The 55,519-nt window shown below is 71.7% G+C and carries 57 protein-coding genes and 2 pseudogenes (1 of these 59 cut by a window edge); 13 read left to right on the top strand and 46 right to left on the bottom strand.

All coding sequences use genetic code 11. From position 1 onward, the window contains the following. Nucleotides 1-332, top strand: partial view of a hypothetical protein gene (locus G531_RS22205; protein WP_051215410.1) — the final stretch only. 502 nt of this gene lie to the left of the window's left edge; 332 of the gene's 834 nt are visible here — the last part of the coding sequence; its start codon lies off the left edge, out of view; it ends in the stop codon at nt 330-332. 315 nt (nt 333-647) lie between these two features. Here G531_RS22205 and G531_RS27005 read toward each other — a convergent pair whose 3' ends face one another. From G531_RS27005 to G531_RS0111855, 16 genes and pseudogenes are all read right to left on the bottom strand, one after another. After that, nucleotides 648-839 carry an aromatic-ring hydroxylase C-terminal domain-containing protein gene (locus tag G531_RS27005; RefSeq protein ID WP_345917471.1) on the bottom strand — a complete coding sequence of 64 codons (192 nt, stop codon included), beginning with the start codon at nt 837-839 and terminating at the stop codon, nt 648-650. Between the two features lie 287 nt (nt 840-1,126). After that, nucleotides 1,127-1,774 (bottom strand): annotated as a pseudogene (locus tag G531_RS27000) (FAD-dependent monooxygenase); the annotation flags it as partial. Continuing rightward, on the bottom strand, nt 1,699-2,076 hold the full coding sequence (locus tag G531_RS26995) for an FAD-dependent oxidoreductase (protein WP_217996396.1): 378 nt from the start codon (nt 2,074-2,076) through the stop codon (nt 1,699-1,701). The gene G531_RS26995 and the pseudogene G531_RS27000, both read right to left, overlap by 76 nt. A gap of 512 nt (nt 2,077-2,588) precedes the next feature. Further along, nucleotides 2,589-3,026, bottom strand: coding sequence for a hypothetical protein (locus tag G531_RS0111915; protein ID WP_060930046.1), 438 nt, complete (start codon nt 3,024-3,026; stop codon nt 2,589-2,591). Nucleotides 3,027-3,101: 75 nt separating this feature from the next. After that, nucleotides 3,102-3,539, bottom strand: coding sequence for a Panacea domain-containing protein (locus G531_RS0111910; protein ID WP_026927429.1), 438 nt, complete (start codon nt 3,537-3,539; stop codon nt 3,102-3,104). 294 nt (nt 3,540-3,833) lie between these two features. Further along, nucleotides 3,834-4,106, bottom strand: coding sequence for a hypothetical protein (locus tag G531_RS0111905; protein WP_026927428.1), 273 nt, complete (start codon nt 4,104-4,106; stop codon nt 3,834-3,836). Further along, a complete protein-coding gene (locus tag G531_RS26470; RefSeq protein ID WP_026927427.1) occupies nt 4,103-4,525 on the bottom strand; it encodes a hypothetical protein in 423 nt (140 codons plus the stop codon). Before G531_RS26470 ends, G531_RS0111905 begins: the two co-directional genes overlap by 4 nt. Before the next feature lie 2 nt (nt 4,526-4,527). Beyond that, nucleotides 4,528-4,854: an HNH endonuclease gene (locus G531_RS26130; protein ID WP_051215409.1), complete on the bottom strand. Its 327-nt coding sequence runs from the start codon at nt 4,852-4,854 to the stop codon at nt 4,528-4,530. A gap of 62 nt (nt 4,855-4,916) precedes the next feature. Continuing rightward, nucleotides 4,917-6,236, bottom strand: coding sequence for a hypothetical protein (locus G531_RS26125; protein ID WP_026927426.1), 1,320 nt, complete (start codon nt 6,234-6,236; stop codon nt 4,917-4,919). Nucleotides 6,237-6,304: 68 nt separating this feature from the next. Then, nucleotides 6,305-9,091: a UvrD-helicase domain-containing protein gene (locus tag G531_RS24665; RefSeq protein WP_026927425.1), complete on the bottom strand. Its 2,787-nt coding sequence runs from the start codon at nt 9,089-9,091 to the stop codon at nt 6,305-6,307. A 41-nt stretch (nt 9,092-9,132) separates the two neighbouring features. Next, the gene (locus G531_RS24660) at nt 9,133-9,480 is read right to left on the bottom strand and encodes a hypothetical protein (RefSeq protein WP_026927424.1); all 348 of its coding nucleotides are present in this window, start codon (nt 9,478-9,480) and stop codon (nt 9,133-9,135) included. Nucleotides 9,481-9,598: 118 nt separating this feature from the next. Further along, nucleotides 9,599-11,599: an AAA family ATPase gene (locus tag G531_RS22185; protein ID WP_081684074.1), complete on the bottom strand. Its 2,001-nt coding sequence runs from the start codon at nt 11,597-11,599 to the stop codon at nt 9,599-9,601. 78 nt (nt 11,600-11,677) lie between these two features. Next, nucleotides 11,678-13,402, bottom strand: a complete 1,725-nt coding sequence (locus G531_RS0111870; protein ID WP_026927423.1) for a vWA domain-containing protein — start codon at nt 13,400-13,402, stop codon at nt 11,678-11,680. A 37-nt stretch (nt 13,403-13,439) separates the two neighbouring features. Next, a complete protein-coding gene (locus G531_RS0111865; RefSeq protein ID WP_026927422.1) occupies nt 13,440-14,687 on the bottom strand; it encodes an AAA family ATPase in 1,248 nt (415 codons plus the stop codon). After that, nucleotides 14,684-15,742 (bottom strand): hypothetical protein, encoded by a 1,059-nt coding sequence (locus tag G531_RS0111860; RefSeq protein ID WP_026927421.1) that lies wholly within the window; start codon nt 15,740-15,742, stop codon nt 14,684-14,686. Before G531_RS0111860 ends, G531_RS0111865 begins: the two co-directional genes overlap by 4 nt. A gap of 76 nt (nt 15,743-15,818) precedes the next feature. Beyond that, on the bottom strand, nt 15,819-16,730 hold the full coding sequence (locus tag G531_RS0111855) for a hypothetical protein (protein WP_026927420.1): 912 nt from the start codon (nt 16,728-16,730) through the stop codon (nt 15,819-15,821). Nucleotides 16,731-16,871: 141 nt separating this feature from the next. Here G531_RS0111855 and G531_RS0111850 point away from each other — a divergent pair, with 141 nt between their 5' ends. Next, a complete protein-coding gene (locus G531_RS0111850; RefSeq protein ID WP_026927419.1) occupies nt 16,872-17,429 on the top strand; it encodes a LysM peptidoglycan-binding domain-containing protein in 558 nt (185 codons plus the stop codon). 114 nt (nt 17,430-17,543) lie between these two features. Here the strand turns inward: G531_RS0111850 and G531_RS22180 are convergent, their stop codons facing one another. The 18 genes from G531_RS22180 to G531_RS0111760 form a co-directional block, all read right to left on the bottom strand. Next, a complete protein-coding gene (locus G531_RS22180; RefSeq protein ID WP_245630563.1) occupies nt 17,544-18,083 on the bottom strand; it encodes a hypothetical protein in 540 nt (179 codons plus the stop codon). 513 nt (nt 18,084-18,596) lie between these two features. Continuing rightward, entirely contained in the window at nt 18,597-18,770 is a 174-nt protein-coding gene (locus tag G531_RS25740; RefSeq protein WP_155827966.1) for a hypothetical protein, read from the bottom strand. A 77-nt stretch (nt 18,771-18,847) separates the two neighbouring features. Continuing rightward, a complete protein-coding gene (locus G531_RS0111835; RefSeq protein WP_026927417.1) occupies nt 18,848-19,195 on the bottom strand; it encodes a hypothetical protein in 348 nt (115 codons plus the stop codon). Nucleotides 19,196-19,222: 27 nt separating this feature from the next. After that, a complete protein-coding gene (locus tag G531_RS0111830; RefSeq protein ID WP_026927416.1) occupies nt 19,223-19,669 on the bottom strand; it encodes a hypothetical protein in 447 nt (148 codons plus the stop codon). Nucleotides 19,670-19,786: 117 nt separating this feature from the next. Continuing rightward, the gene (locus G531_RS27105; RefSeq protein WP_081684073.1) at nt 19,787-20,188 is read right to left on the bottom strand and encodes a WhiB family transcriptional regulator; all 402 of its coding nucleotides are present in this window, start codon (nt 20,186-20,188) and stop codon (nt 19,787-19,789) included. Nucleotide 20,189: 1 nt separating this feature from the next. Further along, nucleotides 20,190-20,417: a hypothetical protein gene (locus G531_RS0111820; RefSeq protein WP_026927415.1), complete on the bottom strand. Its 228-nt coding sequence runs from the start codon at nt 20,415-20,417 to the stop codon at nt 20,190-20,192. 278 nt (nt 20,418-20,695) lie between these two features. Continuing rightward, nucleotides 20,696-21,274, bottom strand: a complete 579-nt coding sequence (locus G531_RS0111815; RefSeq protein WP_026927414.1) for a hypothetical protein — start codon at nt 21,272-21,274, stop codon at nt 20,696-20,698. Between the two features lie 217 nt (nt 21,275-21,491). Then, nucleotides 21,492-21,872, bottom strand: coding sequence for a hypothetical protein (locus G531_RS0111810; RefSeq protein WP_026927413.1), 381 nt, complete (start codon nt 21,870-21,872; stop codon nt 21,492-21,494). Nucleotides 21,873-22,007: 135 nt separating this feature from the next. After that, entirely contained in the window at nt 22,008-22,199 is a 192-nt protein-coding gene (locus tag G531_RS0111805) for a hypothetical protein (RefSeq protein WP_026927412.1), read from the bottom strand. Continuing rightward, the gene (locus G531_RS22170) at nt 22,184-22,717 is read right to left on the bottom strand and encodes a hypothetical protein (RefSeq protein WP_035758688.1); all 534 of its coding nucleotides are present in this window, start codon (nt 22,715-22,717) and stop codon (nt 22,184-22,186) included. The genes G531_RS0111805 and G531_RS22170 overlap by 16 nt, the downstream gene beginning before the upstream one ends. A gap of 379 nt (nt 22,718-23,096) precedes the next feature. Then, complete coding sequence (locus G531_RS0111795) at nt 23,097-24,908, bottom strand: helicase-related protein (RefSeq protein ID WP_026927411.1); 1,812 nt, start codon at nt 24,906-24,908, stop codon at nt 23,097-23,099. Further along, a complete protein-coding gene (locus G531_RS24655) occupies nt 24,905-25,234 on the bottom strand; it encodes a PDDEXK family nuclease (protein WP_051215408.1) in 330 nt (109 codons plus the stop codon). The genes G531_RS0111795 and G531_RS24655 overlap by 4 nt, the downstream gene beginning before the upstream one ends. Nucleotides 25,235-25,313: 79 nt before the next feature. Beyond that, nucleotides 25,314-25,631 (bottom strand): hypothetical protein, encoded by a 318-nt coding sequence (locus tag G531_RS0111785; protein ID WP_026927410.1) that lies wholly within the window; start codon nt 25,629-25,631, stop codon nt 25,314-25,316. 34 nt (nt 25,632-25,665) lie between these two features. Beyond that, a complete protein-coding gene (locus G531_RS0111780; RefSeq protein WP_155827964.1) occupies nt 25,666-28,992 on the bottom strand; it encodes a hypothetical protein in 3,327 nt (1,108 codons plus the stop codon). Nucleotides 28,993-29,033: 41 nt separating this feature from the next. Then, nucleotides 29,034-30,983 carry a DNA primase family protein gene (locus G531_RS22160; protein ID WP_081684072.1) on the bottom strand — a complete coding sequence of 650 codons (1,950 nt, stop codon included), beginning with the start codon at nt 30,981-30,983 and terminating at the stop codon, nt 29,034-29,036. A 1,140-nt stretch (nt 30,984-32,123) separates the two neighbouring features. Continuing rightward, nucleotides 32,124-32,525 (bottom strand): hypothetical protein, encoded by a 402-nt coding sequence (locus G531_RS0111770; RefSeq protein ID WP_026927408.1) that lies wholly within the window; start codon nt 32,523-32,525, stop codon nt 32,124-32,126. A gap of 93 nt (nt 32,526-32,618) precedes the next feature. Then, nucleotides 32,619-33,521 (bottom strand): CPBP family glutamic-type intramembrane protease, encoded by a 903-nt coding sequence (locus G531_RS24650; RefSeq protein WP_026927407.1) that lies wholly within the window; start codon nt 33,519-33,521, stop codon nt 32,619-32,621. A gap of 45 nt (nt 33,522-33,566) precedes the next feature. Then, nucleotides 33,567-35,564, bottom strand: a complete 1,998-nt coding sequence (locus tag G531_RS0111760; protein ID WP_026927406.1) for a DHH family phosphoesterase — start codon at nt 35,562-35,564, stop codon at nt 33,567-33,569. A gap of 218 nt (nt 35,565-35,782) precedes the next feature. On the opposite strand from G531_RS0111760, the gene G531_RS22150 reads away from it, so the two are divergent. Beyond that, entirely contained in the window at nt 35,783-36,118 is a 336-nt protein-coding gene (locus G531_RS22150) for an Lsr2 dimerization domain-containing protein (RefSeq protein WP_051215407.1), read from the top strand. 149 nt (nt 36,119-36,267) lie between these two features. On the opposite strand, the gene G531_RS0111750 is transcribed toward G531_RS22150, so the two are convergent. The 5 genes and pseudogenes from G531_RS0111750 to G531_RS26990 form a co-directional block, all read right to left on the bottom strand. Then, the gene (locus G531_RS0111750) at nt 36,268-36,585 is read right to left on the bottom strand and encodes a hypothetical protein (protein WP_026927405.1); all 318 of its coding nucleotides are present in this window, start codon (nt 36,583-36,585) and stop codon (nt 36,268-36,270) included. A gap of 99 nt (nt 36,586-36,684) precedes the next feature. Then, on the bottom strand, nt 36,685-36,897 hold the full coding sequence (locus tag G531_RS0111745; RefSeq protein ID WP_026927404.1) for a hypothetical protein: 213 nt from the start codon (nt 36,895-36,897) through the stop codon (nt 36,685-36,687). Between the two features lie 88 nt (nt 36,898-36,985). Next, complete coding sequence (darG, locus tag G531_RS0111740; RefSeq protein ID WP_026927403.1) at nt 36,986-38,044, bottom strand: type II toxin-antitoxin system antitoxin DNA ADP-ribosyl glycohydrolase DarG; 1,059 nt, start codon at nt 38,042-38,044, stop codon at nt 36,986-36,988. Nucleotides 38,045-38,061: 17 nt separating this feature from the next. After that, a complete protein-coding gene (gene darT / locus G531_RS22145; protein WP_051215406.1) occupies nt 38,062-38,694 on the bottom strand; it encodes a type II toxin-antitoxin system toxin DNA ADP-ribosyl transferase DarT in 633 nt (210 codons plus the stop codon). 1,530 nt (nt 38,695-40,224) lie between these two features. Continuing rightward, nucleotides 40,225-40,311, bottom strand: a pseudogene (locus G531_RS26990) (dihydrofolate reductase); the annotation flags it as partial. Between the two features lie 488 nt (nt 40,312-40,799). Here G531_RS26990 and G531_RS22140 point away from each other — a divergent pair. Continuing rightward, nucleotides 40,800-41,174 carry a hypothetical protein gene (locus G531_RS22140; RefSeq protein WP_145978799.1) on the top strand — a complete coding sequence of 125 codons (375 nt, stop codon included), beginning with the start codon at nt 40,800-40,802 and terminating at the stop codon, nt 41,172-41,174. 46 nt (nt 41,175-41,220) lie between these two features. Further along, on the top strand, nt 41,221-42,513 hold the full coding sequence (locus G531_RS25725) for a ParM/StbA family protein (RefSeq protein WP_026927402.1): 1,293 nt from the start codon (nt 41,221-41,223) through the stop codon (nt 42,511-42,513). Between the two features lie 528 nt (nt 42,514-43,041). On the opposite strand, the gene G531_RS0111715 is transcribed toward G531_RS25725, so the two are convergent. The 3 genes from G531_RS0111715 to G531_RS0111705 all read right to left on the bottom strand — a co-directional run bounded on the left by G531_RS0111715 (nt 43,042) and on the right by G531_RS0111705 (nt 44,699). Continuing rightward, complete coding sequence (locus G531_RS0111715) at nt 43,042-43,293, bottom strand: hypothetical protein (protein WP_026927401.1); 252 nt, start codon at nt 43,291-43,293, stop codon at nt 43,042-43,044. A gap of 194 nt (nt 43,294-43,487) precedes the next feature. Further along, on the bottom strand, nt 43,488-44,003 hold the full coding sequence (locus G531_RS0111710; protein ID WP_026927400.1) for a single-stranded DNA-binding protein: 516 nt from the start codon (nt 44,001-44,003) through the stop codon (nt 43,488-43,490). 396 nt (nt 44,004-44,399) lie between these two features. Continuing rightward, nucleotides 44,400-44,699: a hypothetical protein gene (locus G531_RS0111705; protein ID WP_026927399.1), complete on the bottom strand. Its 300-nt coding sequence runs from the start codon at nt 44,697-44,699 to the stop codon at nt 44,400-44,402. A gap of 334 nt (nt 44,700-45,033) precedes the next feature. Between G531_RS0111705 and G531_RS0111700 the strand changes: the two genes are divergently transcribed. Further along, entirely contained in the window at nt 45,034-45,270 is a 237-nt protein-coding gene (locus G531_RS0111700; RefSeq protein ID WP_026927398.1) for a PhoU domain-containing protein, read from the top strand. A gap of 132 nt (nt 45,271-45,402) precedes the next feature. Next, nucleotides 45,403-46,122, top strand: coding sequence for an alpha/beta hydrolase family protein (locus tag G531_RS0111695; protein WP_026927397.1), 720 nt, complete (start codon nt 45,403-45,405; stop codon nt 46,120-46,122). A 271-nt stretch (nt 46,123-46,393) separates the two neighbouring features. Here G531_RS0111695 and G531_RS0111685 read toward each other — a convergent pair whose 3' ends face one another. Together G531_RS0111685 and G531_RS22135 are read right to left on the bottom strand one after the other, a co-directional pair. Further along, entirely contained in the window at nt 46,394-46,714 is a 321-nt protein-coding gene (locus G531_RS0111685; RefSeq protein WP_026927396.1) for a hypothetical protein, read from the bottom strand. Nucleotides 46,715-47,163: 449 nt separating this feature from the next. Further along, nucleotides 47,164-48,432: an IS256 family transposase gene (locus tag G531_RS22135; protein WP_035758682.1), complete on the bottom strand. Its 1,269-nt coding sequence runs from the start codon at nt 48,430-48,432 to the stop codon at nt 47,164-47,166. Nucleotides 48,433-49,081: 649 nt separating this feature from the next. On the opposite strand from G531_RS22135, the gene G531_RS22130 reads away from it, so the two are divergent. Both G531_RS22130 and G531_RS22125 read left to right on the top strand, forming a co-directional pair. Next, nucleotides 49,082-49,303 (top strand): hypothetical protein, encoded by a 222-nt coding sequence (locus G531_RS22130; protein WP_051215405.1) that lies wholly within the window; start codon nt 49,082-49,084, stop codon nt 49,301-49,303. Nucleotides 49,304-49,635: 332 nt separating this feature from the next. Further along, a complete protein-coding gene (locus G531_RS22125) occupies nt 49,636-50,292 on the top strand; it encodes an MBL fold metallo-hydrolase (RefSeq protein ID WP_051215404.1) in 657 nt (218 codons plus the stop codon). Between the two features lie 502 nt (nt 50,293-50,794). Here the strand turns inward: G531_RS22125 and G531_RS0111660 are convergent. Further along, on the bottom strand, nt 50,795-51,142 hold the full coding sequence (locus G531_RS0111660; RefSeq protein ID WP_026927395.1) for a hypothetical protein: 348 nt from the start codon (nt 51,140-51,142) through the stop codon (nt 50,795-50,797). Nucleotides 51,143-51,446: 304 nt separating this feature from the next. Here G531_RS0111660 and G531_RS22120 point away from each other — a divergent pair, with 304 nt between their 5' ends. The 3 genes from G531_RS22120 (at nt 51,447) to G531_RS0111645 (ending at nt 54,135) form a co-directional block, all read left to right on the top strand. Then, a complete protein-coding gene (locus tag G531_RS22120; RefSeq protein WP_245630554.1) occupies nt 51,447-51,866 on the top strand; it encodes a hypothetical protein in 420 nt (139 codons plus the stop codon). Beyond that, nucleotides 51,859-52,749: a hypothetical protein gene (locus tag G531_RS0111650; protein ID WP_026927394.1), complete on the top strand. Its 891-nt coding sequence runs from the start codon at nt 51,859-51,861 to the stop codon at nt 52,747-52,749. Before G531_RS22120 ends, G531_RS0111650 begins: the two co-directional genes overlap by 8 nt. 354 nt (nt 52,750-53,103) lie before the next feature. After that, entirely contained in the window at nt 53,104-54,135 is a 1,032-nt protein-coding gene (locus G531_RS0111645) for a peptidoglycan-binding domain-containing protein (protein ID WP_145978800.1), read from the top strand. 173 nt (nt 54,136-54,308) lie between these two features. On the opposite strand, the gene G531_RS0111640 is transcribed toward G531_RS0111645, so the two are convergent. Beyond that, nucleotides 54,309-54,971 (bottom strand): helix-turn-helix domain-containing protein, encoded by a 663-nt coding sequence (locus G531_RS0111640; RefSeq protein WP_026927392.1) that lies wholly within the window; start codon nt 54,969-54,971, stop codon nt 54,309-54,311. Nucleotides 54,972-55,222: 251 nt separating this feature from the next. Here G531_RS0111640 and G531_RS0111635 point away from each other — a divergent pair. Beyond that, on the top strand, nt 55,223-55,519 hold a 297-nt coding region (locus G531_RS0111635), incomplete at its 3' end, for a heavy-metal-associated domain-containing protein (protein ID WP_035758680.1).

Genomic DNA, 55,519 nt, shown 5'->3' with positions numbered 1-55,519 from the left:
CCGCGAAGCTGAAGGGCCCGGCTTGGCGAAGTGGCACGGCGATAGCCGGAATAATGACCACCAAGATCTATGGGAATTCACTTGCCGCCGGGATCCTGCGCGGGAGAGCCGCCCTCGGCCGGATCGCCTGCTGGTCGGTGATCGTCTTCGAGCTGACGTTCGTGGGTGTGCTCCTCGTGGATCGACCTGCCCTATGGGTCATGCTGGCCGTTGGCGTGCTCTTCCATGCAGGGATCGCCGCCCTCATGGGGCTCAACAGCTTCTTTCTCTCATTCCTCGCGACCTACCCTGCGGTCGCCTATGTCAACGGGCTGCTGCACCACTTCCGGTAGTGAACTGCCTTGACAGAGTGAATCGGGCAACGCACGTTCGATCATGATTGAGTCTGACCGTGATCGATAGCTGATCCATTCGGGCCCCGATCTCGGCGTGCTTCTCGCCGCCCGGATCCTGGGAAGCCGACGGATCACGGTCCCGGGCGCGGGTGGCGCACTGCTGTGGACCCACGCCGACCGTGTGCTCGATCTGGCGTTGTCCTGACCCGAGCGCCCGCTGCCTGAACAGGAGGCTGAGCGGGAATGTGCACGCCAGGCTCGGACCTGACGGTGCCGGCAGCCTGACCAGAAATCGTCGTGCAGCCCGACTGCTCAGACGGCCGGGCCGAACCAGCGCGCCAGCGCGTCCTCCAGGCCGGTCCGGTCCGCGCCTGCCCAGGCGACGTGCCCGTCCGGACGCAGCAGCACGGCGGTCGCGCCGAGGTTCGCACAGGGCGCGGCGACATGGTCGATCCGTTCGGCGAAACCGTCGGCGGCAAGCACGCCGTTCGGGTCCAGGAGCATCCCCGGCCGCGGCGCAGCCGTGTGTACAGGCGGTCCGGGCCGCAGCGCCGGTCCGCGAGCCGGCGGCCCACCAGGGGGTTCTCGTCCCCGAAGTCGTAGCGGATCCCGATCCCGGTGACCATCTCGATCAGGCGGCGGTTCACGTCGGGAATGTCGACCAGTCCCTGCAGCAGAGCACGCACCGCGCGGGCTCCCGGTGTGGTGGCGATGAGCTCGGCCTGCGCCCTGGTGTTTTCCAGGACCGCTGCCGCGACCGGGTGTCGCTCGGCGTGGTACGAGTCCAACAGCGCCGCGGGATCCGGAGCCCGGCCGGCGCAGACCGCGGCCAGCTTCCAGCCCAGGTTGAACGCGTCCTGCAGGCCGAGATTGAGGCCCTGCCCGCCCAGCGGCGGGTGCACGTGCGCCGCGTCGCCGGCGAGCAGTACCCGACCCACGCGATACTGATCGGCCAACCGGGTGGCGTCCCCGAAGCGGGACAGCCACAGCGGGGCATGCGCCCCGAAATCGGTGCCGGCGTGGGCGACCAGCTGCCGGCGGAACTCGTCCAGTGTCGGAGCCGACCGGCCCTCGGTCAGGCCCTCGGCGGGCACGACGACCCGGTAGACGCCGTCACCGAGCGGGCCGGCACCGAAGCGAAGCTGATGCTGCCGCACCCGGGCGACGGTTGCGGCGATCTCCTCCGGGTTCGCCGTCAGCCTCAGGTGGCCCAGGAGTGTCTCGGCGGTTGCGGCCGTTCCCGGAAAGCCGACGCCCATCAGCTTGCGGACCGTACTGCGCCCACCGTCGCAGCCGACCACATATCGGCCGGTCACCCGCGACCCGTCGGCCAGCTCCACGTCCACCGACTCCTCCCTCTGGGTCAGGCCGACGACGCGGCACCCCCGTCGCACCTGCGCACCGCACCCGCGCGCATAGTCATCGAGCAACCGTTCCACCCGTGGCTGCGGAATGCCGAGGATGTAGCCGTGCGCGGTATCCAGGTCCTCGGGAGCCGGGCCCGAGATTCCCCCGCGAAGATGCCGGTCAGCGGATACGTCGTGCCCTCGGCGAGGGCACGCTCCAGCAGCCCGCGCTGGTCCAGGATCTCGATGCTGCGAACGTGCAGCCCGAGCGCGCGCACCTCCTGGGGCGGCTCCGGGTCCCGCTCGAGCACAAGCACGTCCCCACCGCGAGCTGCCACCTCCCCTGCCAGCATCAGGCCCGTGGGCCCGCCGCCCACCACGATCACGTCGTCCATGTCGTCTCTCCCCTGCTCCCGGGAACCCCGCGAATCCGGGGTTCGGACCTGCAGTGTCCCCGCTGCCCGGGGTCTTGCCGCAAGCCCCCGACCCGGCGATACTGTGAAACGGGATAACACGTGGGACCCGTGCGTCGGCCACCGGTCGGATTCACAGCGAGGTCAGATGGCGACACTGGATCGCCCACGGTTCCTGCCCGGATCGACAACCCCCGCGTGACTTCCGGGTGCCCCTTCGCGCGACGGAGCGCGCCCCGGACCTGCCGGAAAAGAAGAAATCCGATGATGCCGGAGCATCACCGGATCCTCTGCGTGGGTGGGTGAGCCGCCGCCCCGACACACGCTCGTGGTTCGGAGCATCCTGATCGGGGTGTGCGGCCGGCCTGCCCGGCCCCGGTTCACGCCGGCACGTCCACATCCCCTCTCGGCCACCCCGCCACCGCCGCTGCGCAAGGCGGCCGCGCGACCAAGCGAACATCCGGACTCGGGCTGCGTCTTGCGTGACCCCGTGATCAGCCGTCGAGCGGGTACACCCGATGGTTCGGATCCCACCACAGAAGGCAAAACACCCCGCTGTCGGGGACGTGGATACCCCAGAGCCTCTCCTTGAACCCTGTGCGGAAGCGGAACAGCTCATCCACATCGTCAAGCTCGAGTTCGACCAGCCTGTCCTGAGCATCCCTGCACAGTTTGTCTTGGGGAATCGCATGGTGCTTCTGGGTCGGTCTGCTGGTTCTGGGCCGGTAGGACTGATCCGTGATGTCCTTCCACGTCAGGCTCTCCATCTGCTTCAAGAAATCGAAGACCGGCCCCATCCGCTGACCCAGCTTGTCCCAGCCCCACTCGCCGCTGAATTCATGATCGATCAGGGAGAAGCTCCAGGCGGGGGTGGCTCGGTACCAGTCCGGCGTTTCGTGGACCTTGGCGAGAGTGCGCATGCGCTTGGCCACAGATCTACCAGATTCCCCGGCGTGGTCGGCCAGTGCGACCGCTGGGACATTCTTGGCTCTGCGCTTGGCCACGGGTCAGGAGTTGGCGATTGCGTCGTAGTACTGCTGCATCGAGTCCTGACTGATCTCACGGTCGCTGCGAGCCGTGGGGCGCAGCCCCCTCCGTGCCTCTCGCCACGGATTCTCGCGATGAGTCATCTCGCTCAGGGTCTGGGGAGCGAGATCACCGTAGTTGGCCAGAACGACATCGATGGTCTCGCGTTCGTTGGCGGTCAAGGCCGTAGCGTCGCCAGCAGGCCATTCGGTCACTCTGAAGTTCCCGCGATGCTGGTCGTAGAGGTCACGCACCACTGGACCGTTCATCCAGGCCTCGATCCGGGCCTGAAACAGCGGTTCCGCATCCCAGACCAAGTGCCAGGCCTGGCTGTAGTAAGCCAGCTTCTGGAGCTTCATCGTGGTCATCGGCCCCTGCTGCTGAAGGATATACGCCGCGACCGCGTGCACGTCAGCCATGAGTTCTTCCTCCTTGTCGCATCCAGTGCCGTTCTTGTTGTTGTCAGCGCTCCTCGTCGACTCTCCCTCAGTATCACGCATGGCGCTGACAGGACCGTACCCAGCCTCGCGCGTCCCTCAGTCTCGCCAAGGGCGCAATGCTTTGTTACGAATCGGCGGTTTGCCCCGGGCTCCCGCCGATCACCGTCTGGGCCAGATCACCCGGCCGGAAGTCCCAGGGATCGGACCTTCTAGGACCGCTCCAGGGCATCATCGGGCGCCATCGAGATCATCGCCCGTGCTCACATTACGGGTTCATGCCAGAACCGCGGCGTCCCAGTAGAGGCCGCCGGGTTCGATCGCGCCGTCGCGGTGCCCGTCGCAGGCCAGGGCCCGGGCGCCCCACCAGACGTGCGGGCCGGCGCCGAGGACGGTGCCGGCCGGCACCTCAAGGCCGGCGTGGTCGTGGGGGTGGAAGTCCCGGCAGCCCGAGTCGTCGTCGTTCACGAGCTTCACGGCGCAGCAGACGCACAGCACGAGGGCCCGTTCCGGGCCGCACTCCCCCGGCATGGACGGCGCACCGGTCACCGGAGGGCTCCCTCAGGCGGGTGGTCGGCCGAGCGGCGAGCCGCGGCCGGCGGCTGCTTCCGGGGATCGTCGGCGATCACCGCGATCGCGACGCGGCCCTCGACGATGACGCAGACCCCGTGCCCGCAGTAGCGGCGCCGGGGCTGCGCCTGGTTGCGGGGGTCCGGCTGGTGCCGGACGTCGTTGATCCAGCGGGGGTCGCGCAGGGCGTCCTGCATCTGGGTGAGGGTGAACCCCTTGCGGGCCGCATGGGCGAGGACGCCCCGGGTGAAGCGCACCGTCTGCGGATCCAGCCCGGGCACGGATGCGGGGGCCGGCAGGCCCGGCGGGGTCGGCAGGGCCAGCGGAGCCAGAGCCGACTGGGTCGGCGGGGCCGGCGGAGCCAGAGCCGACTGGGTCGGCGGAGAGGATTCGGGCATCGTCAGTACTTTCTGCGTCGGAGGGCGAGTCGCCGGCGGGCACGCCGGGAGGGCATCCGGGCGCGTTTGGCCCGGTTGTGGGCGGCGCACAGGATCGCGCCGTTCGCGATCCGGGTGGGGCCGCCGCGGCTCCAGGGCACGACGTGATCGGCCTGGAGGGCACGGGTGCGCCGGCAGCGGCGCCCCAGCGGGGACACGTGCTCACAGCGGTAGCCGGCCCGGCGCAGCAGGACGCGTTTCTGGGCCGCGGTGAAGAAGCGCCGCGAATCCCGGCGGCGGCATCCGCGAAGGCGCCGCAGGGCCGCCGGGAGCAGCAGGAGACCGAGCACGGCGACAACCAGGCAGGAGACAAGAAGTTCCGTGAACTTGAGCAGGCCGGCGCTACCGCCGCTCAGGCGGCACCGTTCCCGGGTGGCCGGGGCCGGCCGTCCAGGATCTGCCGGGCGAGCACCCGGGCCTCCTCGGGCGACACGCCGAGGAACGCCGGCGGGATCTCCATCTGCCGGCCGTAGGTGTGCCGGGCCCGGTCGGTGACCGTGACCAGCCAGTGCCCGTCCTCGATGGACATCCGGGTGCCCTTGAGGCACGCGGTTGCGGCGAACTCCAACTCCGCGGGCAGACCGTGCGTGCAGCCGTTCCACCCCATCAGTCCGCGGCCCTTCAGGATCGACCGCACCGCCAGGATCCGCTCGCGGGTGGCCTTCCAGATCAGCCGGTGGGCGATCTCCGCGTGCTCGGCGGCCAGGTGGGCCGCCTGCTGGGCGGCCAGCAGCGCAGCCTGCTCGGCCAGGGTCGCGCCCGCAGGTGCGGGGCGCGGGCCCACGTCCGGAAGGCTTCCGGCCGGGGCGGCGTCGACCATCGCCGGAACCGCGGGAACCGCGGGAGCGGCCGGGGCCGGACTGCCGGTCCGCAGGTCGGTGGGCCCCGCGGCGTGCTCCGGTGGCCGGTGCGACGCCGCCTTGGTCGCGCCGGCCGCGTCGTGCCGCGCCGGGCAGGGGTGCGTGCCGAGGCCGCAGTCGGATTCGGTGAGCACCACGGTGGCCGGGGCGATCAGGCTCGACAGGCGGGCGACCAGGCGCCGGTCGTACATCCCGGCCTCCGCGTCCGGGTACTCGGTGTCGCAGCCGAGCGTGTCGAGCCGCTCGAGCAGACTGCGGCGGCGCGCCTCCCGGGTCGCGAAGTACTCTCTCACGACCTCGCAGGGGCCGTACACGGTGACCACCCCGAAGACCGTGGGGTCTCCGGCCGCCGAGGCCCGGCGCTCCGGCGGCGGAGGCGTGGGCGACGTGGGCGACGTGGGCGCCTTCTCGGCGCGCCGAGACGCGCCGGCCTGCCCGGCGCCCCGGGGCGTGGACGGCTGCTCGGCGCGCGCGGGCCGGTTCTTGGCGTAGAGGCGCACGTCCCAGGGCTCGCACAGCGCGGCCAGCGCGTGGAACACACCGTCCGGATCGGTGTCCCAGTCATCGCTGTGCGCGTGGTAGCAGCGCTGAATCGCGGCGGCCCGGGCGCCGTTGATGCGACGGCCGTACACCTCGCCCTCGCACAACAGGGACACGCAGCGGGTCAGCCGCGCCCGGGCCGACGGGTACTTGTCACAGAAGACGGGGTGGTGGCTTTCCATCAGGGTCAGCTCGTAGGTCACCGTGTCCCCGGCGGCGGGGTGCGCCCCGGAGCCGGTGCCGGATTCGGCGGGAGCCTTCAACGTGGTCATGGGGTACTCCTTCTGCGTGGGGTGTCGAGCGGAACCGGCGGTGAACCCTGCCGGGGCCCGGTCGCCGGTCAGCGGGTCCCGGCCGGCTCGAGCGCCGGATCACCGGCCGCAGCGTCGTCCGCGGAGCCGGTGAGCAGATCCGGGTCGATCCCCTGCGCGCGCAGGGCGGTCGCCCGGTCCCGGGCCGCGAGCCGGGCCACGATCGCCGCGTAGTCGCTCTCGATCGCCGGCTTGCGGGTGGTGCCGTAGGCCAGGACGTACTCCGAGTGCATGGCCCGGGTGAAGGCGACGTAGTACATCCGCAGGTCCGCCTGGGCGGCGGTGCCGGTGTTGTAGAGCACGACCACGTGGTCGAACTCCAGCCCCTTGGCGCCGTGGATGGTCGAGACCACCAGGTCCGGCCGGGACTCCAGGTTCCGCTTCTTGCGCTCCTGGTTGCGGTGCTGGGTGACGTTCAGCTTCTGCTGGTTCTTCGCGATCTCGAAGTCGAGCAGGTTCTGCCGCAGCCGGTCGAAGAACGCGTCGTCGCTCAGCGCGTGCTGGCGGCACAGGGTGACCCATCCGGTGACGGTGGCCTGATTCTGGGTCCACCACTCGGCGAGGGTGAGCAGGACCGCCTTCTCGGTCTTCGGATCCTGGCCGTGGCGGGTCAGCTTGGCCAGGTTGTGCTGGATCCCCTGGGAGACCACGAACGCCGCGTCGCCGGGGCGGACCTGACGGACGTCGTTCCAGAACAGCCGGACGTAGGTGGAGAACACGTCGGTGGCGTAGGCCCGTTCGCTGACCAGCGAGACGACCTTCTTGTCCGGGTAGGTCTCCTCCAGGATCCGCTGGATGGTGGTCACCTCCCGGCGGGAGAAGGCCAGGAACGCGACCTGCTCGCCCCGCTCCAGGCGCGGCCGGACATAGGTCGGGAGGATGGTGTTGCGCAGGATCAGCGGCAGGTCGGTGCTCAGGAAGCCCTTCACCCGGGCCAGCCCCCGGTAGTCGAGGGTCACCTTCTCCCGGAACGACTGTTCGGTCGGGACCGCCAGCGCGTTCGCCTGCAGCTGGATGTTGGCGAACCGGTTGGTCTCCAGTCCCCCGAGCACCGCGTTCGCGAAGTCCAGGATCTCCTGGTTGGACCGGTAGTTGGTGGTCAGCCGGTAGGTCGCGAACACCTCCGAGCGTTCCAGCGTGTTCAGCGCCCGGGGGTTGGCCGAGCGGAACTCGTACAGCGTCTGCGACGCGTCCCCGACCAGGAACAGCGACTGGCGATGCTTGGTCACGTACTTGATCAGGTAGATGAACTCGAACACCGAGGTGTCCTGCACCTCGTCGATGATCAGGTACCGCGACCGGACCCGGGGCGGCTCGGCCATCGTGTCGATCCGCTGGTAGCAGAGGATGATCTGCAGCTCCAGCGTGGTCTGCCGGATCCGGTCCAGGACCGTGACGACCTCGTCGAAGTGTGCTTCGACGAAGCTGTTCAGCTCGGTGAAGGCGCCCACCTTCTTGTTCTCCACCGCCAGCAGGCAGGCCCGGAACGTGGCGGCGAACGCGCTGCTCGGGAAGAAGATGTCGAGGGAGTTGACCAGCGTCTCGACCGCCGACACCTGGTGGGTCGGATGGTTCAACGCGTAGATCTCGATGATCATCCGGGCGATCGTCATCGACCCGACGTCCGGATTCTTCGCGGTGATGTTGTCCGCGGCGGCATTGGTGAACGACAGCACGGTGATGTCGCCCGACGGCACCCCGCAGGCCTCCAGGTAGGTGATCCGGTGCAGGATCGTGTGGCTCTTGCCCGACCCGGCCCCGGCCTGGATCAGCGCGAGCGGTGCGGCGGTGGTGATCGCCCGCAACTGCTGCTGCGACAGGTGCCCCGGCAGCACGGGCGGGACCGGCGGGGACGGCGGGGTCACCAGCTGTCCCGTCGCCTGCGCCAACTCGTTGAGGGTGTGGTTCATCAACAGGTTGAGGTTCTGCTTGGCCAGCCGGGCGGTGGTCGCGTCGGGGAACGCGGCGGCCAGCTGCCGGTGGATCGTGCGGTAGGCCTCCAGCGAGACGCCGTAGTTCTCCAGGTAGCGCAGCTGCGCCGCGAGCAGCTGCTGCTGGTCCTCGGTCGGGTCCGGCGGCAGGGCGGCGATCACGTGGCCGATCTCGGCGGCGATCGCCTCGGTGCTCCAGATCTCGGCCAGCCGGGCAATCCGCTCGTAGACGGAGTAGTTCTCCAGCCAGTCGGCCAGGTCGTCCAGGTTGGCGGCCCGGACGCCGGTGTGGGTGAGCACCACCTCGAGGAACGTCCGGGCGTGCTCGACCGGACCGGTCTCCCAGCACACGAAGGCCTCCGCGTCCTGCGGGCCCCGGGTCCGGCCGGGCGGCAGCACGACCGCGGCCCGCTCGGGTTCGGGCCGGCCGCGGCGCAGGACGTGGACCTCCATCCGGTACTGCACGACCACGTCCCGGACGGTCCGGTCGCCGGCCTTGTCCTCCCACAGCACCAGGGCCTGCGGGGTCATGTCGAAGGACAGCTCCCGGTCCTGCACCCCGCCGGGCGCGACCGCGACGGTGAACCGGTCGTCGGGGTGCGGCACGGGCACGGTGAACCGGCCGCCGGAGCGCAGGGTCCGGGCGGTGACCGGTCCCAGCGGGACCGTCGTGGTGGTGACGTCGTGCTGCGTCGTGGACTGCTTCACCTCGAGGTCGGCCGCCACGGCGTACTTGGTGACCGTGTTGACCGGGCGCAGGGTCTCGTTCAGCAGGCCGGTCTTCTTGCCGACCCCGGTGAGCTTGGAGGAGAAGAATTTCGGGTTCATCGAGGTCGCGGGCCCGGTGGCGGCGTCGGTGTCGAGCTCGTCAAGGATGAGGGGCATGGTGTGCCCTTTCTGCGGTCGGTCGGCGGGAGGGGCGGGGCTCACTCGGCCGGGTCGCCGGCCTCCGGTTCGGCGCGGGTCAGCACGACGACGGCGCCCCCGGGATCGGTGTCCCAGGGGTCGGCCGGGGCGAGATCCTCGCCCGCACCCTCGGCCTCGCCCGCCCCCTCGGCCTCGCCGGTCGCTGGCCCGTCGGGCTGCAGCAGCCCGAGCATGAGCGCCAGGGCGCGGTACTCCCCCGGGTCGGGGACCCGGGCGGCCAGGTGCTGCCGGGCCTGCGCGGCGACCCGGGTCGCGTCGCGGCGGGCCCGCGCGGGCGCCCGGGCGAGGATCGGGGTGTCGGGGATCAGGGTGGCGGGGGTCACGGGTTCGGTGATCGGTACGGTCATGGTCACTCCTGGAGGGGACGCGGGAGAGCGGGTGGGGGCAGGGCCCGGCCACCCCGGGACCGGGACGGACGCGGGGCGACGGTGTGGGGTGCCGGGACGAGACGGGAGGCGGGGCGGGTCAGGCGTCCGGCGCCGCCGCGGCGTCCGGCAGGACGGCTGCCGCCGACGGGACCGCTGCCGGCGGGAGTTCCTCCGCCGGGACCGGGGCCGGCTCGCTGGGCGCCCCGGACGGGCCGGCGAGCAGCCGGTCCTCGATCCAGGCCCGCACCGCCTTCTGCGCGGGACGGGCACCCTGGGACGCGACGAACGTGGCCGCGGTGAGCCGGGTCAGGTCGGCCGGGTCGATCTCCGGTGGCAGCAGCGGGGCCAGCCGGGGCTTCCGGTCGCAGATCCGGGCCCGTTGGCGGGCGTACTCGGCGGCCATGATCTGCCGGTAGGTCGCCTCGCCGATCGGGTTGAAGCCGACGACCAGGGAGAACCGGCCCAGCAGTTCGGCGTCGAAAAACCCTTCCAGGGCGGCGGTGAGGCTGCGCGTCGAGACGGCCGCCGGGGGCGCGCCGAAGCCGGTGTGGCTGCCGGTGAGGGCCTCCCGGGCGGCGTTGGTGGTGGCGATCACCAGCGCCTTCGAGAAGTCGAGGATCTTGCCGCGGGCGTTGCGCAGGTAGCCCTCGTCGAAGGCGGACAGGAACAGCCGCTGCACCGCCGGATGGGCCTTCTCGAACTCGTCGAGCAGGATCACCCGGTGCGGGTTGGTCTCCAGGGTGTCGAACGGGAGCTCCTGGCCGGAGTCCGAGCCGATGTGGCCCGGCGGCGCCCCGACGATCTTGGTGGTGTCGGCCGGGGTGTGGAACTCGGTCATGTTGAGCACGATCGGCGCGGTGCCGGTCATCTGGTCGGCGATGATCTTCGCGGTGGCGGTCTTGCCGACCCCCGACGCCCCGGCGAGCAGCCAGGTGGTCGGGACCTTCGTCGGGAACAGGTCGAGTTCGGCCCGGGCGATCCGGTCGGTGAGCCGGGCGAGCACGTCGTCCTGGCCCTGCAGCGTCCCGGTCAGGGTGGCGTGCAGGGTGGCGACGTCGAAGGTGTGCCGCCGCGCGTTGCCGGTCAGCAGCCGGGTGGCCACCTCGCGCACCCGGGCCGCGGTCAGCGGGACCTGCGGCATCGACCGCAGGGTGGTCACCAGGGCGGTGTTCCCGGCGGCCTCGGCCTCGACGATCAGCTTCTTGTGCTCCAGCACCCGGACCGCCATCGCCCGGTCCAGCAGGGTGATCGCGGTGTCGGGCCGGTGCTGGTCGGCGCGGGCGTGGGTCTCGGCGACCCGGACGGTCTCGTCGAGCACCGCGTCGGAGACCCCGACCTGGTGCCGGTAGTGGGCGATCAGGCCCGGGCGGACCGTGTGCAGGATCCGGCGGGACTGGGCCACGGTCAGCTCGTCGACCAGCAGCGGGGTGAACCGCCGGGCGAAGGCGGGGTCCTCGTCGAACCCGCGGGCCTCGGTGGTCGTGGTCGCCCCGATCACCGCCATCTCGCCGCGGGCCAGGGCCGGTTTCAGGATCTGGGAGATCTTGCGGTGGGTCGCGTCGCCGTGGCTGGAGCTGCCCCCGGTGATCTGGTGGATCTCGTCGATGAACAGGATCACCTTGTTGGCGGGGTCGGCGGCGAACTGCACGATCGCGCGGACCTTCTCCTCCAGCGACCCGACAATGCCGGAGCCGGCCACGACATTGGTGACCGGCAGCTCGAAGACGGTGTGGTCGCGCAGCTGGTCGGGGATCAGGCTGTCGCCCAGCGCGATCCGGCGAGCGATGTCCTCCACGATCCGGGTCTTGCCGACCCCGGCGGAACCGGTGAGCAGTACGTTCGGTTTGGTCCGGCCGATCAGCACCGCCAGGACCTGTTCGATCAGGGCGTCGCGGAACAGGGTCGGGCCGGCGGTCCGGAATTTCGCGTTGTAGTCGATCAGCAGGTCCGCCACGTCGGGGTCCCCGCCGCCGCGGGGACCCCCGCCGGTGCCGGTGCCGGAGCTGCTGCCGGGGCCGCTGCCGGGCGGCGGGGCCGGCGGGCCGCCGGGGGTGTTCGGGTCGTCGTCGGGGCCGGACGTGAAATTGCTGAGGCCCATGCGTCCTCCTCGGGACGGGGTCCGGGGCCCGGCAGCAGTGCCGGGCCCGGCGGGGTATCGATGGGGGTGGGCGACGGCTCACACGACCATGCCCAGCAGTTTCTGCCGGATGCTCGGGTCGATGTGCTTCATCGCCTTGGTGAACGTCTCGGCGGCGCTGACCATCGCGCCCCAGTCCATCGCCGAGCAGGGGGCGTAGAACAGGGTGGCCGGGTGCTCCTCGCGGGTGGGCGGAGGTGCCCAGACGAAGTCGGTGATCATCAGCGACAACCGGCGCCGGCGTACCGGGGCGGCGTTGATGTGGTCCCAGACCTGCTTGAAGTCGGTGCCGCCGGTCACCTTCGGCACCCGGCGGAACTCCTGCCAGATCCGCCCGCGGGACCGGTTCGCCACCTTCAGCAGGGTCTCCTGCGACAACACGTGGCTGAAGGAGTTGAAGTACAGGTTGATGTTGAGCTTCTGGGCGATCCCGATCAGCATCAGCACCGCCTCCTGGTAGTTCACCTCGGAGATCGATCCGGACGTGTCGATGTAGATGTGCAGGTCGGGCAGGTACCGCACCGCGGTACTCCGGCCGGGCTTGTTGAAGTCGGCCGGGTCGCGCCGGTTCGCCTTGAGGAACGTCATCTTCGTGGACCGGAAGACGTGCTGCGACCGGTTGACCGTGTGCATCCGCCGGAGCACCCGGACCAGGTCCCCGTACAGGTCCAGCCGGGAGGGTGGCGCCTTGCGGAACTTCACCTGCGCCGAGCGGGAGCCCGGCTGGCCCGGTTGCTGCTGGCGGCCGAGCACCTGGGCCCGGACCGCGGCGCGGGCCAGCGAGGTCAGCTTCGACAGGTGGGTGTGCGAGACGACTGTCACCTGTCCGGCCAGGCACCGGCGGATCAGGTCCCACTCGTGGGTGACCCGGGCCGGGGTGGCCCGGGCATGGGCCTCGACGTTGACCAGCACCAGGGTCCGGGGACACAGCAGTTCCCCGAGTGTGAACGGCAGGACTCCGGCCTGCGGTGCCGCCGCGCTCCCCGGGACGGCCCCGGCGGTGTTCCCGGGGACGGTTCCGGCGTTGGTCTGCTGCTGGCGGACGTAGGTCATCAGCAGGTTGACCAGCAGCCGGGCGAAGGAGAACGGGTGATTGCCGTCGGCGTCGTCCCGGCGCAGCACCAGCGATTCGGTGAGCCCGGTCAGCGTCAGCTTCCCGAAGTCGGCCATCAGTCGGACGGTGTCCGGCGGCATCGCGGGGAGGCTGCTGAGGGTCCCGACCTGCTGGGCCAGCCACGCCCGGAAGTCGTCGAAGGCGGCCGAGGTCGGGAACCAGAAGCCCAGGGTGTGCGGGTGGTAGGTGTAGGCGAGGGCCGCGAACAGTTCACTCGGGTCGGCCGATCCGGCCAGCAGGCCCTTGGCCGCGGGGATCACGTCGTGCTGGGCCGAGTACAGCACCCGGGCCGACGGGGCGGGCCACTTGTGCTGCTGGCCCGCCTGGACCGCGAACACCTCGCCGACCGGGAGGGCGGCCTGCGGGTCGAAGTGCACCAGGGTCTGCCCGAGCACGCTCTTCACCGTGGCCTCGGCGGCCACGTCGACCCGGTCCCCGAGGCAGCGCAGGATCAGGTCGGGCAGGTCCGCGGTCAGGTCGTGCCCGCCGCCGTCGGTGACGGTCACCGCCGCCGCGCCGGGCAGCGGCCGCAGCAGCGGGTCGACGAGCATCGTCCGCAGGGCGGGCAGCGGGTCGTAGGCGCCGCCGCAGGCGAGGGTGTGCACCGGGTCGAGCACCGCCGGCAGCTGGTTGGTCACCGTGATCGTCACGGGCATCTCCTTCGGGGGACGGCGGCCGGGCCGCCGGTCAGAGGAACGCCGCCAGCAGCGGCTGGATCTTGTCGACGACCGGGGCGTCGCTGTCGAACAGCGCCTCCTGGTTCTGCCGGTTCAGCTGCCCCGCCGCGGCCAGCGCCAGCAGCGTGCGCAGGTGCTCCTGCTGGAGCTCGGTCAGGGCCTGGGCCAGGTGCTCCAGCAGCCGGGTGTTGTCGGCGTGCTCCCGGAGGGCGAACACCAGGGATCCGGAGATCTCGTTCTGGGTCAGCCCGGCGATCAGGGTCTCCAGGTCGCTGACCGTCCCGGCCGCCTTGAGGTCGGGGTAGCAGGTCGGCTTCGGCACGGTGATCTGATTCGGCGTGGCTCCCCCGCTGCCGGAGGCCAGATCCTCGGCGATCGTGGCCACCACCTGGGTGGTGAACATCGTGTCGCCGGTGAAGGCCTCGCAGATCTCGTTGAGCTGGGTCGTCTCCCGGGCCCCGATCTGGACGGGCGTGGCCAGGTAGGAGGCCAGCTCCTGCCGGTCCGCGGCGCTCAGCCACCGGGACAGGTTGTCGATCGTGCGCGGGGTGGTGAGCTGGTTCATCTCCTCCCCGCCGTCGAACAGCTCGGCCATAGTGACCGTGTTGTCGTCGCCGTCGTCGTCGCTGCGGCCGTCGGCGACCAGGGCGGTCGGGGTCGACTTCTGGAAGACCAGATTGGGGAACTGGGTGAGCACCTTGCGCACCCAGGGATGGAGCGCGTCGCCGAGCACCGACATCAGCGTGCCAGCGTCCGGTTCCACCCGAACGATGACGAAGCGGGACAGGGATGCCTCGTCGAGCGCGGTGACATTGCCCCGGTCGTTGCCCGCGACCAGCAGGCGCACGTTGGCGGGCAGGGTGACGTGGCCCATCCGGCGCAGGGTGACCAGGGTCAGCGCACCGCTGGTGACGTCGGAGGTGGTCCGGTTGATCTCGTCGAGAAACAGCAGCGGCCGTTCCCGGGGGTTGGCCTCGGCGTACTCGATGCACTCCTGAATGACCTGATGCGGATAGAAGACCTGTTTGTAGGTCTCGGTGCCGTCGGCCCGGGTGTAGGGCACCAGGCGGGCGCCGGTCAGGTCGGCCTTGTCGGCCAGCTGGTTGCAGGGCAGGACGAAGGCCCGGGTGCCCATGGCGTAGGCCAGGTCCGCGACGAAGGAGGACTTGCCGATGCCCGGCTCCCCCATCAGGGCCGGGGTCGCGCCGACCTCGAGGGCCTGCCGGACGAGCGTGGTGAGCGTGTCGTTGAACTTCACGGGGTGACCTTTGTGTCGGAGGAAGGATCGGGGGTGGACCGTGCGGCCTCGCGTTCGGCGATCAGGGCCGCGGCCCGGTCGAGCAGGAACGGGCGGCCGTGGCGGCGTTCGTCGTGCTTGGGCCGGTGCGGCAGGACGGCGCGGGCGGCCAGGTAGAGCAGCCGGGCCTGCGCGGCGGGCGGGTAGCGGGTGCCGAACGCGGTCCGGGTGGCCAGCGGGCCGCGCATCGCGTGGTGCAGGGCCCCCAGCACCGAGAACTCCCAGCGGGACAGGTCGTGGTGGAAGTCCGCCGGGGTCCGCAGCCGGCCCCGGACCCGGTCCAGGGTCTGCCGCACGATCGCGTCCGCGTGCGGGATCTCCGGCATCCCGGGGCCCAGATCGAGCGCCGCGGGACGGGCGGTGGGGCGCGCGGACCCGGCGAGTTGGGCGTACAGCGCGGCGACCGAGGCGACCCGGGGCGGGGTGGTCCGGCCGGCGATCCGGGCGCGGACGGTTGCCGCCACGGGACGGCGGGTGAAGGTGATCCAGTGGTCGAGCAGCAGCTCGAACCAGCGGTGCTCCTCCTGCAGCCGGCGCATCCGGGTCGCGGCCGGGAAGTCCCGGAAGTTGGCCGGGAGCGGGGCGAGGGCGTGGAAGCCGAGCCCGGACATGGACTGCTCGGTGTAGAGCAGGCCGGGCAGCCGCAACAGGTCGTCGGCGAGGTCGGGCGGGCAGCTGGGCTCGATGTCGAGCACGAGCACCCCGTCGGTCTGGGCCTGGACGTGGAAGGCGACGTTGCTGGCCCGCGGCACGTGGCGGGTCAGCTCGTCGAGGGTGACCAGGCAGGCCCGGTCGACCGCCCAGGCGCCCCGGACCCGGCCGGTGCGGATCAGTTCCCGGGCGTCGATCGGGGCCTTGTAGGTGGGGCCGCCGCCGGCCGGCGGCCCTGCGGCGTCCGTGGGCGCCAGGTCCCCGAGCCGGCCGGAGACGGTCCAGCGGCTGGCGGGCGCGAGGCTGCGGATCACCGGATTGCGGTAGAACTCCCCGAAGGTGATCCGCGGGTCGAAGGCGGGCACGCGACTCCTCTCGGTGCGGCGGGATCAACCGGGTGCGCCGGCCCGGCGCCGGCGGCGGGGCGGAGGCGCCCGGTGCTCAGCCCTCGTAGGCGATGCCGCCGGTGACGGGGTGGCCGCCCTGGTCCCAGGGGCTGCCCACGCCGGCCCCGACGGGGTCCCCGAAGGCGGATCCGCCGCCGCGCAGGGCGGCGTTCTCGGCCTCCAGCCGGGCCAGCTTCTGCTCCGGGGTCTCCCCCGCGCGAGGCTCGGGCGCCGGCCCCGCCCCGGTGACGGCCGGGATCGCGGTCGGCACCGGGGCGTCGGCCATCGGCTCCGGCAGCACCAGCGCCGGCGCGGCCTCGAGGCCGGGGACGGCACTGCCGGGGACGGCGCCGTCGGCCGGGACCGGCGGGACCTGGCCGGCGGGCGTCGCATCGGCGGCGCGGATCGCGCGCGGCGGCGTGCTGAACACGATCCCACGGGCCGCCAGCTCGGCGGTGTTCACGCCCCCGCCGTAGTACTTGACCGGCTCGTGCACGATCACCTGGTCCAGGGCCAGGCCGCAGTTGGCGAAGTTCTGCGGCTTGTAGACCCGGAGGACGAGGGACACCGTCAGATCGGCGGCCAGCTCACGGCCGGAGGTGTCCTGGGTGTAGGTCCCCGCGCCGTCGGGGATCGCGATGATCGGCAGGGTCTGGCCCTTCGAGTCGATCGAATACTGGGGCCCCTTGTCCGGGTGCTTGGGCGAGAGGTAGCAGCGCTCGGCCACGAACCGCTCGTCGATGGTCGGGGCTGCCGGGTCGGCGTACAGGACCTCGGCCTGGGCGACGGTCACGGTGGTGTGCGGCTTGGTGACCGGGTTCATCCCGGCGGCGATCTTGCGCTGGTTGCTGCGGACCAGGTCCTCACCGTCGATCAGGCGGGTCAGCCGGGAGTAGCCGAGCGTGCCGCGGACCAGGACGGTGCCGCCCTCGGTCAGCTGGTGGGCGGAGACGGCGTAGTTGGCCATGGTGGGTTCCTTCGGGGTGCGGAGGGGTCGCGGCGCCGGGTCCCGGGAGATACGTCCGCCCGGGCATCCGCCGACACCACAATGATACGTCTATTGATAGAATGGAGGCATGAATCAATAGGATCGAGTGAAAGGGCCGGGATGTCCGGGACGAAAGACCTCAGCACGGCGGTACCGCGCCCGCCCCGGCCGGCGGCCCCGGAGACAGCCGCCCCGGAGACGGCGGGCCCGGCTGCGCAGGCCCCGGCTTCCGGGGGCCGGCGGGGACCGCTCGGCTTCGGGGCGGGGCCGGTGCTCGCGGCGGGTCTGATGGTGGGCGCGGCCGTAGTGGCCGCCGGGGTCGGGGTCACCCAGCTGGCGGTCGCGGATCCGGCGGCGGGTCCGGTGCCCGGCCCGGTGGCGGCGTCCGCCGAGCCGGGGTGGCTCCGGTTGCCGGATGCGAACCGCAACGGGGTACCCGATGCGTACGAGACGCCGGCCGCACCGGTCCCGGTGGAGCCGGCGACACCGGTCCCGCCGTCGCCCGCGCCGGCCCCGCCCGACGGATCGTGGATCTGGGTGGTCCGGTGGGGCGACACGTTGAGCGGGATCTCCGCGGCGACCGGCGTCCCGCTGGAGATCCTGATGCGGGCCAACGGGATCACCGACCCGAACCGGATCTACGCCGGGTCCGCGCTGCGGATCACCCCGGGCGCCTGACCGGTCACCGGGGAGCCGACCGGGCCGAGTCCGCCTCCGGCGGGGAGCCGTCCGCCGCGTCCCCCGGGACCGGCGTGAGCCGGTCCGCGGAGGTCCACGCGTGCGGATGCGCGGTCAGGTCCGGCCCGGACCGCCCGGTCGGGGACGGGTGGGGTCCAGGGGGCCCAGCAGGAACCCGCGGGCCTCACCGGACCCGAGCAGGTCGCCGATCAGGGCGAGCAGCGCCGCCCGCCGGGTGCGGGCCACGTCCACCTCGCGCCGGGAGGCCCGCAGCGCGGCCATGTCCACCACCCAGCCGTCCGCCCGGGCCACCGCGTGCGCCAGGTCGGAGTGCGGCGGGACCGTCATCCCGGTGGTGTCGTGACTGAACTCCACGGTGAGGTCGAGTCGTTCGGTCAGGACGTCCAGGTAGACCGTGGCGTGGCCGACGGCACGACCGGCGTCGTCGAACGCGGTGAGGTGCACCCGGTCGACCCGAGCGGTGTTCTCGACGTGGACGGCCGCGATCCGGGCATCCCCGGCGAACGCGGTGCGGCCCAGGTGGTGCCGCACGTGCTCGCGGGCCTCGAAGGACCTCAGCTGCAGCCGGGCCAGTTCGAAACCGGTGGGTCCGGTGGACGCGGGGGCCGGGTCGGGGCGGGGGTCGGAGGTCATCGGGACGGCCCTTCTCGGCATGAGCGGACGGCCGGGGCGGTGCCGGGCGCGGCGGAACGGCCCCGGCCGGAGTCCGCTCAGCGGGCGTGGGCACCACGCACATGCGGCGCCGTGCCGGGCCGGTGTGGGGTGACGCCGGCGGCCGCCGCGCTGGTCACGGGGGTGGGGACGCCGCCGCACGGCGGCGAGGCGGGCGTACCTGCGTCGGTTCGGCCGGGGAAGACGGGGTCCGGGTTCTTTGTGGCGGAAGGTCATCGAAGCTCCTCGGGACGGGGTTCTTCGATTCTGGTCGTGAGGTGTCTCCCGAAGCGTCTCCCGAAACGGTGCAGTGGTGTCCGAACCGCTCCGGTGCTGTCCGAACCGCCCCGGTGGTGTCCGAACCGCCCGGGTGTTGTCCGCATCGGTCCGGTGTTGTCCGGGTCCGCGCGGGTGTTGTCCGGCCGGTCGGCGGGGTGGTGGGGTGGGGTCCGCCCGGGGTGATGGGACCGGAGGGATGGGGCCGGGGCGGTGCCGTCAGGCGGACTCGCGCGCGAGCGCGGCCCGCTCGAACCCCTCCAGGTCGTCGAGGTCCTCGTTCCCGAGGGAGGGGTTGGCGATCCAGTCGGGGCGCAGGCGCTGGCCGACGGCGTTGAACCACTGCCCGCAGGCCGGGCAGCACTGGTCGCCGTCTCCCCGGTGGCGTGCCATCGGTTCGCCGCAGGCGCAGGTCCAGCGGTGGGTGGGGTCGGTGATGGCGGGATCTCCGTTCCGTCGGGGTACCGGGGTCAGCCGAAGACCAGCTCGCCGTAGCAGGCGGTCTGCACGATGACGTCGAAGTCCCAGGCGCAGCCGGAGCCGATGCCCTCCCCGGTGACGTCGGCGGCGCAGCACAGCCGGTAGCCGCGGCGCCGGGCCTCGCGCACGGCGTTCTTGAGGTCGGTGGCGGTCAGGGTGTAGACGCGGAGCGCGCCGCCCTCGGTGGCGGCCTCGGGGTCCCACAGGGTCACCGCGAGCCGGTGCGGGTCGGTCCGGCTCCGGACGGCGCTGTGGAACCAGGGCAGCACTCCCCCGGTGTAGAACGCGCCGACGTCGTCGAGGACGGCGTCGGCGGGCTGGGTGAACAGGCCGGTCATCGGGGGCTCCTGGGTCGGGTGGGGGGATCAGGGCAGGCTGCCGAAGAGACGAACCATCTCGTCCCGGATCCGGGCCTCGTCCTGCTGCGAGGAGGCGGTGCGCCGCCGCGCCTGCTCCAGACGCAGGTGGGCGTCCCACAGGCGCTGGTCGAGCACCGTGGCCTCGACGGCGCGGATCGCGTCGCGCACCGGGGAGGCCGCCGACGACGGCACCCGGACGCCGAGCTCGAGGTAGACGTCGTCGTCGGCGGAGCCGTAGGTCCCGTCCGGGGACGCCCCGAACGGCGTGAGGTCGTTGGTCGTCTTGCGGCGGTAGATCCGGCCGGCGAACGCCTGGGCCGCGGTGATGCTGCCGGTGTCGACGGCAATCCGGATGGCGCCGAGCACAGGCTCGATCAGGCGTGCCTCGGGCTGGCAGGTGGGGTCGGTCGACGGCAGCAGGCCGGCGTCCAGGTCATCGGGGAAGGGGGACACGGGGGGCTCCTGGGGATCGAAACGGTGGGGAGGAAGCGAGGTCCGGACTCGCGTCAGCGGCATCGCTGCGCGAGGCGGAGTGGTCGGCGCGGAGTGCGGCAGAGGGGTCGGCCCGCGTCAGCCGGCCTCGGGCAGGTCGGTCCGGTCCAGGACGCGGCGCACGGTGCGCTCGTCCAGGTCGAGCCGGCCGGCGATGGCCCGGGTGCCGAGGCCGGCGTCGGCCAGCCGCCGGATGCGGGCGTCCCGGGCGTGCTTGGTGCCGCCCGTCCCGGCGGCGCGACGGATCCGGGTCCGTTCGGCCTCGGCCAGGCCGCCCCAGATCCCGTGCCGGACATTCGTCTCCAGCGCGTAGTCCAGGCAGGCGACGCGGACGGCACAGCGGGCGCAGATCTTCTTGGCGAGTACGCCGGAGCCGCCGGGTTCGGGGAAGAAGACCTCCGGTTGCGCGGCCGCCGGGATCGTCTGGGCGCACAGCGCCTGCTCCTGCCACGCGAGATCCCGGAGCGGATGGATCTTCATCTCACCCCCGGCCGGTCCCGGCGGTCACCCGCGTCATCGGGCCGAACAGGGCCACCAGGCCCTGCCATTCGGGCCCCCGGGTCTGTCCCAGGTGGTCGGTCCAGGAGCCGTCGGCGTGCAACTCCCAGTAGTCGCCGTGGCCGTCCTCGTAGATCCCCGGCTCCTCGGGGAGGAACCGCAGCCAATCCCGCAGGGCGGAATCCAGGTGCTCCCGCACCTGGCGCGGCATCCGGGACGCGTACCCTCCGCGGGCAGGACGCTGCTGCGGCGGTTGCGCCGGAACGGGTTGTGGAAGAAGTTCATGGTCGTGCTCCGATCGGGTCATCGGGGTCGCATGGGGCCCGGTGGGGGCGGCTGCGGAGGCCCCGGGGAGGGTGGGGCGCGGGCTGGTGGGGGCGGGACGTCCGGCGACACCGGCGACACCGGCCGCCTCCAGGGATCCGGCCGGCCAGGAGGTCGAGGGAGAGGTCCCTCGGTGGGCTCCTGTTCCGGGGTGGCGCGCGGAGGTCAGGCCGCGGGCCGGAGCCGGGCGCGCTCCTCGAGCACGACCCCGTCCAGCCACGCGGCGGAGCGCTGCCAGACCCGCCGGTCGGGCGGGGCCTTGCGCAGCCGGACCAGGCTCGCCCCGCAGGGCAGCGGCCGGTCCGGGATCACCCAGACCTGGCCCGGCTCCGCGGCGGCACACCAGTACTGGCCGGTGCGTTCCCGCCACCGGTCAGGGTGGTCGGGCGGGATGGTCGGGTCCTGTTCGAGCCAGCGGTAGTCGGTCGCGGCCCGGAACCCGGCCGCGGCGGCCTGCGCCTGCTCCGGGGTCGGGTCGGTGCCGGTCACCGCGGTGCGGGGCGCTCCCGCGGTGCGAGCGGGGCGCGGGCGGCGGTGGCGGTGCACGTCGGTGAAGTGCCGGACCCACGCGTCGCGGGCGTCGCGCGGGTCGCGGTCGGCGCTGGTCCAGGCGCACGCCACCGTGGTGGGCACGAGCTCCGCCCAGCGCGGGTCCTGTGCGTCGGCCAGATAGCCGTCCGCCACCGGCAGCGTCGCCCGGGGCAGGCGGCATTCGGCCCGGAAGCCGGGCAGGGTCTCGGTCATGCCGGTGATCCTTTCGAGTCGGGCCGGTCGGCCCGGTGGAGCAGGACTGGCGTCCGCGGGCGGCGGTGCGGTCCCGCGCCTGCCAGGTGGTGTCGTGACGGAGGTGGGGGGCGGGGTGGCTGCCCGGTCCGGGCACTCCCCCGCCGGACCTCCGGTCCGGAACCCACCGGGCCGCCCGGCGGCGCGGGACGCGCGCGTCAGGCGGCGGGCTCAGGCGTCAGGTGGCGGGCTCGGCGGCGATGCCGAGCACCGCGAGGATCCGGTCGACCTGGTCCGCGTCGGCCCCGGCCGGGTCGCCGTCAGCCGGGTCGTCGTCGTCGAGACGGCCGCTGCGCAGGCCGTGGACCAGTTCGGTCAGCCCGTGGCGCTGGGCGTCGCTGATCGTCCGGGTGACGTCGACGCGGACCCCGGCCAGCCGCATGGTGCGGTGGGTCCGGGGATCCTCGAGCACGACGTCGTGGGTCGAGTTCGCGAGCGGGTCCTCGCGCATCCGGCCGCGGTGGTCGCAGAAGAGCAGGGTGATGTGCGTCCGGTCGAGCACCGTCTCCGACGAGTACCGGGCATCGGGGGCACCGGGGGTGCCGGGGGCAGCAGACATGACGGGCCTTCCTCGCGTGCTGGGGTGGTTTGCTCCCCCACCGGGCCGGCCCCGCCGGCCCCGCCCCTGCTCCGGGCCCGCCTCAGGTGTCCCGTGTAGCGGCCCGGCTGTGCGCCAGGATCATCGGCCAGCTGGTCAGGTCCCGGGGGTACTGCGCCAGCCAGGTGCGCCGGGCGCCTCGTCCTCGCCCCGGGCGTGCCGGAGGAGCGCGTCCTCGGCCACCGTCTGCGTCCGGGGATCGTCGGAGCCGATCCGGGCCGCCCTTCGCAGGCCGGCCCCGACGTCGAGCCGGTCGACGTTCCGGCCGGGCATCAGCCCGGGACGCACGGGGATGCCTCGGCGGCCGGGGCCGTGAGCTCGTGGAACCGGCGCAGGTACTGCCGTTCCGCGGTCGGCGGGTCCCAGGCCCGGATCCGAACGCCGCAGCGCTCCCCCGGAATGCGCCCGTCGGGGGGCTCGTCGAACAGGGCGGCCCGTTCGTCGAGCAGGATCCGGGTGTCGACCGCGGCCACCTCCGGGGGCATCACCGGGTCGAGGCCGAACCGCTCGGTGATCGCCCGCAGCACTCGGGCCTCGATGCGGATGAAGTCGGGCAGCTGCTGCTTGAGCGGCCGGATCAGGTCACCCACATAAGCCTCGGCCGCATCGTGCAGCAGGCCCCACAGGGCGTTCTCGGGGGCAACCAGCTCGGAGACCAGGACGCAGTGCTCCGCGACGCTCAGCAGCACGCGGGTGTGGCCGTTGTAGCGGCACTGTTGGGACAACGCGTGGGCGATGTCGGCGATGCTGATGTCCTCGGGCCGGGGGTCGAGCAGCCAGACCCGGCGGCCGGTGAAGGTCGGCATCCAGCAGTCCGGTCGGTCCGGTCGGTCGGGTCGGTCGGGTCGTCGGGCTTGGTGCGGCGCTGCGGTCATCGGTGTGTCTCCTGGGTCTGGGGGGTGCTCCGGACCGGGGGCGTCCCCTTGGGGGCGGGGTGGCCGGCCGGCGGCTCCGGGGTCGAGCAGGTTGACCCGAGGCGGTGCGTCGTCCCCGGACCGGACCGGGCGGCGCGGGTAGGTTGGCGCCCGAGTCGAGACCCCGGCGCCCCGGGCCCGCCCGCCCGGTGCGTCACGGATCCCCCCGTGTCGGCTCCGCCGACGCCGCCCGTCGGCACCCGGACGGGGTCGCCGCCAGAACCGGCGGCGGCCCCGTCCCGCCGGCCCGCGGCCGTGTTCGTGCGGGTGCTCAGGCGGCCCGGTGCGCCCGCCACAGGGCGTCGAGGTCGGCGAGATCCTCCCGGGTCTCGGCGGCCAGCACGTCCCGGGTGGCCCGCGCGGTCGCCATCGCCTCCAGCAGGTGGTCCTGGTCGGTCTTGCGGCCGGCCAGGATCCCGGGCAGGCGTTCGTCCTGGGTGCCCAGGGTGATCAGCCGGTAGATGGTGACCGGCTCGAGCTGCCCCCGGCGGGCCAGCCGGCCGATCGTCTGCAGGTAGTTCCGCAGCGAGAACGGCAGGGTGTACCAGATCATCGTCGAGCCGCCCTGTTGCAGGTTGAGTCCGGGGCCGCCGGAGGCCGGATGCAGCAGCATGACCGGGATCCGGCGGGCATTCCACCGGTGCTCCATGGCGCGGGACCCGTCGAAGGCCTCGGCGTGGATGCCGATCGTGGCGAAACGGGTGAGCAGTTCCCGGCGGTCGGCGCGGAAGTGGTGGACGATCAGCACCGGGCTGCCGGCGTGCCGGCGGACCAGGGTCTCGGCCGCGTCGAGCTTGGCGGTGTGCAGAACCTCGTAGCGCCCCGTGGTCCGTGGATCGTCCGGGTCGCCGGTGTAGAGGGTGCCCGAGGCGAACTGGAGCAGCTTGCCGGTGAGGACGGCCTGGTTCTGCGCCAGCACCGTGGTGACCAGGGAGCGGCCCGGAGTGCGGACGAAGTCGTGGATCCGGGCCGCCCGGTGCCGGGCGGACGCGGCCGCGTGGGCGTCCCCGGTCAGTCCGGCCAGCTCGGCCCGGATCGCGGCGGCCTCCGGGGAGGTGCGCAGCCAGCTGGCGTAGGCCTGCTCGGCCTGCCGCGTGGCGGCCTGATCGACCACGTCGAGGACCAGGTCGCGCCGAAGCTCCCGGTAGGCCTGCTGCAGCTCCGGCGGTAGCCGGACGGGGTGATCGATGACCCGCGGCGGCCCGCCGGGCAGGGTCGGCTGGTGGCGGGGCGCGCTGAACACCAGGTGCCGGATCGCGGCGTGGATCTCCTCCGCGGCGCCGGGTCGCGGGTCCCACGAGGCCGGGACGGTCGTGCCGTGCACCATCCGCGGGGTGAACCAGCGCTGCCGGAACGCGGTGATCGTGCGGCCCAGGGCCTGTCCCTGGTCGAGCAGGTAGACCTGGCTCCACAGGTCGTGCAGGGTGCCCGGGGTGCCGGTGAGCTCGATCACCCGGCTGATCGCCGGCCGGACCAGCTGCAGGGCCTGGAAGCGCCGGCTGGACGGGGAGCCGAAGCCCTGCGCCTCGTCGATGATCAGGGTCGGGAACGGCCAGCGCCGGGTGCGGTGGGGGCGCCCGTCGCGGCCCCGCACCTCGACGACCGGCAGCTGGTCGACCAGGCCGGTCTGGCAGTGCCGGCACGGCAGGCCCGGGTGGGTGCCCCCGTGGCCGTGACAGACCCGGCAGCGCGGCGACGCCGGCCGGGTGAGCAGCTCCTGGTTGAGGAAGTACATGGTCGGCGGGTCGGTGAAGACCTGGCCGATGCGCTCCCGCCGCTGCGCGGTGGACAGCTTGCGGTCGCGGTCGTCGACGATCAGCGACCGGGTCCGGATCGGGAAGCCGTGCCGGGCGATCTCGTTGAGCCAGGTCGAGCGGGCGATCGAGACCGTCGAGACGACCAGGATGTGGTGCTGCGGCCGCAGGGTCTGCAGGGCGGCCAGGGTGGTCAGGGTCTTGCCGGTGCCGACGCCCAGCCAGACCGCACCGTACGGGTGGGTGACCAGGAAGTCGTGGGCCCGCTGCTGCTCCGGGTCGAGGGTGAACCGGGGCGGCGGAGCGACCGGGGCGGCGGGGGCGCTCATGCCGGCGCCCGGTCCGGATCCGGGCGCCGGCGTCCGCGCAGCCGGGCGAGCAGCCGGTCGACGTCGGCGCGGCCGGCGACCACCGCGACGGTGCCGCCGCTGCGGCGCAGTTTGGCGTGCATCACCGTCTGCCGGGGGTCGGGGGCCCCGCCGGGACGCTTCACCTCGACGAAAACGGTCGCCCCGGGCGCGACCAGCACCCGGTCCGGGACGCCCACCCGGCCCGGGGAGACGAACTTCAGGCACAGCAGGTCGTGGGCGCGACACTGCGCGAGCAGGTAGGTCTCGATCGGGTTCTCCCGCGGTGGGGCGTAGAGCCGGGGCATGCGGAGGGTCCTTGTCGTCGGGGTGGCGGGTCGGGGCGCGCGGCGGTCGGGGCGCGGCGGCCGGGTAAGCGCGGGTCGGTCAGGGGGCGGCGAGCCAGTCCGGCACCGGCGGTCCGGCGTGGCCCACCTGGTCGGCGATCCCGTGGGCCAGGTCGCGGGTGAACGCGTCCAGGTCCGGGTCGCCGGAGTCCTGCAGGGCCTGCCGGATGCGCCGGTCGGGGACCCCGCGGCGCTGCAGCCAGGCGCGGCGGCCGTCGCGATCCAGGCCCGCCACGAAGGCGTCGGCGCGGGCATGCAGGCCCGCCGCCGGGTCCGCGTCCGGGTGCGGGTGCGGGCCGGCCGGATCCGGAGCGGCCCGCGCGGGAGCCGGGGTCCGCGGCAGGGTGGTCGGGGTCATGGATGCGCCTTTCGGGGGTGGGGGTGAGCCGGTCTCAGGGCACGGCGTTGCGCCAGTTGTCGGTGAACGTCTGGTCGAGCAGGCCGGTGTAGATGTCCAGGTCGAGCGCGGCGAGCAGCGCGGCCGTCCGGTCCGCGGGCAGGGTGTGCAGGTCGTCGTTGAGGACAAGTAGCGACCAGGCCGGGTCGATGCCGGTGGACCGGCGGATCGCGACGTCCTGGTCGTCGGGCAGGACGGTCAGTCCCGCCGACGCGGCGGCCTCGAGCCGGGTCCGGACCCAGCCGTGGTGGCGCAGGATGGCCAGGGCGGTCGGGTCGGTCCGGACCCCCGGTTCGCCGTGGTCGCGGCGCTTGGTCCGGCTGACCGGGGTGACCACCCAGGCTCCGGCGGTGCGCAGGGAGACCGCCCCGGGGGTGCCCGCGCAGACCAGGAACACCCGGTTGACCAGTTGCAGCGGTCGCGGGTTCAGTCCCGCGCTGGGCAGCTCCGGCTCCGCCGGCTCGGCGCGATCCGGGCCCTCGGCGGGGTCCGGGCCCTCGGCGGGTTCCGCGGCCGGGTCGACGGCGAACGGATAGGTGATCGAGCCGCGGGAGGCCGCGATCACGTTCTGGAACAGCAGCAGGGTCCGGACCGGGTCGGCCGGGTCGAGGGCGGCCGCGATCATCCGCCGGCCCAGCACCGGGTCGAACGGGTCGGCCAGGGCCGCCTCGCCCCGGGCCGCGACCGCGGTCAGGTAGCGCGCCAGGGCGAAGTCGAGCACCGCCGGATGGGCCAGCGCCTTGGTCGGCATCGGCCCGGCCTGGCAGGCCAGGGTGCCTCCCCCGGCGGCGCGGATCTCCAGCGGGGCCAGGTTGAAGGCGCCGTCGGGGCGCAGCACCGCCGCCGGCCGGATCGTCCCGGCCAGCTCGGGCTTCTTCCGCGGCGCGCCCAGTTCGAGGCGGTTGTTGGAGTCCTTGCTGATCAGGAACAGCGGCTCGGGTTCGATCGCGATCCCGATCTCGGCCTCCTGCTCGGCCAGCACGCGGTTGTTGGTGGCCTCGTCGAAGCCGTTGGCGCCGCCGATCACCGAGTACAGGCCGTCGGTGTTGGTCGAGATGATCCGGGCCCCGGCCAGGGTCTGGGCCTGCGCGATCCGCCAGCTGAACAGCTGCCCGATGATGCGCATCGCGATGATCCGGTTGTTCATCCGGATCGGGGTGCGGTGGCTCGCGTCGCCCGCGCCGGAGGCCGCGTTCAGGATCAGTTTGGTGCCGTTGCGCAGGGTGTTCAGCCGGGCGGTCTCGGCGGGATCGAGGTCGGGATTCTTCAGGGCGCGGCCGTAGCGCTCCTTGTCGAAGAAGATGGTCGCGTACCGGTCCTCCCCCAGGTCGGGGTTCCAGAAGGCGCGCAGGTTGCGCAGCAGGTTCGGGTAGTAGCTGGTGAAGTCCTCGTGGATCACCAGGCCGGCCGAGGTCCGGGTGAAGCGGCGGTGCAGCTTGTCCGAGCCGTCGGGGGTGGGCACGAACAGCGGCAGGTCCCGGGCCGCCGGGCGCTCCCGGTAGCAGGCGTGCGCGCGCGTGGTGTTGTCCAGCACGAGCCGGCCGGGCAGGACCGTGCCGTCGGGCAGGTGAACGTCGAGTTCCTGGTCGGCCGGGCGCTGCCGGGCCAGCAGCGACGCCGGGTCGGGGTGGGCGGCCCGGGCGCGGGCCAGCTGTGCGTTCTGCGCGTCGTCGCCCTTCTTCGGCCGGCGGTATTTCACCGTGGCCGGGTCGGAGCCGTGCAGCACCAGCCGCTTGTCGACGGTGCTGCCGTCGGGCAGCGGGAGCCGGTTGTGCTGGTCTTTCGCGGCGGCGACGAAGTCCCGGGCGTCGGGGAACGCGGCCCGGGCCCGCAGCAGCAGGGTGTCCTGCTCGACGTAGGCGATCCGGTCGCCCAGGAAGCGGTCCAGGTCGGCCTCCGCCCCGTGGATCCCGCCGGTGGAGAAGGTCGCGAAACAGGAGGTGGGCCGTGCGGCGGCGTCGAAGTACGGGAGGTTGGTGGGCCGCTTCGGCAGGTCGGCGAGGGTGTCGGCGGGTCGGTCGAACTGGGCGCGGTACTCCTCGGAGTCGTTGAAGTTGCGGCCCTCGATCGCGCGGTAGTAGGCCACCACCTGCCCGAACCGGGCGTGCGCGGCGGCCTGGGCCGCGGTCACCGGGTGCCCGGCCGGGTCCGGTGCGACGTGCTCCTCGAAGAACCGGACGCAGGCGTCGAGCACGTTGACCGGCTCGGTGCCGCGTTCCCGGGCCACCTCGGGGTGCGGGTACACGTAGGAGACCGTCTCCAGGTCGGTCAGCGGCCGGTCCGGGGCCAGGATCCGGCCGACGAACCGGGCCGAGGACGCGTCGATGCCGAGCCGGTCCCGGCGGATCGCGCCGGCGGCGGTGAACCGGGTCTCGGCGTACTGGGCGAGCAGCCCCGCCTTGAGGTCGAAGTTGCTCGCGTAGGCCGGGTGCCGGAACAGCTGGGACAGCCCGAGGCAGTCGGCCACGTTGTAGGCCAGCAGCTCGCCGAACTGGGCGGGGCCGGTGATCGTGGTGTCGTGGCTCAGCTGGCCGGATTCCTTGATCTGGCGGCCGAGCATGCCGAGCAGGCGTTTCAGGCCGACCCGGCGCTGCGCCTCGTTGAGCCGGGCCACGTCCAGGTGGCGGCCCGAGTGCAGCATCGCCCGGCGGATCCGGGCGGCCGGGGACTCCCAGCCCAGGTAGCGCGGCATGTAGTCGACGTGCTCGGCGGCGAACAGGTGATCGTTGTGCGCGCGCATCGTGGCCGCGGTGGTCGGCTGCACCAGCGGGCCGCCGACCGGGTTCGGGAACGTCTCGCTCAGGTAGAGCGCCAGCATCGTGGTGTCGTAGAGGAAGGAGTTGTAGCCGGCCAGGAACGGGTGCCGGCGCGGGTCGTAGTCCGGGTCGGTGTCGCAGACCGGGCGCAGTTGCGGCGGGTAGGCGGAGGCGCTGCCGGGGTCGCCCACCAGTTCGGCGTCGCTGAGCCCGACCAGGGCGGCCAGCCGCAGATTCGCCGCGTCCTCGTGCAGGTCCCAGAACCGGAGCCGGGTCGCCGGGAAGCGGGGCAGGCCGGGGTTGCTGGCGAAGATCGCGTCCCCCAGGGCGCGGTGATCCAGGGTCTCGGACCACCGGGTGCCGTCGGCGGCCGGATCGATCAGGTGGAACGCCTCCAGCCAGCCGGTGCCCCGCTCCCCCGGCGTGTAGGCGCACACGGTGAACACGTTGGCCAGCGACTCGATGTCGTAGAACGTGAACGCCGCGGTGTCCGCGGTCACCGCCGGAGCCGGTCGTGCGGGGGCCGGGCGCACGGGCGCCGGGGGGTTCGGCAGGGTGAGGGTCATCAGTGGGGTCCTCCTCGGACACGGGGACGGCGGGCCGCGGGTCAGCGGGGCGGGGTCGCCTCCCCCGCCTCGCCACGCCCCGGCCGGTCGGTCCCGGGTCCGGGCGCGGCGCCCGGGGCCTGCGGGGGTCGGCCGGGGTGGCGCAGCAGGCCCCGGTAGTTGGCCTGCAGGACCGGTTGGGACCGCTTCCGCGGATCCTGTCCCGGACTGGCGTAGTGCGGGTTGAGCCACTTGGTGAGCTCGTATTCGGCGATCAGCAGCTCGGGCCGGGCCATGTGCCGGCCGGGGCGGATCTTGCGGTTCTTGTCCGGGCAGTGCCACTGGTCGTCGGCGCGGACGATGGCGACCAGGTCGGTGACGAACTGCTTGTGGCTGACCGGGGAGCCTTTCGGGGACATCTCGGCGAACCAGGCCTTGTACAGCTCGTAGAGGAAGGTGAACGGCAGCAGGTCCCACACGAAGCGGTCCCGGAACTCCGCCCAGAAGGCGCGGACCGGGTCGTTGGTCTCCTTGTACTCCGCGAGCACCGCCCGGGTCGCCGGGGGCTCGGAGAACCGGTAGAAGCGGCCCGGTGTGCTGGCCCCGGCCCGGTGCAGCGCGTGCCACAGCACGTACTCGAGCACCTCGCGGCGCTGCAGGTAGTCCTCCTTGATCGCCGGGCGCTCCCGGCCGGTGAAGCTGCGGGTGAACGGGACGAACAGCTGGCGGCGGTAGAAGCTCTCCGATTTGTCCTTCACCCGGGGGAACTCGTTGAGGCACTGCACCATCAGCCCCCAGAACTGGAAGGTGACCGGCATCCGGTACTTCCGGTTGATCTGGATCGGGTCGTTGGTGACCAGGGCCTTCAGGTTGGCCGCCTGATCGATGAAGGTGCCCACGTCGTTCTCGTCGACGATGATCGCCGAGGCCCGGATCAGCGGCTCCAGGGCGAACTCCTTGCCGAAGTCGGCCAGCGGGATCGAGGTGTGCGCGCCCGGGCCGCACAGGTTGCGCAGCAGCCGGCAGATCGTGCCTTTGCCGTTGTTGCCCTGCTCGGAGTAGAACCAGGCGGTCTTGCCCCAGCTCACGTGCGGCCGGATGATCGCGCCGATGATCTCCCAGACCAGCGCCGCCAGGCCCTGATGGCGCTGGGTGAACTCCGGGTCGTCGGCGTCGCGGAACAGGTCCTCCAGCCAGGACACCACGTCCCAGGGGGTGCCGTCGGGCTGGTCGATCACCGGGTTGGGCGGGTTCGCGACGTAGTCGACGTGGCACTTGGCGAGGAAGGTCAGAGCCGGATCGAACGGGTGCAGCGTCTTCGGGGTGAAGTGGAAGGCCCGGCCCGCGACGATCAGGTCGGCCGGCTCGGTGCCGTAGTGGAAGACGCCGTTGCCGACCGCGACCAGGTCGCGGTGCAGGCACTGGTGCCGGCGCGGGGCGTCCTCCCGCAGGACGGCGATCACCTCGACGAACTCCTTGACCGTCAGGGCGGTGTGGTAGCGCCGGGCGCTGGTGCGGATGTCGTCCTCGCTGGTGGTGTAGGTGCCGCGGGCGCGTCCGGTGTCGCAGTACATCGCCAGCAGGTCGTAGTCCCGGTCGGTGTCGGCCGTGCTGGGCGCGATCCGGATCACGTGATGCAGCCGGAGCAGGATCTGCGCGACCTGCCAGTGGGTCAGGGACCGGGCGCAGGGGTACTTCTCGGTGCTGCGCCGGGCCCGGTCGTTCGCCAGGTCGATCGCCTGGTTGACCAGGGCCAGCAGCCGGGCCTCCAGCACGCGCGGCGACGGCGGGGCCGCCGGGTCCAGTGAGTCCAGGTACAGCCGGGTGGTGCAGGTGATGATCTCGTTGTACGGGGCCATGTCCAGCCGGTCGGCGCCGGCGAAATGGCCGTGCACCAGCGCGGCGGGATCGGCGCCGGTGGGTGCGCGGCCCGAGGGTGCGGGGCCGGCCGGATCGGGGCCGGGGGCCGCCGGCGTGCCGGCGGGAAAGTCGATCACGGACGCATCGGGCATGGCGCGGTCTCTCTCACGAACGCAACGAGGACACGCCGGGGAGTGGGAACCGAGCAGCCTCGTCGTCGAATGGGAACGTGCCACCAACCCTAGATGAGTCGATAGACAAACACAAGACATTCGATTCGCAATCAGATAGGTGAGAGACGGGCGGACCGGCCCGGCACAGCCGCCGTCGGGAGCCCCCGGAGGGAGGCTCCGGCACCGGTCTCGCGTCACCGCACTGCCCGGCCGCCTCCGCGGGCGGCGCCAGCCGCCCGGCCGGTCCCTGGTCGAGGTCGGGTGGGGAGGCGGCCGACCGGCGGCCCTCCCGGGGTGGGCCCGGCGGAGCGCGGCGAGCGTGCTACCCCTCGGGGGTACCGGTGGGGTGTACCACGTCTCGTGGTACAGCCATCCCGCCTGGTCAGCGCGGGTTTGCGCGGCCGCCACGCGCTGTCGTGTACCGGCTGGAGCCGGCCGGTGGTACCGGCGTCATGCCTGGTCAGCGTGGGATTGGATACCCCCTGTACCACCAGTACCAGGATTGAGAGAGCTATACACATGCGCACACACCTACGCATAGAGAGAATCCGGAATTTCCTGGTGCTCGCGGTACATCCCCCATGATCTGCGGGCCGACCAGGGAAAACACCCGTACCGCGAGCGTCGGAAGCTCCGGTACACGTCCGGACGAGCGGCCCGGAAACGGGGCGTTTTCCCCAACCAGGGGCCTGTTTCCGGCGTACCACGAGCGTGGTACACCCCGCCGGTACACCGCCGGCCGGGGCCCTTCTCCGCCTCCCCACCCTCCGGCGACCCGGCGGCCCGGGGTACGGGTGAGCCCGCTGCGACCGGGGAGACCCGTGAGTCCCCTGGGGTGGGTGGGTCCGGTGGCGGGACGTCTCGCCGGGGCGGCGCCCGGTCCGCTGCCGCGCATCCCGCTCCTTTCGAATCCCTTGATTGTGTCTATCGAATCGTATATCGTTTGGAGTGGTGATAGGAAAGGGCCATCACTGCAGCGCCCTCGGCTGCTGGGAACGGAAGAAACAGAAGGGCCGGAGAGTCCTCCTCGTGGGAAGGGAGTTCTCCGGCCATTCTGCGTTCCGGCGAGACGGGGGTGGGCGACGCGCACCTTCCGGTGGCGTGCGGCGCTCTCGCGGCTCAGCCCTCGTAGGGGGCTTCGGCGGGGTTGGGGCGGGTGCGGCGCTCGCGCCGGAAGGCCCGGGCGGGCTCCTCGACGGCGTACACCACGCGGCAGGTGGCCGAGAACTGGGTGCCCAGCACGCGGCCGCCCGCGCGGGTGAGTTGCATCTGGTGGAAGCCCGGGACGTCCCGGGCCCAGGAGAGGAAGTGATCCAGTTCGGCATTCAGCCGCCCGGTCGCATCCCGGCGGTCGTGGCCCAGGGCGCGGAACTCGACGACGTGCACGTAGCCGCGGTCGAAGGTGGCGCGCTCCCCGGTGTCCAGGTCGGCCTTGGCCCGGGCGCGGGCGAAGGCCAGCGAGTCCGGCATCCGGAGCAGCCCGGTGGTGGCGTCGTAGACGCAGGTGTCGACGATCGGCATGCGGGCCTCCTTTCGGGTCGCGGCGCGGGCAGCAGATCGGTGCAGGACCCAGGGGCCCTGTCGGTCCGTCCCCCGGTGACCGGATCACCCCGGTCACCCACGGGTTTTCCGCCGGACCGGCCCGGCGGGAGCCGGGGCGGTCCGGGCCCCGGAGGCGCGTCGCTGCGTGGGCCTCAGCCGGGGCGCTCCCCCGGCCCCGCCCTCCTGCCCGGGTGCGGCCGGGGACGTGCCGGTGCGGTGGAAGCGCCAGGCGGCCGCACCGAAGGCGGCGGTCAGCAGCAGGGCGCTCACCGGGTGCGCCAGCGGTGCGAGCAGCCCGGCGAGCAGCAGCGAGGCGGCGTTGGCGGCCGCGTGGACGCCGGTCACGAGGATCAGCCGGCCGGTGCGCTCGTACAGCAGCCCGAGCAGGATCCCCAGCGGCAGCGCGAAGGCGGCCTGGATCGGGTTGCCGTGCAGCAGGGCGAATGTCGCCGCGCCGGTCAGCACGGCGGCGGGGACGCCCAGCCGGCGGCGCAGCAGCGGCTGCAGCAGGCCCCGGAACAGCAGTTCCTCGGCGACCGGGGCCAGCCCGAGGGTGAGCAGCAGGGTGAGCCCCGGTCCGGCCTGCTGCCGGGCCCGGACCGACGCGTCGAAGGCCGCCGCGCCGGCCAGGGTGGCGACCCCCTGGGCCAGGGCCACCCCCGCCAGCACGGCCAGGCCGGACAGGGCCGCCACCGGGGCTGCGCGCGGGGCCGGAGGCGCCGGGACGGGAGGTGCCGGGACGGGAGGCGGACGGGGCGCGCACCAGCGGGGCCGGGCGAGCCGGAGTCCGCCCAGCGCCCCGAGGACCAGGCCGTTCAGCAGGAGGGTGGCGCGCACCGGTTCCCCGGTCACCGCCAGCGCGGCGAGGCCCAGGCCGAGGTAACCCGTCAGGACCGCCAGCGGCAGCAGGAGGCCCCAGGCCAGGGACAGCAGGGGCCCGCCGGGCGCGCGGGCCGGAGGCTCGGATGCGGGCATGGGTCCCCCTCGATCATGGGTCGCGGTGGTGTGCCCCGGTGCGGGTCAGGCGAGCCGCTCCTGGATGACCAGTTGGACCCGCTCCTCGCCCCGGAACGCGCTGAGCTGCAGCCGGGCCAGCACTCGCAGCCGGGCGGGCGTGGCCGCCCCCGGCCGGCCGGCGGTCGCGGCGCTCTCGGGAGGGCCGGAGGCCGGGTCGGCCGCGCGGCACAGCGGGTCGTGGTGCGCGTCGGCGGCGTTCCACCACAGCAGGGCCAGGCCGTCGCGGGTGCGCAGCCGCAGATGCCGCTTGCACCGGTGGCAGATCCACCGGCCGCGGGCGTCCGTGTGCCCGTGCTCGGGGGTCTGCGCGTGGGTGCAGCCGGCGTCGGAGCCGATCCGCTCCACCCGGAGGCCGACGGGGTCCAGCACGATCTCGTGGACCGGCTCCGGGAACCCTTTCCCGAACGGGGCCAGCCGGGCGGTGCGCCGGGCCAGCTCGAACAGGCCCGCGGCGTCGGTCAGCGGCGCGTCGCAGTCGCCGCCGGCACCGAGGACCAGGTCCCCGCGCCGGGCCCCCGGATCCGGGTCGGGCAGGGCGCGCGCGGTCTGCGTGCGCAGCACGGTGACCAGCGTGTCGAGCCGGTCGGCCCGGTCGACCCGGATGCCGCACGCCTGCTGGTGCCCGATGCCCTGCAGCCCCGGGTGGGGTTCGAGGGTCTCGATCAGGCCGAGCCCCTCCGGGGACCGGCCGGAGCCGGCGAGGGGCTCGTCGGGCCGGGTGGGCCGGTTCAGCACCACGACCGGGTGCCCGTGCCGGTGCATCAGCTGGTTGGCCAGCAGGCCGTACATGCCGGGCCGGGCCGCGGAGAAGTAGACCCAGGGCGCCAGCGGCTGGGGGTCCGCGCCGCCGGTGTCGGTCGGCGCGGTCAGCTCGGCCAGGTGGTGCTCGGTGAGGTCCTTGCGGAGCTCGTTGTTGGCGATCACCGCGTGCATGAGCCGCAGGCCCTCGTCCGGGTCGGCGGCGGTGAACACCCCGAAACACGGGGCCAGCGGGGCGCCGGTGCGCCGCGGGCTGTTCAGCGCCGGCGCGACGTAGAAGCCGTAGAAGCCCTCGTCCAGGCCGTCGGGATCGCGCAGCCGCCCGTCCTGGGCGAACGCCTTCAGCACCAGGGCGAAGCCGCGGAAGGCGCGGACGAAGACCGGATGGTGCTCCCCCCGGGCCAGCAGCTGCAGCAGGGCGGCCCGGTCGACGTCGATCCGGTCCGGGTCGGGGTCCAGGCCGCCCCACCGGTTCGGCACGGTCCGCGGGGCGGGGCTGTACAGCAGCCGGGCCAGCGACAGCGAATCGCGGACCAGCTGCCGGTTCTCCCGCACCAGCGGCATCGCGTCCGACACGGTGCCCAGGCCGGCGAACAGCCGGAGCAGGCCGATCTCCCACAGCTTGTCCGGCCGGTGGGCCCGGGCGTAGGCGGCCAGCACCTGGTACAGCACGTGCGCGCCGCAGATGCCGGTCAGCGCGTAGGTCTCGTCCAGCCGCATCGGGTCGACGGTGATGTCGGCGCCGGAGCCGGGGGCCAGCTCCTGGTGGTGGTCGGTGACCAGGGTGCGCCAGCCGTGCTCCCGGGCCGCGGCCACCCCGGCGCGGGAGTTGACCGCGGAATCGCAGGTCAGCAGGACCCGGGTCTGCGGCCAGCGGGCCGCGATCTCGGCGACGTCGGCGGGGGTCAGGTCGTGCCCGCGCTCATAGTCGGGCACGTGCAGCTGCACGGCGAAGCCGAGCTCGCTGAGGCCGGCGTAGCCGAGCACGCCCGCACTGATGCCGTCCATGTCGAAGTCCGGGGCGATCGTCACCGGATCGCCGGCCAAGTACGCCGCATGCAGGGCGGCGACGATCTCCGGGATGCCCAGCAGCTCGGCATGGTCGGCGCACTCGATCCCGGTCAGGTACTCCGCAGTCCAGCCCCGGCGGGCGCACAGCAGGGCGAACAGGTCGGTCCCGGCCCGGTCGCGCGCGAGGTCCGGGCTGATCGCGGGATCCGCGACCGGGGCGAGCGTGGGCATCGGGGTCCTTCCGACGGGGTGCTGCCGACCGGGGGCAGGCTGGGTCCGCGCGGCAGTCACGGCCGGGACCGGGACCCGCCCGGCTCCTGCAATTCTAGCATTTTTGTGTCCCGATCCGGTCGGCCTAACCGCCCTATCAGCTCACGGATCGGATGGATCTTTCGGATCCCGGATCGACATGTTGCCCGAACCACTCGCAATGCTCTATGGTTTGTGCTATGTCAGTGCGTGAAGTCAGGGAATCGGATCTCAGCGGCGCGCCGGACGCGGCGACCGTCGCCTTCGGCGTGGACGACCACTGGTACGAGATCGACCTGACCGAGACGGAGCGGCGCCACCTCGAGACGTTGCTCGGCAAGTACATCGACAAGGGCCGGCCGACCGAGGCCCCCCTGCCGCGACCCCGGGTCAAATGGCCCGAGACCACCCCCGAGGAGCGCGAGGAGATCCGGACCTGGGCCCTCGGGACCAAGCGCTGGCCGAAGCTGCGGCCCTACGGCCGGATCCCCAAGGAGGTCACCGCCGCCTACCGCGAGGCCCACCCGCGCGACTGACCCGGACAGCCTCCGGGCCCCGCCGGGTCGCCCCGCCGCGGCGCCCTCTCGAGTGCCGGACCGATCCGCCCGGACCGGGAGCACGGGGCCGGCCGTTGCACCGGTCCCCCGCCGGCGGCGGCCCATTCGGCCGGCCGGTCCCGCGGGGCTCAGTCGATCGGCAGCCGGGCCCGCAGGCGCTCCGGACGCCCGTCGGGACCGTGCACCACCACGCCGAGCGATGCGGTCGCCAGCGGTTGGAGGTGCACCACCGGACCGTCCGGGCCGGTCTCGACCCAGACGGTGCAGCAGGTGTCGCCCGCGGCGGCGTCGAAGTCGACCTTCCCGAACCGGTCCGCCTCCCGGCGCCGGCCCTCCGCCGCGGTGTGCTCCCAGCCCAGCCGGGTCGGCGTGGACCACACCTGCGGCTCGGCGCGCTCCCCGGTGTCGTAGGGCGTGAGCGGGCGATCGTGCGGCTGCGGCGTCATCGGGCAGGCCTTTCTCGGAATGATTCACGGAAACGGGTGCTGCTCGATCCGGGGCGACGAGAGACGGACCGGATCCGCGGGCGCCGGAGCGGCGCGGCGCTACCTGCCGAGCAGGCCGACCACCACCACAACGACCACGAGCACCACGCCGAGCACGCCGACCACCCACGCGACCCGCTGCCGCCGCGCACCCGTCGGCCTGGCCGGTCCGGCCAGCGTCCGGGCACGCAGCAGCGCGTACAGCTCCGGCTCCATCTGGTCCTTCACAACCTCCAGGCTGGCCAGGGCCTGGGCGCGATCCTGCTTTCCCATCCCGCGATCCTCCCATGCCCCCGACCTTGAGGGCGGAACTGCTCGCCGCGCGGGCCGCGGTCGAGCCGAGGCGCCTGTCGCACCTGGCTCACGCGACGGACGGTGCCGGCAGCCAATTCAACGACCGCAGAGCTACCAGCGCGGTCTGAACGTGCTCCGCGGTGAACATCCGCGCCTTGCGGGGGGACCACTCCCAGACCTGCTGGGTAAGAACGTCATCCCCGACGGACGGGTCCCGGGTGGCGAGCCAGTGGACCGTCGCAAGCAACTCCAGCCCGTACGCAGATTCGAAACCCGCGGCCAGCTCCAGCACGCGATCAATGCGCTCGCGCGTTTCAACCGCATCCTGGAGCGCAACTGTGGCCTGCTCCACCGCACCCGGCAGTACGGTCAGCGGTTCAGCCTCCGCGACCGTCGCGCTGCCGTCGCCATAGCCGCTGAGAAAGTGTCCCTCCACGACATTCAGCACGTGACGCAGATTGTCCGCATAAGGTCCGTATCGGTTTGCGACGAAGTTCAACCGCAACGGTTCTCCCGCGATCTGCAGGAAGTACATGAGCTTCTGCGACTCGATGAGCCCCGGAGCCATGAATGATTGCCGCGTGTACCGATCGACCAGGTCGACAAGCGCGGCTCGCCCCCGCGTCATCGTCGGACGTTGCGTGGACGTGGCCATCTCTGCGGCTGCCGGAGCCCCCGCCGGGGCAAAGAGTTGCACGTCGACGTCCGGGACCCGGGCGAATGCCTCGAGAATCCGCGGCTCGACATCGCGCCATTCCAGCCCGCCGTTCCCGCAGCCGAGCGGCGGCACGGCAATGGACCCAATCTCCAGGCGCCGGACGACCTCAACCAGGTCGTCGAGACCGGTCACGATGTCGTCCAGCTTCGACCGGGCCTTCCAATGACCCTTGGTCGGAAAGTTGATGATGTACCGCGGGCCGGTCATCTGGCCGGTGGGCCACACGTGAACGTGCCCGAGTCGGATCTCTCCGGCCTTCGCCGCGCGGCGGTAGGCCTCGAACATCTCCGGGAACGCCTTCTTGAACTGGAGCGCGATGCCCTTACCCATGACTCCGACCGTGTTGACGGTGTTCACGAGCGCTTCGGCGTCAGCCCTCAACAGGTTCCCAGTGGCGTGCGTAATCATGTCACCTCCAGCATGCCTCAGAAGTACCAGCGGGGCGCTATTTCCACACGTGGAAGAGATCCGGACCCGATCAACGCCGCTACTTCGTCGGCGACAGTCTTGCTCCTGGTACCGACAATTTCGAACGCATCCCAGGGGACGCCGCCATGGACCAGGCACTCCGCCATGCGACGCTCTCTACCGTCGTCGTAGCCACCCCAGTACTGAGCGCGCATCAACTCAAAATCAACGAAGTCCTCGTCCTTGCGCGCCTCATCGAGGGGCAGGAACTTGGTCACGTTGTTCCGTGCGTTCCGGTCCGATACGACGAGGGTCAGCCCTGACGCACGAAGACGCTCCACGGTCGACACGAGGAAGACGAGTCGGTCCGTACCGTCCGTGTAGGTCGGCACGTTCCCTCGGCTGATCGAGTACAGCATCGGGCTTTGGGGAGCAAAGTAGAAGGGCACGTAATCAGCTACCACGCCGCCGGGAGCCACCGAGACGATCCGATGCCGTCGAGCCGCCTTGATGTCCCGATTGCCGACTTCGATGTTCAGCACCCCATCGGTCTGAGCACGCATGTCGCAGACGAGTCCTCGTTCGATGATGCTCGCAAGGTGCTCCACCCGGGTGAAGTGGTAGACGTAGGTCGGATCGGGCCAGGCCAAGATTCTCTGTCCCCTCAGTCGGCGGTACGCCGATTCTGCCAGGGCCCGAGGTTCGGAGGGTGCCGCCCAGGTGCTGAAGGCCCGCCTCGTGCGGGCCTCAGGGGTCGCGGCATTCCGCACCCTCCCGGGCCAGCTCTGCTGGCAGCCCCACCTCACCACTGTTGCGGAGGGTGGCCTCACCCCACCTCACCGAGCGACCGCCAGGGAGCGCTGAGCAGGCCGAGGGAGCGCCAGCGACCGAGGAACCGGCGAGCGCAGCGAGCCAGAAGCCGTCGGCTCTGCCGACCAACACAGGGCGCGCGCAGCGCGAATCCCACCGGTCTGTGTTGCCAGCTTCTCTTTATGCTCTTTCCGCCTCACCACCATTACTCACACGTTCCACGTCCGGAGCGTCAGCGGAGGACTGGAACATCAGGCGCAGCGGGCCGTACCCCTGGTGCCCGTACCCCCTCACTCATTCGCGCAGCGGGGGTACGGGTGCCGGGCGTTGCGCCTGGTCAGGCACACTTTCGGGGGTACCCCTTTTTCGTGCCCCGTGGCACAGCCGTACCCCGGGGGGGTCGGGTGCCGGTGAGGGACGAACCGGCGAGGGGTACCCCCGGGGTTCGGGACCTCACGGGGGTCGCCGGCGGCCTGCCGCCGGATCGTGCCGTCACCTCACCGCGCTGGTGCCCCCGGCGGCACAGCCCGCGCCGCGCCCGCGGCGGCCGGCCCCTGGGCCGGGTCCCGCGACGCAGTCGCGTCGGGCTGTGACTGGACGATGCGTCGGGCAACGGTCCGCTCCCCCGCGTTTCGACCCTGATGCCTGCCGTGTCGGCTGGAACGCCGCCGCTGCTCCGGATCGCTCCGGCCGGCTCCGGCAGAACGGCGGCGGCCTGCCCGGCGGACTCACCCCGCTCCTCGCGCCGGGAACCTGACGCGCTGGCCGCCGGTGGTCACCCGCTCCGCCTCACCCGGGGAAGCGCGCCAGCGGCGTCCTCGGGAGGCACCTCGCCGGGCCCTGAGCACCCTGCTGGCTGGCCGCGTCGTCCGCGGACGTTCCATGGTCGGCGCCGTTCTCCCGGGATCCTCGGTGGCGGCCGGAGCCGCGGCCGGGTTTCGGTGGTTCATCACTCGGGTGGTCGTGGGCCGGGATCCCCCCGTGCGACCCCGTCCGGCACCTTGGAACGCGCCCGCCACCGGACAGGATCGTCGGGTCCGGGGTCGGTCGTGCAGGCCTGATCGCGGTCGGTTCCTGGGCCGCTCCCGGCCCACCGCGCCTCGGCACGCCACGCTTGCGGGCAGCGCGGCACCGGCATCAGGCCTGAGCCCGCAGCTGGGGACTGATGCCGGCCGGCATCTGGCCATCTGCGGGCTGCCGACGGCCCGCATCGGCCTCAGCACCGACCGGGAACGCGCCCGCACCGCCGGCCCTGTCCGGCCGAGGGCGTGTTCCGGGTCCGAGGCAGCCCGCCCCGAGGCCACCTGCACGGGCCGGACGCGACAGCGCAGATGAAGAACCCGGTCCCCCGGAACCATCTCGGCCGGTCACCAGTCGAACAGCGGCCCGGGTTGGTCGGGCGCGTCGGCGATGAAGCCGTCCACCGAGACCGAGGCGTACATGACAACAGTGCCCATGGGAGGCTCCTCTGCGTGCGGATACCCCCATCGTCGCCTCGTACGGGGCGGCGGGTCCTGTACGAAATCACCCGGCCGGCAGCGACCAGTTGTCCAGGGCGTGGCCGGGGTGCTCGTACCCGAATCGCTGCCGGATCGCGGCGTACCGGGTTGGGGTGAGGCCGGTGAACGCCCGGAAATCGTGGCCGAACCCGGCGCCGGAGGCAGCCGCAGCACGGCGTACGGCGGAGCGCCCGCCAGGTAGTAGAGGTCGTCGATCAGCCCGTCCAGCGGCGGACTCGGCGCCCGGGACATGTACTCCACACCCCAGGTATCACCGCTGTTCCGCCATGCGCCCGAGGTGGATTCAATCCGGTCTATCGAATGGCTTGAAATGCCCCACAATGCTCCATACGATAGAACTATCGGAATTGCTGGATCGAAAGGAGCCTGTGCGTTGAGGACTGCATCCAGGTCTTGGCACCGTAGGCAGCAGGGCGGGAGGCGCCATGAGCCCCTCGGTTGAGCCTCGCCGGCTGCGTTGGAGTGTGTCGCGGGCCGACGCATCCACCAACCGCTGGTTGGACGCCCAGGACAACATCTCCTTGTCCCTGAAGCTGGTGATCCGGGACCTGATTCAGCGCGAGGGATACGTCGACGTCGCGAACCGTCCGGTCGATCAACTCCCCCGCCGCGGGCGACCGCCGGCGGGCACCACCGGTCCGATGGATCCTGTCGACCCGATGGATCCTGTCGACCCGACGGATCCTGCCGACCTGACGGATCCTGCCGTCCCGACGGATCCTGGGCCCGCGGTGGTGCCGGACGCGGCCCCGTCCGCCGGCCAGGTGGACATCAACGACCTGTTCGACCAGCTGCGCTGAGCAGGACCCCAGGACACCGCCTCACCCCAGCAGGAAGGCCAGGCACATGAGCAGCACCCTCCGACTCACCGGCGGCATCGACGTCGGCAACGGCTACGTCAAGGGCGTCATCCACAACGACGACACCGCCGTGCTCGACAGGATCGACCTGCCGAGCGCGGTGATGGCCACGCCGAGCGCGTCGCCGCGGGTCCCGCTCGATGACGCGAGCGCCGCCGACGTCATGCGGGCCACCGACCCGGACTTCTACAACCGGCTCGATGCCGCGTTGAGCACCCCGTTGATCGGCGACAGCGACCGGCGGATGTTCGGCCGCGCCGCGCTCACCTCGCGCGGGTCGAAGCTCACCGAGTTCGACGTGCACCAGGGCCACGACTCGAAGGCCGAGCAGTACCTGAGCAAGGTGCTCGTGCTCGGCGTCTTCGCCGCCAAGGCGCTGCGCGACCACGTCCGCACTCATGGTGTCCTGCCCGATCACGAGCTGCGGGTGAACGTGCGGGCCGGCCTGGCCCTGCCGATCTCGGAGTACGTGACGCGCCGGCACGCCTACGCCGCCGACTTTCTCGGCGTCACCGGGGATCCGGCGGTGCACCTGGTGACGATCAAGAATTTCAGCACCCCGGTGTCGGTGCGGCTGCGGTTCGTGGATGTCCAGGTGATCGCCGAGGGCGCCTCGGCCCAGTTCGCGATCACCGACCACGGGGAGCCGCTGGCCGCCGCCCTGCTGGCCGACCTGCGCTCCCGCGAGCCGGGCCTGCTTGAGGGGATCACGCCCGCCGATCTGGTCGGGGTCCGCAACACGATCGGCATCGACATCGGCGAAGGGACCGCCAACTTCGCCGTGTTCGGCGGCGGCCGGTTCAATCCGGAGGCGTCGACCACCCTGGGCATGGGCTATGGCACCGTCCTGCTGAACGCGATGGAGCGCCTCGAGCAGGCCGGCCTGCGCTTCACCAGCCGCAAGCAGCTGGCCGACTTTCTGCAGGTCACGCCCTCGGCCCTGCAGCGCAGCCGCCACCGGCGGGCGGTGGCCCTGGTCGAGCCGGACATCAAGTACCTGGTCGAGGCGGTCGCCTCCCGCTTCGCCGAGGTGCTGGCCGCCACCGGCGAGGCCAGCGAGGCGGTCTACGTCTACGGCGGCGGCTCCGGTCCGATCAAGGAGCAGCTGTACCCGGCCCTGCGCACGGTGGCCGGCGAGGTCCCGGTGCTCTACCTGGACCCCGCCTACTCGCGGCACCTGAACCGGGAGGGCCTCTACCTCGCGGCCCGGAACGTGGCCGGCCGGGCCGCGGCGTCCCCGCCGGCGCCGCGGCGATCCCGGGCCCAGGTGGCGGTGTGAGTCCGCCAAGGTTCGGGACTGCTTGCTGCGCGGCATCCGCGACCACGCGAAGCGCACGCCGCCAGGCCCGTCGCGTGCTGGCTGTCCCTGGCGAGTCTTCGCAGCATCGGACCCCGTGATCTGCCACCCGTGCCGGGTATTGTGAGGGCTGCGGCCGGACGCCGGGGATGCCCGGGGGTCCGGCCGTCCACACGTCCTGGCTCAGGCGCGGGCTGACGGCCCTGCGCAGAGGGCCCCCCGTTGTTCGGCACCACCGCAGCGCCCAGACCCCGGACAACCATCGCGCCTGCCATGCTGGAGTGGTGTTCCCCACCCGTGGGATGACCCAGTTTTGTTAGTGGGATCCACGTGTTCCCCACTCCGGTGGGGCCAGGAAGAAAAGCATTCCCCGACGCAGTGATCTGCGCCGGGGAATGCTGGGTAGTGGGACGATTCACGGCCCGGAGGATCGGATCCCGCGCCGAACGACGTACCGTTTGCCCCCCGCGGGAGAGGAGAGCCCTGGCACGGATGTGCACCCCTTGCTCCTCACCGCGGGAGCGGGTCGCTGTTCTGCAGCCCGCCGTGGGTGGCCCGGTCACTGGTGAGTTCGGCGGCGAGCTCGGCCAGCTCGCGGGCTTGTGCGCGCGGCGCCGGGGCTCGCTCAGGGCTGTCGGACTCGGTGTGCACAAGGCTGCGGGCGGTCAGGCGCGCTGATCCGAGGGTGGCGATGTGCGCGAGCATCCGCCGGACATCGGGGCCCAGCCCGGCGATGGCCTCGGCGCGCCGCTGCGGGGGCATGACCAGCAGCTGGCCGTTGCTGATGCGGGTCGACGTGACGCTTCGTGTCCTTTTGTCCGCCGGTCGTCGGGCCGTCTGCTGCCGGGGCCCGCCGGTGCATGGGTGCGTCGATGGGAGGGGGCTCGGAAAGACGTCCCCGGTCGAGCCGGGATGGCTCGACCGGGGAGGCACTGATTCGATGCCGGGGACGCACCTCAGAACGGCGGGTACTCACCCTCCCCGGGCTGGCCGAAGATGGTCCCGGTGACGATGGTCCCGGTGAGAATGGGCTCGCTGTCGACGCCGGCGGGCACCGGCTGCGGCAGGCGCTCCTGCAGCTCCCGGTTGTGCGCCTCGGCGGTCCGGACGCGCTCGTGCACCCGCGCCTGGGTGACCGACCGCGACTCGAGGAAGGTGATGTCGTGGGCACGCACCTTGGTCTCGAACACCTCGGCACCGTTCCGTTGGAAGCGCTCCTGGCGGACGGAGAAGTTCACCGCGACCAGGTCGCCCCGGTGGATGCTCCCGTAGGGGCCGGTGCCCCGGACCTCGGCGCGGACGAAGGCCTCGACGGGCACGAAGTCGGTGCCCCGCTCGCCCGCGGCGTTGGTGTAGTTCTGGTCGGCGGCGACGGTGAAGGAGACCTTCTTGGATCCGTCCCGGTTCTCGAAGACCCGGGGATCGGCGGTGAGCCGGCCGATGACGGTGCCGGTGTTGCGGGGATTGCTCATGGTGTGCTCCTTGCCATGGTGAGGTGGCGCGGGACGGGCGTCCGCGTGCCGGATGAGTGATCGTGCTGAGTGACGGGTGCTGATCGGCTGCGTCGGGGACCCTCCCGGATCGATCTCCGATCGGATCCCCACCGGTCGCCCCGGTCGCGGGCGTACGGCATGCTGTGCCGCTGACGTGCCCTGGGGTATGCGTCGTGCGGTGCTGTAGGGACTGCGGTATGACCCCGGTCCGCTGCGGCTTCGGTCCGCCGGGCTGCGGTGCCCGGTGGTGCTCACGCAGCGGTCCAGGGTGTTTGTTCGAGGGAGCCCCTCGGCTCCTCGTCCGGATCATCCTTCGGTGATCCCTCCCCGGCCCAGGGCCCGGCTGCACTCCGGGAACCCAGGCCGCCTCCCTGCTCAGGCGGCCGGCCTGGCCCACGGATCGACCCCGTCGGGTCCCTCGCCCTCGGCATCCTCGGCGTCCTCGTTGTCCGGGACGAGGGCGTCGAGGGCGTAGTCGCGTTCGCGGAGCCGGTGTCCGCAGACGAGCAGGATCTCGCCGTCACTGAAGTGCGCCAGGATGTCCTGCGGCATCCCCGGCTGGTCGCTGTCGGAGCGTCCGCAGGCGGGGCACCAGTCCTGCTCGGGCAAGAAGGTCCGGTCGATGTCCCTGCCGGCGTGCAGGACGTGCGGGTCGGTGAACATCAGGGTGGTCATAGCAGTCGTCGCTCTCTCTGGGGTGCGTGGGTCGGTGGTCGGTTCTCGGCACCACGGCCGGGCCAGCTCCGCTGGCAGTCGCGACCACCGCCCGACCGCACCGCCCACCGGCCGACGCGACCCCGCACCCCGCCCACGAGGACCTCTCGCGCGTCTCGCACGCGCGCAAGACCGCCTGCACAGAGTTGGCATTCGTACGCCGAGGACGCGCTAGTCCTCGTCGCCCGTGGGCCGGACCCCGGAAGCATCGTCGGTCGATACATCCATGTAGGGTCCCGAGAATGCGAGGGGGAACGGCAACGGCTGCCGCCATCTCGCCGGGAGGGAAGCAGGCATGCGGGAGGGGTACCGGAGCGGGGTGGACCGGATCGTGTCCGGCCTGGTGCACACCTCGCAGCTCGGTGCGACCGCCGTCCGCAACGCGACCCGGGCCCTGCTCGAGGCCGATCCGGCCCTGGCCGAAGAAGTGATCTCGGAGGAGGTCCGCGTCGATGCCCAGGTCGCGGTTATCGAGGACCGCTGCTTCCAGCTCCTGTACGCCTCCGGGACGCGTCGTCCGGCTTCCCGATGAGCGTCGCCCTACCCGGCTACCCGGACGAGGCGCAGCCCCCGGGCGTCACCCTGGCCGGAGCATCTGGAGATCGCGCCGGAGCGCAAGCCCCTGGAGGACAGGACGGATCGCGGGGAATACCCCGAGGAGATCGTGGCCGTCATTCTGGGCCGAGGGCGGGCCGAGATCGCGTACCGGACCGAGTACCTGATCCACGGGGCCGGCGGGAACGCCGCAGCGATGTGGCCCTGCGCGGCGCACCTGAGCACCCTGGGGGCCCCGGTGACCACGGTCGATCTGCCCGGCTATGGACGCACCCGGCGGCTGGCCCATGGCGACCGCGGTGTGCGCTACCCCGCCTTGAACGCCTGCTGGTCGATCTGGTGTCCGCCATCACGACGACCGTCCGCTGATCGTGGTGGATGCCAGCACGGGGCCTTGGCGGTAGACAAGGCTGCGGTGTCGGGCAGGGCGAGCCGGGTGATCGCAACCTGCCTGCTTGATCCGACCCGGCCCGGGGTGCCGGCCGCGATCATCCGGGCACCCTGGATGGTCCGGCTCGGGCGTGCGCTGTTGCCCCTGGCGACAGGGCCGCTGGCCGACCTGCCGATCCCGGTGCGTCTGCTCACCCCGATGGCCGCGATCGCCAACGACCCTCGCGTGAGCCGCGAGGTCCTCACCGATCCGCACGGTGGAGATGGATCGATGCCGCTGGGCTGGTACCGCTCCTTCCTCGACGCCGGCCCGGCGTCCCACCCGAGGCCTATGCCGGTCCGCCGGTTGTCCTGCTCCACCCGGGGCAGGACCACCGGACCGACCTCGCCCTCAGCCTGGACTACCTGGATTCCCTGGCGGGCCCGACCCGATCGGTGATCCTGCCCGGCTGCGGCCCCTTTCCTCGCGAAGGGCCCGGATTCCAACTCCTGCTGGACGAGGTGGCAACCGAGGTCACTGTCGTGCTGCAGGAGACCTCCGGCCCCGGCTGAGCCGGGACGGCACCACCTGCCGAGGCGGACTGCCCCGACACCCTGGTCGTCCGATTCGACTCCGTTCCGGGGTCGGCGGCGCGTCGACGGTGGTCCGGGGGTCGACGAGACCGGTGCCGCCGATCGCCGGGCAGTCTCAACACCGGCCCGGGCCGGGGCTAACCGGTGATGTGGATGTCCTCGTGGCCGTTGTCCTCCGCGCGGAACGTGCCGGTGGTGTGCACCTGGTTCGAGCTCCAGTTGTGGGTGCCCTGGCGCTGCTGGTAGGTGACCGTGAACTCGGTGTTCTCGCTCCCGATGCCCTGCAGGTTGCGAACGTACCGCTCGTCGCCGCCGCTGTCGATCCGGTCGCCGCCGTTGATTCCGAACATGTTCTCCGTCTTGGATCGGGTGCCGTCGCGGTACTCGAACTTGGTGGCCCGGATCTCGACACCGGTGTCGTTGAACAGGTGGATGGTGAAGTTCTCGCAGTTTGCCATGGCATGTCCTTGGAGGGGTGACGTGGCGACAGGTTCGCCATCAATATTCAGGCTAGATCCGTGGGTCGGGACGTGATAGTAGCGATTTCGTGCGACATCCATTCCGGGTGTTCTCACGCGTGCGCAACCGGGTGCGCCGGCCTCGCCGGAAGCCGGCCTTGCCGCGCAGCCGGGTGGATCGTTCGCCGACCGAGGCTGCGGTCCGGCCATGCCGTCCCACCGGGGCCTGTCCCGTCCCACCGGAGCCTGTCCGGCCCACGAGAGCTCCTGCTCCACCCAGGGCAGCGCCGCCGGACCGCCGTGCCGAAACTGCGCGAATGCCCCATAAGTAGGGCATCAATTTTTTCGTTCTTCGGAGATTTCCCCTGGCGCGTGACCGTTCAAGAACCAATTGTCAAGGGTCAAGTCCGGTGGGGTGGTGTCTTTGGTGGGGTGGTCCTGGTGGGTGGTCAGGCGGTGAGGTATAGCTCGGATCGTGTGGTTTCGGGGTTTTCGTGGAGGGTCTGGATGAGTTTGCGCATGGAGATGTCGGAGAGGTAGCGGCGTTCGCCGTATTGCCATTCCTCGTGTTGTTCTTGGAGAACGGCGCCGATCAGGCGGGTGACACTGTCTCGGTCGGGGAAGATCTGGACGACGTCGGCGCGGCGTTTGATTTCGCGGTTGAGGCGCTCGATCGGGTTGTTCGACCAGACTTTTTGCCAGTGCTCGCGGGGGAGCACGGCGAACCCGGTCAGGTCGGGCTCAGCGGTAGTGAGCATGTCGGCGATCTCGGGGAACATGCGGGCGACGCTGTCGATGACGGCGTGGTATTGCGCGGTGACTGCTTCGGGGGTGGTCTGGGCGAAGATCGTGGTGATCAGCGCGTTGACCGGTTTGGATCGAGCCGAGCCCAGGCGTTGGGTGATGTTGCGGGCGAAGTGGACCCGGCAGCGTTGCCAGCCGGCTCCGGGCAGGATCGCTTTGACTGCGGCTTTCAGGCCGGCGTGGGCGTCGGAGGTGACCAGGGTGACTCCGAGGGGGTCGGTTTCGGTGGCGACCTTCAGGCCGCGTTCGCGCAGGCTGCGGAGGAACTCGGTCCAGAAGTCGGTGGTTTCGGCGTCGCCGAGGGCCATGCCGAGGATCTCGCGGCGGCCGTTGGCGCTGACGGCGGTGGCGATGACCAGGGCCTGGGAGGACACCCGGCCCCGGATCCGGACGTCGAGGTAGGTGGCGTCGAGGAACAGGTAGGGGAACCAGGTGTGATCGATGCGGCGGTGCAGGAATTCCTGGACGGTGTCGTCGATCTCGGCGCAGATTCGGGAGACCGTGGAGCGGGAGATGCCGGTGTCGTTGCCCAGGGCGCGGACCAGGTGGTCGACTTTACGGGTGGAGACTCCGTCGATCCAGGCCTGGCAGATGACGGCGTAGAGGGCTTTGTCGACGCGGCGGCGGGGGCTGAGCAGGGCGGGGAAGAACGAGCCTTCGCGGAGTTTGGGGATGGCGAGGTCGACTTCCCCGGCCGGGGTGGCGAGGGTCTTGGCTCGGGTGCCGTTGCGGCGGGTGGTTCGGTGTGGGGTCCGTTCGTAGCGTTCGGCGCCGATCTTGGCGGTTGCTTCGGCATCGATCAGGTCCTGGAGTCCGGCTTGGAGCATGCGCCGGAAGACGTCGGAATGGGCCAGGTCGGGATCGGTGAGGACTTCGCCGATCAGGGTCGCTAGGGCAGACTGATTCATGGTCATCGTGGGACTCGCTTCTTTGCTTCTTGGCGGAAACAACCAGGGGGATCCCACGATGGCCCTGATCAACAGTGACGAGAGTCCCGCAGGAAGTCACACCACGCTATGGGACTCACCCATTGTCAAGTGCTGATCAATGTAGGAATAGAAGGTGGACGTGGCCTGGTGGTCCCGGAAAGGACAAGAAAAGCAGGCCGAGCCTGTTGATTGGTTGCGTCCGGAAAGTGTGGATGTGCCCCTGTTTCCCGTTGAAGATCCGGCCATGCGACGACCGGTGACCCGGCGCGGGATCGAGGATCATGCCCCGCTCGCCGAGGCGTCTGCGGCCGGTCCGGGCCCGGGCCTGCCCCGCCGCGCCTCCCTCGACCGGTCACCCCGGTCGACCCGGTCACTCCGCATACCCCGGTTAAGCCGGTCGGACCGTGCCCGGAGCCGCGCACTCCGGGTGAACCGCGCGTGGAGCCGCACACCCCACCGCCCGTTGCAGCGCCCCCGTTCCCCGTGGTGACACGGACCCGGTACAGCCGACCCCCGGCCCCGGAACAAAGCGTTCAGAAAGGAACGTTGCTATGTCTCAGCTTGACCACTCCATTCAGGAACTCCTGTCCATCGACGGTGCCGCCGGCGCCGCGGTGGTTGATATCGCAGCGGCATGGCGCTGGCCGGCGGCAACCCGGGCTTCAGTCCGGAGGTGGCTGCCGCCGGAAACAGCAACGTCGTCCGGGCGGAGCAGAAGACGATGAGCGATCTCGGACTCGACGAGCAGGTCGACGTTCTGCTAGCCCTCGGCACCCAGTACCACCTGATCAACGTGCTCCAGAACGACGGCGAGCAGGGTCTGTTCATCTACCTGGCCACCTGTACCAACTGGTGACGTACACCAAGAACGCGGACGTCCGCCGGGTGGACCGGCCCACACGCTGGCTCAGCTGAGTCTGCTCCAACCACCCAGGAAGTCCGACATGTGGACCGGACGCCTGCACCATCCCCGCGCCGGCACGGGCCAGACTGCCGTAGTGGATCCCAAGAACACCTGCGCCGACGACATGGTGCCCAGCGCCGGCCGGTGACCACACCTCAGGTCCCGTCGCAAGCGGCGACTCTTCTCACCGACCCCCGGGAGAGGTGTCTGCGTGCTCTTGATACCGTGAAGTCGTAGAAGCTCGATCGGTTCCCCCAACGAGCCCGCACACGCAGGAGGCAACGGTGCCCCACACACCTGCGCATCGCAGAGCTTGGACGCAGTCGCTGACCGGGACCCTCAGCCTCACCAAGTTCGCGGTGAACAAGGCGCAGACCAACGTGTATCTGCTCGCCGGTCCCGCCGGAGCGCTGCTCATCGACGCCGCCGCCGATGCGCCCACAATCCTGCGTTTCCTGGGCCGTTACCCGCTGCAGACCATCGTCACCACACACAGCCACACCGATCAGTTCCAGGCGCTCGCCGAGGTGGCCGCGGCCACGCGGGCACGGCTGGTCTGCGGCAGACCCGACCGCGCTGTGATCGAGGACGCGACCGGAACGATCCAGGAGCCGGTCTGGACCGGAAGCCGGGTGGACCTGCCCGGCGGCGGCCACCTCGACGTGATCGGGGCGAGCGGGCACACCCCCGGTTCGATCATGCTGGCGTACCGGCCGCCGAACGGCCCGATCAGGATCTTCGCCGGGGACTGCATCCTCCACGGCGCCATGGGCAGAACCGATACCCCCGCTGCCTTGCTCAGTCTGGTGAACGTCCTCCGAGCCGAGCTTCTCGACCGGTACCCCGAGGACACCGTCATCCATCCCGGCCACGGCGAGGACACCACGCTCCGTGCGGAACGCCCTTCCCTGACAGCCGTCTCCGCCCGCCGCAGCAGATGATCGCCTCGCGACCCGGACCTGTGATCGACCCTTCGGTGCATGAGAAGCGCCCGTCTACTACATCGAGAGCGGCTCTACGGACGGAGTTGTACTCATGCTCGTCCCGCTGACCGGCCGCCGGGCCGGGGCGGGCGGACCAGCGGCAGGGAGCGGAGCACCCCCGGCTGGTGCGTGAGACGGACGTTCGCGACGGGTGACTGTGACGACGTTGCCCCAATACCACCGATCCGCCGAGGACGACTGCTCCCGCAGGCACCCGTGCGCAGGGGCAACTCCCGAACATACGAGCGTCACGTGCGGCACGGCAGAGTCGGACTTTCAGCTAGCATTCCCCCCGCGATATAGCGGATATGAACTGACGAATCATTTCCCCTTCATTCGGCACAATTTCCGATCTATTCAACTTGATACATTTCAATTCGCTCTTTTGAGGCCGGAGTTTTCCTAGGTGGATCTGACTTAACACCCCAACCTCACCGGCGGCCTTGGGGAAGCCCCGACATCACTTCTTCCATTCCCCGCTGAGGCCGATGGTGGGAGCACCGCTTCCCTTCGGAGCATCAGTAGTAAGAATGAGGCGGATTCGCACGCGGTTCGATGAGACCGGAATGGCCAGGGTCGCGGGCTTCCCACCTGAAGCGTCGGCCTGCTGAAGCGCATCCCCGGTGAACGCATCTTCCACAACGACCCGCATGGCGACCTGGGGGCTTTGCCCATCTTCGCTGACCCCAGCTACCAACTGAAGAGTCGATGCCCAGTCGGGACGCATGAAGTCAAGCCAGCCCTCCTGACTCGCCCTGTAGGGCCGGCACGCGCGTACCAGAATCAAATTGGCGAGCCCTTGCAGCACCGACCAAGCGCCTCATTAAACGGCAGCCCGACGGGCCCCCCCTACAAGCCACACGTGACGCCCAGAGGCGGCCCCATCCTCGAGAGGAACGGAAGGACGGACATCGAGAGATCCGGCGACGGTCCCAGCGGACTCCACGACCGATCTCCACAGCGCAGCCTCATTGTAATCGCCGAGCGAGCGGCTCACTCACGATGAGGCACAGTCCGCACCCCTATGGTCACACCCCGCGCTTCTACCTATGCATCGATCCTTTTATTGATATATTGTATTCATAGCTGTATTGATACAGTCAGGAGTGATCGTGACCCTCGTCGGGCAAACCCCACCCGCAACTCCGCATGCGCCGGGCCTACGGCCGGCTCCGGCCCACGGTGCCCCGCCTACCCCCGACCGGCGGGAGCGAACGTGGCTGCGGATCTCCGCTGCCGACAAGATGCAGGCCACCTACTGGGCCGAGAAACGCGGCTACCCGTCGTTGAACGAATACCTGGCCGAAGCCGTCGCCGAACAGGTGCGCCGGGAGAACCAGGACTACGACCTGCCCACCCTGGAGATCGCCCGGCTCAACGAACTGGTCGACCAGATCACCGCGCTGTCCACCAACGTGGCGAACCTGGAGCACGTGGTCACCCAGGGCCTGGGCGCCCTGCTCGGCCTCACCCGCGGGGACGGTGCGTATTTGACGGATCCCGCGGACGAGGAGCCGGGGACCCATGGATAACGGCCGGAGCGCGGACCTGCTGACCACCGACGCCCGGATGGACGTCGACACCGGCTTCCTGGACGCCTACCGACGCGGCCGGAACGATCCGCCGACACGGCAGCAAGGCAGTGGGGTGGATTCCCCCGCGACGAGCTCTCCAGCTCCCGACGACGAGACTGCAGCCATTCCCGACACCGAACCAGGTGCGTCCGGGGAGCCTGCCACGGAGCCCGTGTCCTCGCCGCACGCCGATCACCCCGCCGCCAGCTCGCCGCTACCGCACCGCCGTTCCAAACCGGGCGGTGGCACACCCTCGGACGGGACCATCCCGCTCCCCCACACCGCGCTGCACCTGGCCGGCGCGACCCGGCAGCCGCACATCAAGTCCCTGCCCGACGTGCTCGTGGCGGCTCTGCGCGAACAGGTTCGTGCCGCGGCGGTGCGCGAGCTCGCGGTCCCGGACCGGGACGCGCGGGCGTTCAGCGAGCGGCTCAGCCAGGGCACCCTGGTGACCGCCTTCCTGTCCGCGCAGCTGGATGTCCCGCTCGCGGCGGATCCGGCGACCACCCGCTGCATCCAGCTGTTCCGGTCCCGGGACCCGCTGCTCGGCCGGGCCGTGGCGCGCCTCGACGCGCTCGAGGACCGGGAACGCGAACGCCGCAGCGAGCTGCAGCGACTGTGCCGCGACCTCCGCGACGTCCGCGAGACCGGCGCGGTGGTCGAACAGCTGGCCGCCTACCTGGTCGCCGACCGCAGCGAGAATTTCCTGCGCGGGCACACGCCGCTGGAGGATGCACCGCTTACCGACCAGCGGGCGCTGCTGGTCCGCGACCGGGCCCGCGACGCCACTCAAGCTCAGGCACGCCGGGAGCGGGACCGGGCGGGACGATCGGTGCCGTGAGCTGTGGACGACCAGACGCCAGCAGCGGGACTGACCTGCCTGCTCACACGGAGGTCCGCCGCGTCGACCCGCCAGCACCGGGACGCCCGGCGGCGATGGTTCCGAAGGATTCGGTTCAGCGCGGTCGAACCCGGCACCGGGCATCGGTCACGTCCCCGTGATCGCACCCCCGCCCACGAATCCGCGCCCGATGTCCCGGCCCGATCGATCCGGGCGCTGGGGTCCCCCATCTACGGACGTGCCGGGGCCCAGCGCGCGGCTCTACTCTGGGATCGAGCGGTCGCACCGACCGTGGGTGCGGTCTCTCCCCGGCAGGCCCGGATCTCCGGCGCCACAACCAGAACGGATCGCGTCATGCCTCATGAAGATCAATTCACCGCAGTCGGGCCTCCCCTGTCCGGGTCCGGCGTACCTTTCGCCGGCTTCTCCACGAGAGCCACCGGCATGGTCTACGGGGCGAACGTCGCCGGGGATCGTGCCGGACTCGTTGGCCGTTGCGGCAGCCAGGCCGGACCCGACACCGACGTCGAAGGTGTCGGCACCTACGGCAGCGGCACCACGATCGGCGTCTTCGGCAAGACCGTCAGCGGCGGTATCGCCCGGGTCGCCGGGGTGTACGGCCAGGACAACCAGGGACACACCGGGGTGCTGGGTGCGGTGATGCGCGGCGGAGCGGCCGTGGCCGGGGTCAACGTCAACAGCCTCGGCAACCCGCTGGCGACCTTCGACCCCCTGCCCAACCCCGGCACCGGGGAGGGGACCGGCGTCTACGGCACCAGCGGGTCGGGGACGGGTCTGCACGGCACCAGTAGTACCGGGTTCGGTGTCCACGGGGACAGCGCGACCAACACCGCCGTTTTCGGTCACAGTACCGGCGGCATCGGCAGCCACGGGGCCAGCGACCGCAACACGGGCGTCTTCGGCAGCAGTGACTCCGGCTTCGGGGTGCACGGAAACAGCAGGTCCGGCCCGGGCGGGGTGTTCGAGTCGGGCGCGAACGCCCAGCTGCGCCTGCTGCCGCGGGATCTGGACACCCCCGAGGGTCGGGTCGCCGGGGCCGGTGGCGACCTGCTCGCCACCACCGCCGGCGGCAGCTGCCGCCTCTGGTTCTGCACCCGGGCCGGCGATCCGGCCTCGGCCTCCTGGGATCTGGTGGCCGGGACCCGACCGTTCCCGGGGATCTCCTTGGCCGAGGGCGCCACCGGCATTCATGTGCAGCGCATTCAGATGCGGCTCAACCTGGTTTTCGGCACCGACCTCAACGGGGACGGCGAACTCGGGCCGATCACCAAGGAAGCCGTGGCGGCGTTCCAGGAACGGGAGGGCCTGGCCCAGACCGGGATCGTGGACGGCCCGACCTGGGAGGCCCTGTTCGCGCTGACCTGACAGATCACCCGGAGTCGGCAGGTGGGCAGCGGGCCGGCTCGCCCGGCGGCGCGTCCATCATCACGCGCCGGCCCGAACATGTCGTGATCCCTTGCCTGGTCGCTGGATGTCGGGGACGGCGAGTACGTCGAATCGATCACTGTCGACCCGTGCAACTCCGGCACCCGTCGCGGTCAGACCAGCAGGGAGCCACATGAAGGCCTGCGCTCCACCTGAGCACTCTCCACCGCCGCCGACCGGGCCGCTCGCCACGCGTCACTGGCTGGTCCGGCGTGCACCAGGACCGGCCACCAGCCCGGCATGCCCAGGTTCTCGCAGTCGATCCATTCGTCCAGGCGCAGCTGCCGCCAGGACGCCGGTCGGTAGGAGGTGGACAGGTCGGTGGCCACCCGCTCCCCCACCGGAGCGTCGCGCACGAACGTGACGATCGCGCTCACCGCCGGCGCGGACGCCCCAAGCACGCCCGAGAACGGCCCGCCGGTGATCTCCAGGCGCCCGTCGGGCAGCCGCTGCGCCGTGGGCGGCCGCCGGAAGCCCGCGGCCTGCAGCAGGTCCACCAGCTGCCGCCGTGCTGCCCGGTCGGCCTGCTGCCGGGCCAGCATGTGCGGCAGGTGCTCGGCGACGCCCTCGGGCACCGGCGCCGTGCCCGCCTCCCACTTCTGCACGATGCTGCGGGAGCGGCCCAGGAGCTGTGCCAGCCGCAGGGTGCTCAGGCCCATGGCGAGCCGGATGTCCCGGACCTCCTGGCCGGTCAGGGCCGGGATCGGGGCCGGCACCGCTTCCTGGGTCCGGGTCTCGGCCGTCTCGACGGGAGTGCCCGCCGTGGCGCTGCTCATCGTTCTGCTCCCGGGAGGTGAAGGGGCCCTTATTGTGAGCAAAGCATGGCACAGTCCCACGCCCAGGGACTCCGCGGTTCCGCCGCGGAATCACGGCAGGCACCGGAGTGGTCCGTCCTTCGCCTGCTCGGGGGCAGGACCCACTCCGAGTCGGCGCCATCGCAACGAAATATACCCCTGAGGGGTATATTGTCGAACGGAGAAGCCGCCCCGGTTCCCACCTCACCGACGTTCCATCAAGGAGACCACCCATGGCGAACACCCCGCGCACCCTGCTACCGATGGCTACCGGAGGCTGCGCCTGCTGCACCCCCGATCCCGCCACCGGCCGGCACGAAACTCGCAGCATCACCGAGCCCGCGCCCGGCACCACGACGTACCGGGTGGACGGGATGACCTGCGGGCACTGTGTTGCCTCGGTGACAAGACAGGTAGCGACCGTGCCCGGGGCCTCGGCGGTGGAGGTCGACCTGACCTCCGGCGGCGTCTCCACGGTCACCGTGACCGGTCCGGTGGATCCCGACGAGGTCCGTGCCGCCATCACGAAG

This window comes from Granulicoccus phenolivorans DSM 17626 = NBRC 107789 = JCM 15570 (assembly GCF_000423085.1).
GTDB lineage: Bacteria > Actinomycetota > Actinomycetes > Propionibacteriales > Propionibacteriaceae > Granulicoccus > Granulicoccus phenolivorans.
Note: the sequence above shows the minus strand (reverse complement) of the source record. Positions and strands in the feature narration are given on the sequence as shown.

Excerpts from the sequence above, each read along its gene's own strand:
- G531_RS24650 (WP_026927407.1), bottom strand. The coding sequence starts at position 33,521 with ATGCCCGCATCCGAGCCTCCGGCCCGCGCGCCCGGCGGGCCCCTGCTG.
- G531_RS26470 (WP_026927427.1), bottom strand. The coding sequence starts at position 4,525 with ATGCCCGAATCCTCTCCGCCGACCCAGTCGGCTCTGGCTCCGCCGGCC.
- G531_RS0111835 (WP_026927417.1), bottom strand. The coding sequence starts at position 19,195 with ATGACCGGCCTGTTCACCCAGCCCGCCGACGCCGTCCTCGACGACGTC.
- G531_RS0111810 (WP_026927413.1), bottom strand. The coding sequence starts at position 21,872 with ATGTCTGCTGCCCCCGGCACCCCCGGTGCCCCCGATGCCCGGTACTCG.
- G531_RS22135 (WP_035758682.1), bottom strand. The coding sequence starts at position 48,432 with ATGACCATGAATCAGTCTGCCCTAGCGACCCTGATCGGCGAAGTCCTC.
- G531_RS24660 (WP_026927424.1), bottom strand. The coding sequence starts at position 9,480 with ATGACCGTACCGATCACCGAACCCGTGACCCCCGCCACCCTGATCCCC.
- G531_RS22160 (WP_081684072.1), bottom strand. The coding sequence starts at position 30,983 with ATGCCCGATGCGTCCGTGATCGACTTTCCCGCCGGCACGCCGGCGGCC.
- G531_RS0111815 (WP_026927414.1), bottom strand. The coding sequence starts at position 21,274 with ATGACCGAGACCCTGCCCGGCTTCCGGGCCGAATGCCGCCTGCCCCGG.
- G531_RS0111850 (WP_026927419.1), top strand. The coding sequence starts at position 16,872 with ATGTCCGGGACGAAAGACCTCAGCACGGCGGTACCGCGCCCGCCCCGG.
- G531_RS0111700 (WP_026927398.1), top strand. The coding sequence starts at position 45,034 with ATGCGGGAGGGGTACCGGAGCGGGGTGGACCGGATCGTGTCCGGCCTG.
- G531_RS0111685 (WP_026927396.1), bottom strand. The coding sequence starts at position 46,714 with ATGGCAAACTGCGAGAACTTCACCATCCACCTGTTCAACGACACCGGT.
- G531_RS24665 (WP_026927425.1), bottom strand. The coding sequence starts at position 9,091 with ATGCCCCTCATCCTTGACGAGCTCGACACCGACGCCGCCACCGGGCCC.
- G531_RS0111795 (WP_026927411.1), bottom strand. The coding sequence starts at position 24,908 with ATGAGCGCCCCCGCCGCCCCGGTCGCTCCGCCGCCCCGGTTCACCCTC.
- G531_RS0111785 (WP_026927410.1), bottom strand. The coding sequence starts at position 25,631 with ATGACCCCGACCACCCTGCCGCGGACCCCGGCTCCCGCGCGGGCCGCT.
- G531_RS0111650 (WP_026927394.1), top strand. The coding sequence starts at position 51,859 with ATGGATAACGGCCGGAGCGCGGACCTGCTGACCACCGACGCCCGGATG.
- G531_RS0111745 (WP_026927404.1), bottom strand. The coding sequence starts at position 36,897 with ATGGGAAAGCAGGATCGCGCCCAGGCCCTGGCCAGCCTGGAGGTTGTG.
- G531_RS0111910 (WP_026927429.1), bottom strand. The coding sequence starts at position 3,539 with ATGGCTGACGTGCACGCGGTCGCGGCGTATATCCTTCAGCAGCAGGGG.
- G531_RS0111710 (WP_026927400.1), bottom strand. The coding sequence starts at position 44,003 with ATGAGCAATCCCCGCAACACCGGCACCGTCATCGGCCGGCTCACCGCC.
- G531_RS22180 (WP_245630563.1), bottom strand. The coding sequence starts at position 18,083 with ATGACCTCCGACCCCCGCCCCGACCCGGCCCCCGCGTCCACCGGACCC.
- G531_RS0111770 (WP_026927408.1), bottom strand. The coding sequence starts at position 32,525 with ATGCCGATCGTCGACACCTGCGTCTACGACGCCACCACCGGGCTGCTC.
- G531_RS0111705 (WP_026927399.1), bottom strand. The coding sequence starts at position 44,699 with ATGACCACCCTGATGTTCACCGACCCGCACGTCCTGCACGCCGGCAGG.
- G531_RS26125 (WP_026927426.1), bottom strand. The coding sequence starts at position 6,236 with ATGACCACGTTGAAGGCTCCCGCCGAATCCGGCACCGGCTCCGGGGCG.
- G531_RS22130 (WP_051215405.1), top strand. The coding sequence starts at position 49,082 with ATGGCGCTGGCCGGCGGCAACCCGGGCTTCAGTCCGGAGGTGGCTGCC.
- G531_RS24655 (WP_051215408.1), bottom strand. The coding sequence starts at position 25,234 with ATGCCCCGGCTCTACGCCCCACCGCGGGAGAACCCGATCGAGACCTAC.
- G531_RS26995 (WP_217996396.1), bottom strand. The coding sequence starts at position 2,076 with ATGGACGACGTGATCGTGGTGGGCGGCGGGCCCACGGGCCTGATGCTG.
- darG (WP_026927403.1), bottom strand. The coding sequence starts at position 38,044 with ATGATTACGCACGCCACTGGGAACCTGTTGAGGGCTGACGCCGAAGCG.
- G531_RS22150 (WP_051215407.1), top strand. The coding sequence starts at position 35,783 with ATGTCAGTGCGTGAAGTCAGGGAATCGGATCTCAGCGGCGCGCCGGAC.
- G531_RS22140 (WP_145978799.1), top strand. The coding sequence starts at position 40,800 with ATGAGCCCCTCGGTTGAGCCTCGCCGGCTGCGTTGGAGTGTGTCGCGG.
- G531_RS25740 (WP_155827966.1), bottom strand. The coding sequence starts at position 18,770 with ATGGCACGCCACCGGGGAGACGGCGACCAGTGCTGCCCGGCCTGCGGG.
- G531_RS0111645 (WP_145978800.1), top strand. The coding sequence starts at position 53,104 with ATGCCTCATGAAGATCAATTCACCGCAGTCGGGCCTCCCCTGTCCGGG.
- G531_RS0111715 (WP_026927401.1), bottom strand. The coding sequence starts at position 43,293 with ATGCCCCCGCAGCGGCGCGCCGAGGCCATCGCCGGGCTGGGCCCCGAT.
- G531_RS27105 (WP_081684073.1), bottom strand. The coding sequence starts at position 20,188 with ATGAAGATCCATCCGCTCCGGGATCTCGCGTGGCAGGAGCAGGCGCTG.
- G531_RS27005 (WP_345917471.1), bottom strand. The coding sequence starts at position 839 with ATGCTCCTGGACCCGAACGGCGTGCTTGCCGCCGACGGTTTCGCCGAA.
- G531_RS0111760 (WP_026927406.1), bottom strand. The coding sequence starts at position 35,564 with ATGCCCACGCTCGCCCCGGTCGCGGATCCCGCGATCAGCCCGGACCTC.
- G531_RS22170 (WP_035758688.1), bottom strand. The coding sequence starts at position 22,717 with ATGCCGACCTTCACCGGCCGCCGGGTCTGGCTGCTCGACCCCCGGCCC.
- G531_RS0111640 (WP_026927392.1), bottom strand. The coding sequence starts at position 54,971 with ATGAGCAGCGCCACGGCGGGCACTCCCGTCGAGACGGCCGAGACCCGG.
- G531_RS0111780 (WP_155827964.1), bottom strand. The coding sequence starts at position 28,992 with ATGACCCTCACCCTGCCGAACCCCCCGGCGCCCGTGCGCCCGGCCCCC.
- G531_RS0111750 (WP_026927405.1), bottom strand. The coding sequence starts at position 36,585 with ATGACGCCGCAGCCGCACGATCGCCCGCTCACGCCCTACGACACCGGG.
- G531_RS22185 (WP_081684074.1), bottom strand. The coding sequence starts at position 11,599 with ATGGGCCTCAGCAATTTCACGTCCGGCCCCGACGACGACCCGAACACC.
- G531_RS0111855 (WP_026927420.1), bottom strand. The coding sequence starts at position 16,730 with ATGGCCAACTACGCCGTCTCCGCCCACCAGCTGACCGAGGGCGGCACC.
- G531_RS0111820 (WP_026927415.1), bottom strand. The coding sequence starts at position 20,417 with ATGCCGCGCCAGGTGCGGGAGCACCTGGATTCCGCCCTGCGGGATTGG.
- G531_RS25725 (WP_026927402.1), top strand. The coding sequence starts at position 41,221 with ATGAGCAGCACCCTCCGACTCACCGGCGGCATCGACGTCGGCAACGGC.